At 63.8% G+C, this 55352-nt stretch carries 55 protein-coding genes and 1 pseudogene (1 of these 56 running past the window's edge); 19 read left to right on the forward strand and 37 right to left on the reverse strand.

Features of this window, described 5'->3' with window-relative positions; all coding sequences use genetic code 11:
* Positions 1-84: 84 nt before the first annotated feature.
* The 5 genes from APH28_RS18735 to APH28_RS18755 all read right to left on the reverse strand — a co-directional run bounded on the left by APH28_RS18735 (position 85) and on the right by APH28_RS18755 (position 6068).
* Positions 85-1491 carry an amino acid permease gene (locus APH28_RS18735; RefSeq protein ID WP_060511955.1) on the reverse strand — a complete coding sequence of 469 codons (1407 nt, stop codon included), beginning with the start codon at positions 1489-1491 and terminating at the stop codon, positions 85-87.
* Between the two features lie 126 nt (positions 1492-1617).
* Positions 1618-3870, reverse strand: coding sequence for a hybrid sensor histidine kinase/response regulator (locus tag APH28_RS18740; RefSeq protein WP_060511957.1), 2253 nt, complete (start codon positions 3868-3870; stop codon positions 1618-1620).
* Positions 3867-4631: an ABC transporter substrate-binding protein gene (locus APH28_RS18745; RefSeq protein WP_060511959.1), complete on the reverse strand. Its 765-nt coding sequence runs from the start codon at positions 4629-4631 to the stop codon at positions 3867-3869. Before APH28_RS18745 ends, APH28_RS18740 begins: the two co-directional genes overlap by 4 nt.
* On the reverse strand, positions 4628-5344 hold the full coding sequence (locus APH28_RS18750) for a response regulator (protein ID WP_060511961.1): 717 nt from the start codon (positions 5342-5344) through the stop codon (positions 4628-4630). Before APH28_RS18750 ends, APH28_RS18745 begins: the two co-directional genes overlap by 4 nt.
* 76 nt (positions 5345-5420) lie before the next feature.
* Positions 5421-6068, reverse strand: a complete 648-nt coding sequence (locus tag APH28_RS18755; RefSeq protein ID WP_060511963.1) for a TetR family transcriptional regulator C-terminal domain-containing protein — start codon at positions 6066-6068, stop codon at positions 5421-5423.
* Between the two features lie 106 nt (positions 6069-6174).
* Between APH28_RS18755 and APH28_RS18760 the strand changes: the two genes are divergently transcribed.
* The gene (locus tag APH28_RS18760; protein WP_060511965.1) at positions 6175-6930 is read left to right on the forward strand and encodes an enoyl-CoA hydratase-related protein; all 756 of its coding nucleotides are present in this window, start codon (positions 6175-6177) and stop codon (positions 6928-6930) included.
* Between the two features lie 43 nt (positions 6931-6973).
* On the opposite strand, the pseudogene APH28_RS18765 reads toward APH28_RS18760, so the two are convergent.
* From APH28_RS18765 to APH28_RS18795, 7 genes and pseudogenes are all read right to left on the reverse strand, one after another.
* Positions 6974-8371, reverse strand: a pseudogene (locus APH28_RS18765) (MFS transporter); the annotation flags it as partial.
* 48 nt (positions 8372-8419) lie between these two features.
* The gene (gene aroQ, locus APH28_RS18770; protein WP_060511967.1) at positions 8420-8857 is read right to left on the reverse strand and encodes a type II 3-dehydroquinate dehydratase; all 438 of its coding nucleotides are present in this window, start codon (positions 8855-8857) and stop codon (positions 8420-8422) included.
* A gap of 3 nt (positions 8858-8860) precedes the next feature.
* Positions 8861-9679, reverse strand: coding sequence for a shikimate dehydrogenase (gene aroE / locus APH28_RS18775; protein WP_060511968.1), 819 nt, complete (start codon positions 9677-9679; stop codon positions 8861-8863).
* The gene (locus tag APH28_RS18780) at positions 9676-10908 is read right to left on the reverse strand and encodes a CaiB/BaiF CoA-transferase family protein (protein ID WP_060511970.1); all 1233 of its coding nucleotides are present in this window, start codon (positions 10906-10908) and stop codon (positions 9676-9678) included. Before APH28_RS18780 ends, aroE begins: the two co-directional genes overlap by 4 nt.
* Positions 10905-11360 (reverse strand): MaoC family dehydratase, encoded by a 456-nt coding sequence (locus APH28_RS18785; RefSeq protein WP_060511972.1) that lies wholly within the window; start codon positions 11358-11360, stop codon positions 10905-10907. The genes APH28_RS18780 and APH28_RS18785 overlap by 4 nt, the downstream gene beginning before the upstream one ends.
* On the reverse strand, positions 11357-11755 hold the full coding sequence (locus APH28_RS18790) for a VOC family protein (protein WP_060511974.1): 399 nt from the start codon (positions 11753-11755) through the stop codon (positions 11357-11359). The genes APH28_RS18785 and APH28_RS18790 overlap by 4 nt, the downstream gene beginning before the upstream one ends.
* Positions 11752-12699, reverse strand: a complete 948-nt coding sequence (locus APH28_RS18795) for a ketopantoate reductase family protein (protein WP_060511976.1) — start codon at positions 12697-12699, stop codon at positions 11752-11754. Before APH28_RS18795 ends, APH28_RS18790 begins: the two co-directional genes overlap by 4 nt.
* Before the next feature lie 93 nt (positions 12700-12792).
* Here APH28_RS18795 and APH28_RS18800 point away from each other — a divergent pair, with 93 nt between their 5' ends.
* Positions 12793-13704 (forward strand): LysR family transcriptional regulator, encoded by a 912-nt coding sequence (locus tag APH28_RS18800; protein ID WP_060511978.1) that lies wholly within the window; start codon positions 12793-12795, stop codon positions 13702-13704.
* Positions 13705-13718: 14 nt separating this feature from the next.
* Here APH28_RS18800 and APH28_RS18805 read toward each other — a convergent pair whose 3' ends face one another.
* The 6 genes from APH28_RS18805 to APH28_RS18830 form a co-directional block, all read right to left on the reverse strand.
* The gene (locus APH28_RS18805) at positions 13719-14807 is read right to left on the reverse strand and encodes a helix-turn-helix transcriptional regulator (RefSeq protein WP_060511980.1); all 1089 of its coding nucleotides are present in this window, start codon (positions 14805-14807) and stop codon (positions 13719-13721) included.
* 97 nt (positions 14808-14904) lie between these two features.
* Positions 14905-15864 (reverse strand): PDR/VanB family oxidoreductase, encoded by a 960-nt coding sequence (locus APH28_RS18810; protein WP_060511982.1) that lies wholly within the window; start codon positions 15862-15864, stop codon positions 14905-14907.
* Between the two features lie 119 nt (positions 15865-15983).
* The gene (locus APH28_RS18815) at positions 15984-17102 is read right to left on the reverse strand and encodes an aromatic ring-hydroxylating dioxygenase subunit alpha (RefSeq protein ID WP_060511984.1); all 1119 of its coding nucleotides are present in this window, start codon (positions 17100-17102) and stop codon (positions 15984-15986) included.
* 132 nt (positions 17103-17234) lie between these two features.
* Complete coding sequence (locus APH28_RS18820) at positions 17235-18851, reverse strand: BCCT family transporter (protein ID WP_060511986.1); 1617 nt, start codon at positions 18849-18851, stop codon at positions 17235-17237.
* Positions 18852-19137: 286 nt separating this feature from the next.
* Entirely contained in the window at positions 19138-19848 is a 711-nt protein-coding gene (locus APH28_RS18825) for a murein L,D-transpeptidase catalytic domain family protein (RefSeq protein ID WP_371263100.1), read from the reverse strand.
* A gap of 94 nt (positions 19849-19942) precedes the next feature.
* The gene (locus tag APH28_RS18830; RefSeq protein ID WP_060512100.1) at positions 19943-20977 is read right to left on the reverse strand and encodes a L,D-transpeptidase; all 1035 of its coding nucleotides are present in this window, start codon (positions 20975-20977) and stop codon (positions 19943-19945) included.
* Between the two features lie 201 nt (positions 20978-21178).
* Here APH28_RS18830 and APH28_RS18835 point away from each other — a divergent pair, with 201 nt between their 5' ends.
* Positions 21179-22699 carry an NCS1 family nucleobase:cation symporter-1 gene (locus APH28_RS18835; protein WP_060511990.1) on the forward strand — a complete coding sequence of 507 codons (1521 nt, stop codon included), beginning with the start codon at positions 21179-21181 and terminating at the stop codon, positions 22697-22699.
* 116 nt (positions 22700-22815) lie between these two features.
* On the opposite strand, the gene APH28_RS18840 is transcribed toward APH28_RS18835, so the two are convergent.
* The 7 genes from APH28_RS18840 to APH28_RS18870 form a co-directional block, all read right to left on the reverse strand.
* Positions 22816-23436 (reverse strand): hypothetical protein, encoded by a 621-nt coding sequence (locus APH28_RS18840; RefSeq protein WP_060511992.1) that lies wholly within the window; start codon positions 23434-23436, stop codon positions 22816-22818.
* On the reverse strand, positions 23436-24134 hold the full coding sequence (locus APH28_RS18845; protein WP_060511994.1) for a hypothetical protein: 699 nt from the start codon (positions 24132-24134) through the stop codon (positions 23436-23438). The genes APH28_RS18840 and APH28_RS18845 overlap by 1 nt, the downstream gene beginning before the upstream one ends.
* 95 nt (positions 24135-24229) lie before the next feature.
* On the reverse strand, positions 24230-25015 hold the full coding sequence (pstB, locus tag APH28_RS18850; protein ID WP_027918791.1) for a phosphate ABC transporter ATP-binding protein PstB: 786 nt from the start codon (positions 25013-25015) through the stop codon (positions 24230-24232).
* A gap of 51 nt (positions 25016-25066) precedes the next feature.
* Positions 25067-25960: a phosphate ABC transporter permease PstA gene (gene pstA, locus APH28_RS18855; RefSeq protein WP_060511996.1), complete on the reverse strand. Its 894-nt coding sequence runs from the start codon at positions 25958-25960 to the stop codon at positions 25067-25069.
* Entirely contained in the window at positions 25960-26925 is a 966-nt protein-coding gene (pstC, locus tag APH28_RS18860; protein ID WP_060511998.1) for a phosphate ABC transporter permease subunit PstC, read from the reverse strand. The genes pstA and pstC overlap by 1 nt, the downstream gene beginning before the upstream one ends.
* Before the next feature lie 73 nt (positions 26926-26998).
* Positions 26999-28027: a phosphate ABC transporter substrate-binding protein PstS gene (gene pstS, locus APH28_RS18865; protein WP_060511999.1), complete on the reverse strand. Its 1029-nt coding sequence runs from the start codon at positions 28025-28027 to the stop codon at positions 26999-27001.
* Positions 28028-28232: 205 nt separating this feature from the next.
* Positions 28233-28724, reverse strand: coding sequence for a GNAT family N-acetyltransferase (locus tag APH28_RS18870; protein ID WP_060512002.1), 492 nt, complete (start codon positions 28722-28724; stop codon positions 28233-28235).
* A 184-nt stretch (positions 28725-28908) separates the two neighbouring features.
* Between APH28_RS18870 and APH28_RS18875 the strand changes: the two genes are divergently transcribed.
* Entirely contained in the window at positions 28909-29589 is a 681-nt protein-coding gene (locus APH28_RS18875; RefSeq protein ID WP_060512101.1) for a type 1 glutamine amidotransferase domain-containing protein, read from the forward strand.
* Positions 29590-29654: 65 nt separating this feature from the next.
* Here APH28_RS18875 and APH28_RS18880 read toward each other — a convergent pair whose 3' ends face one another.
* The 3 genes from APH28_RS18880 to APH28_RS18890 are packed head-to-tail and all read right to left on the reverse strand — an operon-like array spanning position 29655 to position 31476.
* A complete protein-coding gene (locus APH28_RS18880; protein WP_060512004.1) occupies positions 29655-30461 on the reverse strand; it encodes a DUF3618 domain-containing protein in 807 nt (268 codons plus the stop codon).
* Complete coding sequence (locus APH28_RS18885) at positions 30458-30886, reverse strand: phage holin family protein (protein ID WP_082432337.1); 429 nt, start codon at positions 30884-30886, stop codon at positions 30458-30460. Before APH28_RS18885 ends, APH28_RS18880 begins: the two co-directional genes overlap by 4 nt.
* The gene (locus APH28_RS18890; protein ID WP_060512008.1) at positions 30886-31476 is read right to left on the reverse strand and encodes a hypothetical protein; all 591 of its coding nucleotides are present in this window, start codon (positions 31474-31476) and stop codon (positions 30886-30888) included. Before APH28_RS18890 ends, APH28_RS18885 begins: the two co-directional genes overlap by 1 nt.
* Positions 31477-31789: 313 nt before the next feature.
* Between APH28_RS18890 and APH28_RS18895 the strand changes: the two genes are divergently transcribed.
* A complete protein-coding gene (locus APH28_RS18895; protein ID WP_060512009.1) occupies positions 31790-33001 on the forward strand; it encodes a zinc-dependent alcohol dehydrogenase in 1212 nt (403 codons plus the stop codon).
* A 53-nt stretch (positions 33002-33054) separates the two neighbouring features.
* Here the strand turns inward: APH28_RS18895 and APH28_RS18900 are convergent, their stop codons facing one another.
* Entirely contained in the window at positions 33055-33279 is a 225-nt protein-coding gene (locus APH28_RS18900; RefSeq protein WP_060512011.1) for a hypothetical protein, read from the reverse strand.
* A gap of 154 nt (positions 33280-33433) precedes the next feature.
* Between APH28_RS18900 and APH28_RS28700 the strand changes: the two genes are divergently transcribed.
* The 8 genes from APH28_RS28700 (at position 33434) to APH28_RS18935 (ending at position 40768) form a co-directional block, all read left to right on the forward strand.
* Positions 33434-33577: a hypothetical protein gene (locus tag APH28_RS28700; protein WP_156340925.1), complete on the forward strand. Its 144-nt coding sequence runs from the start codon at positions 33434-33436 to the stop codon at positions 33575-33577.
* A gap of 7 nt (positions 33578-33584) precedes the next feature.
* Positions 33585-35060 (forward strand): MFS transporter, encoded by a 1476-nt coding sequence (locus APH28_RS18905; protein ID WP_060512014.1) that lies wholly within the window; start codon positions 33585-33587, stop codon positions 35058-35060.
* Between the two features lie 81 nt (positions 35061-35141).
* The gene (locus APH28_RS18910) at positions 35142-35516 is read left to right on the forward strand and encodes a hypothetical protein (protein WP_060512016.1); all 375 of its coding nucleotides are present in this window, start codon (positions 35142-35144) and stop codon (positions 35514-35516) included.
* Positions 35517-35689: 173 nt separating this feature from the next.
* Positions 35690-36913, forward strand: coding sequence for an SfnB family sulfur acquisition oxidoreductase (locus APH28_RS18915; protein WP_060512018.1), 1224 nt, complete (start codon positions 35690-35692; stop codon positions 36911-36913).
* 12 nt (positions 36914-36925) lie between these two features.
* Complete coding sequence (locus APH28_RS18920; protein WP_060512020.1) at positions 36926-38296, forward strand: LLM class flavin-dependent oxidoreductase; 1371 nt, start codon at positions 36926-36928, stop codon at positions 38294-38296.
* Entirely contained in the window at positions 38293-38958 is a 666-nt protein-coding gene (locus tag APH28_RS18925) for a methionine ABC transporter permease (RefSeq protein ID WP_060512022.1), read from the forward strand. The genes APH28_RS18920 and APH28_RS18925 overlap by 4 nt, the downstream gene beginning before the upstream one ends.
* 22 nt (positions 38959-38980) lie before the next feature.
* The gene (locus tag APH28_RS18930; RefSeq protein WP_060512024.1) at positions 38981-39751 is read left to right on the forward strand and encodes a MetQ/NlpA family ABC transporter substrate-binding protein; all 771 of its coding nucleotides are present in this window, start codon (positions 38981-38983) and stop codon (positions 39749-39751) included.
* 3 nt (positions 39752-39754) lie between these two features.
* Positions 39755-40768 (forward strand): methionine ABC transporter ATP-binding protein, encoded by a 1014-nt coding sequence (locus tag APH28_RS18935; RefSeq protein ID WP_060512026.1) that lies wholly within the window; start codon positions 39755-39757, stop codon positions 40766-40768.
* A gap of 53 nt (positions 40769-40821) precedes the next feature.
* Here the strand turns inward: APH28_RS18935 and APH28_RS18940 are convergent, their stop codons facing one another.
* Positions 40822-41355 carry a cupin domain-containing protein gene (locus APH28_RS18940; RefSeq protein ID WP_060512028.1) on the reverse strand — a complete coding sequence of 178 codons (534 nt, stop codon included), beginning with the start codon at positions 41353-41355 and terminating at the stop codon, positions 40822-40824.
* 149 nt (positions 41356-41504) lie between these two features.
* Between APH28_RS18940 and APH28_RS18945 the strand changes: the two genes are divergently transcribed.
* Genes APH28_RS18945 through APH28_RS18960 form a run of 4 tightly spaced genes read left to right on the forward strand, consistent with a single transcriptional unit; the run spans position 41505 to position 47014 of the window.
* Positions 41505-43292 (forward strand): thiamine pyrophosphate-requiring protein, encoded by a 1788-nt coding sequence (locus APH28_RS18945; protein ID WP_060512030.1) that lies wholly within the window; start codon positions 41505-41507, stop codon positions 43290-43292.
* Between the two features lie 19 nt (positions 43293-43311).
* Positions 43312-43818: a (2Fe-2S)-binding protein gene (locus APH28_RS18950; protein WP_060512032.1), complete on the forward strand. Its 507-nt coding sequence runs from the start codon at positions 43312-43314 to the stop codon at positions 43816-43818.
* Positions 43815-44816 carry a xanthine dehydrogenase family protein subunit M gene (locus APH28_RS18955; RefSeq protein ID WP_060512034.1) on the forward strand — a complete coding sequence of 334 codons (1002 nt, stop codon included), beginning with the start codon at positions 43815-43817 and terminating at the stop codon, positions 44814-44816. Before APH28_RS18950 ends, APH28_RS18955 begins: the two co-directional genes overlap by 4 nt.
* The gene (locus APH28_RS18960) at positions 44813-47014 is read left to right on the forward strand and encodes a xanthine dehydrogenase family protein molybdopterin-binding subunit (protein ID WP_060512036.1); all 2202 of its coding nucleotides are present in this window, start codon (positions 44813-44815) and stop codon (positions 47012-47014) included. Before APH28_RS18955 ends, APH28_RS18960 begins: the two co-directional genes overlap by 4 nt.
* A gap of 1 nt (position 47015) precedes the next feature.
* Here APH28_RS18960 and xth read toward each other — a convergent pair whose 3' ends face one another.
* From xth to APH28_RS18985, 5 genes are all read right to left on the reverse strand, one after another.
* Complete coding sequence (xth, locus tag APH28_RS18965; RefSeq protein WP_060512038.1) at positions 47016-47807, reverse strand: exodeoxyribonuclease III; 792 nt, start codon at positions 47805-47807, stop codon at positions 47016-47018.
* Entirely contained in the window at positions 47804-48046 is a 243-nt protein-coding gene (locus APH28_RS18970; protein ID WP_060512040.1) for a hypothetical protein, read from the reverse strand. Before APH28_RS18970 ends, xth begins: the two co-directional genes overlap by 4 nt.
* Positions 48015-49418 carry an MFS transporter gene (locus APH28_RS18975; RefSeq protein ID WP_082432338.1) on the reverse strand — a complete coding sequence of 468 codons (1404 nt, stop codon included), beginning with the start codon at positions 49416-49418 and terminating at the stop codon, positions 48015-48017. Before APH28_RS18975 ends, APH28_RS18970 begins: the two co-directional genes overlap by 32 nt.
* A 58-nt stretch (positions 49419-49476) precedes the next feature.
* Complete coding sequence (locus APH28_RS18980) at positions 49477-50547, reverse strand: C45 family peptidase (protein ID WP_060512042.1); 1071 nt, start codon at positions 50545-50547, stop codon at positions 49477-49479.
* Positions 50548-50657: 110 nt separating this feature from the next.
* Complete coding sequence (locus APH28_RS18985; protein WP_060512044.1) at positions 50658-51587, reverse strand: LysR family transcriptional regulator; 930 nt, start codon at positions 51585-51587, stop codon at positions 50658-50660.
* A 347-nt stretch (positions 51588-51934) separates the two neighbouring features.
* On the opposite strand from APH28_RS18985, the gene APH28_RS18990 reads away from it, so the two are divergent.
* Positions 51935-52219: a hypothetical protein gene (locus tag APH28_RS18990; protein WP_060512046.1), complete on the forward strand. Its 285-nt coding sequence runs from the start codon at positions 51935-51937 to the stop codon at positions 52217-52219.
* A 43-nt stretch (positions 52220-52262) separates the two neighbouring features.
* Here the strand turns inward: APH28_RS18990 and APH28_RS18995 are convergent, their stop codons facing one another.
* Both APH28_RS18995 and APH28_RS19000 read right to left on the reverse strand, forming a co-directional pair.
* A complete protein-coding gene (locus APH28_RS18995) occupies positions 52263-52520 on the reverse strand; it encodes a hypothetical protein (RefSeq protein WP_060512048.1) in 258 nt (85 codons plus the stop codon).
* Between the two features lie 79 nt (positions 52521-52599).
* Complete coding sequence (locus tag APH28_RS19000) at positions 52600-54441, reverse strand: potassium transporter Kup (RefSeq protein ID WP_060512050.1); 1842 nt, start codon at positions 54439-54441, stop codon at positions 52600-52602.
* A gap of 269 nt (positions 54442-54710) precedes the next feature.
* On the opposite strand from APH28_RS19000, the gene APH28_RS19005 reads away from it, so the two are divergent.
* Positions 54711-55352 carry the 5' portion of an ABC transporter ATP-binding protein gene (locus APH28_RS19005; protein WP_060512052.1) on the forward strand. It continues 1212 nt past the right edge of the window, so only the first 642 of its 1854 coding nucleotides appear in the window; the start codon lies at positions 54711-54713; its stop codon lies beyond the right edge, outside the window.

The following is a 55352-nucleotide window of genomic DNA, read 5'->3' on the forward strand; positions in this document are numbered from 1 at the left end:
CTCGATCTCACTCACCCTGCAAAAACATCGGCGAACACCTGGCAGCCCTCACCCGATACCCACCCTGCACCTACCAAACCCTTCTCAAGCCACCGGCACTTCCAGCCCCACCCCCTGGCGCTTGCGCTGCACCAGGAAGTACGCCGCATAACACAGCGCAATGAAGCCAAACCCCCAGTACAGCGAAGGCCGCTGCGTCTCATCCATGGCCAGGAACACAAACAGCGAACTGCACAGCGTGATGCACAGCAACGGCACCAGCGGGTACAGCGGCGCGCGGTACTTGAGATCGCTCAGCTGGCCACCCTCACGCAGGAACTGCTTGCGAAAGCGATACTGCGCCAAGGCGATGACAATCCAGGTCACCGTGCCAGACATGCCGCTCACCGCCATCAGCACCATGAACAGGGTGTCGGCGGCAACGAAGCTGGTCATCAGCGACACCAAGGCAAAGCACAGGGTGATGAACAGGGCACGCAATGGCACGCCACGGCTGCTCAGCGGCGACAGGCTGCGCGGTGCCATGCCGGTCTTGGACATCGCCCAGAGGATGCGGGTAGAGGCATACAGGCCAGAGTTGCCCACCGACAGAATCGCGGTAAGGATCACGAAGTTCATCAGGTCTGCGGCGTAAGGAATGCCGACCATGTCGAACACCTGCACGAACGGGCTTTCCATCAGCCCGGCCTGCTGCCACGGCACGATCGCCGACAGCACCACGATCGCCAGCACATAGAAGATCAGCACGCGGAACACCACGTTGCGCACGGCCCGCGGGATGCTCTTTTCCGGCTGGTCGGTTTCGCCCGCGGCCACGCCCATGATCTCGCAGCCCTGGAACGCGTAGACCACGGTCATCATCACGGCGAACACCGCCGACAGGCCATTGGGGAACAGCGAATCGCCGATCAGGTTGCTCATCATCGGCGCCGGCGCCCCGCTGTTCAGCGAAATGCCACCGAAGATCACCAGCACACCGACGATGATGAAGCCGAGGATCGCCGCCACCTTGATCCCGGAGAACCAGTATTCCGCCTCACCGAAGGCGCGGGTGGCCAAGGCGTTGATGCCGAACAGCACCGCCACGAACAGCGCCGACCAGTACCAGATCGGCACCTCCGGGAACCAGCGCGTCATCAGCATGCCGGCGGCGGTGAATTCCAGGCCCACGGTGGTGGCCCAGCTCATCCAGTACACCCAGCCGATCATGAAGCCGGTGGCCGGGCCGATGAATTTCGTCGCATGGGCCTGGAACGAACCGGACACCGGCATCTGCACCGACAGTTCACCCAGGCAGACCATCACCAGGTACATCAGGAAACCGGCAACTAGGTAGGCCAGGATCGCGCCCACCGGCCCGCCCTGGTTGATGGTCACGCCCGAGCCCATGAACAGCCCGGTGCCGATCACGCCACCGAGCGAGAGCATGAAGATGTGCCGGCTTTTCAATGCCCGTGTAAGGTGGATACCTTCAGCTTTACGGCCTTTCATTATTATTATCTCCAATAAGCGTCGAAGACCGCGTGTGCAGCGGTTGGGTCCGATTATTGGAAAGCGATGTAAGGCCCGGTTGATCGTAAAGATCAAAGATGTAAAAAGTCGTAAGGATTTTGTCGCTCAGGCGACCAGCAGTTCGGTCAGGGTATTTTCGGCACGCTGCAACTGCTCGCCCAGCGTCGGCGCCATGGCCCGCACGCCCGTCTTGTCGCGGGCCAGGGCATGCTCCTCGAGCTGGCGCAAGGTCGACGCCAGGCCGCACAACCCCATGGAATCACTGCCGCCGGCCAGCTGATGGGCCAGGTGGGTCACCTCGGTGCAGTCGCCCGCTTCGACCGCCTCGAGCAAGGGCTGACGTTGCTGCGCCAAGGCGTCTCGCAAGCCAGCCAACAGGCCTTGCAGCTTTTGCTCGCCAAGCAGCATGCGGTGCGTGCCCAGCAACTCATGGTCGACCCAGGCAGGCGCTTGCGTTTGCTGCTGTTGGATTTGCCCCGCCAGCGCCTGACGCAGGTTGGCAAGCTTCAACGGCTTGCCCAGCACCCCTTGCATGCCGGCATCCAGGTAGGCACGCACCAGCCCCGGCTGAACGCTGGCGGTCAGCGCCAGGATGCGCGTGTCGCGGTTTGGGGTGACGCCGGCACGCAGCTGTCGGCACAGCTCCACACCACTGATGCCGGGCAAATGGACATCCAGCAAGAGCAGGTCGAAGCGCTGCTGTGCACACAGCTGCAAGCCCTGTTCGGCATCCTCGGCCAGCCACACCTGGTGGCCGTCGCGCTCCAGCAGCCCGCGCACCACTTCACGGTTCAGCGCCACGTCTTCCACCACCAGGATGTGCAGCGGCGGAGCAGCGTGGTCAGCCTGCGCCATGGCCTGCGGCGCCTGCGCCGTTTCCAGTTCCAGCTCCAGCCAGAAACAGCTGCCCTCGCCCTCGCGGCTGCGCACGCCGATCTGCCCGCCCATCTGCTCGACCAGGTGCTTGCTGATCGCCAGCCCCAGGCCAGTGCCGCCATAGCGCCGTGCGACCGCCTCGCTGGCCTGGACGAAACGTTCGAAAATCTTCGGCTGCATCGCCTCGCAGATGCCGATGCCGTCGTCGGTGACGCTCAGGCGTAGGCGCTGCCGGCCGGGTTGCCCTTGCACCACCTGCACTTCGACCAGGATCTCGCCGCCTTCGGTGAATTTGATGGCGTTGGCCAACAGGTTACTCAGCACCTGGCGCAGGTACTGCTCGGCGCCGCGCTGGTAGGCGGCCAGCTGCGGGTCGATGCGGCACAGCACCAGGCTGTCGTTGGCCAGCGCACGGGGTTCGAGCAGGGTCACGACCTCGGCGCACAACTGGCGCAAGGAGAAGTCCACGGCCTCGGGGCGGCTTTCGCCCTCTTCCAGGCGGGCAAAATACAGCACCTCGTTGAGGATGCTCAGCAGCCCGTCGCCCGCCTTGTACAAGGCTTCCAGGCGCTCACGGTCGGGCGCCGCAAGCCCAGCGCCGCGCAGCAGTTCGGCCATGCCGAGGATGCCGTTGAGCGGCGTGCGCAGTTCATGGCTCATGGTGGCGAGGAAGCGCGACTTGGCCAGGTTGGCCGCCTCGGCATCGTCCTTGGCGCGCATCAGGCTGGCCGTGCGCCGCTCGACCTGCTTCTGCAGTTCGTCGCGCTTGTCCTGCAAGGCCAGGCGATCGGTTTCGCGGCGTTCGCTGTCACTGAGGATGGCCCGGCGCATGTCCTCCAGTGCCAGCGCCACGCTGTCGATTTCGTCGCGGTGCGGCGAGCGGCGCTTGTTCAACCGCAGCGGCTCGTGCCACTGGCCGGCCCCGATGCGCCGGGCAAAGTCGGCCATGACCTGCAGGTGACGGGTCACCAGGCGATAGAACAACCCCGACAACGCCAGCGCCAGGCCGCAGAGGAACACGCTCATCCACAACAGGCTGGTCAGGCCGGTGGCGAACAGCCGCCGATGCACCGCACCCAGGTCAGTGCTCACTTCCAGCTCGCCCAGGTGACGCACAGGCCCGGAAGGTGGCTGGTAGTCCAGCGGGAAACGCTCGATGCGCAGCGGTCCCTGCGGGTTCGGCTCACCTTGCTGCAAGGTGAAGTCGGTACTGTTCAGGCGCACCCGCGCCACATCGGAAAAATCCACCAGCCCGCGCAGTTGCACGTTCAGCTGGTCCTGGTTCAGGTCCCACAGGCTGCGCTCCAGGCTGGCCAGGTAGCCGGCGCGGATCAGCGCCATGCGCGCATCGATCTCGCGCATTTCGCGGCGGTATTCGAAATACAGCTGCACGCTGCTGGCCAGCACCGTGAAGCACAGGCTGAACAGCAGGATGAACAGCAACAGCCGCCGCAGCAGGCCACCCGGTTGCAGGCGGTTCATGGCTGGCTGACCATGTCGCGGTAGGTGACCTCGCTTTCATGCAGCCAACGCTCAAGCTCGCCTGCGTCGGCCATCTTCTGCAACTGCGCGTCGATGTCGCCCATGCGCTCGCTTAACGGCGAGTGGCGCGACACCGCCACGCGCAGGTAGTCGACGCTCAGTGCCGGTGGCAGCGCGACGATGTCCTGGGCGCCGGGCAGATGCTCGACGTACAGCTGCCCGGTGCGCCGCTCCTGGACCACGAAGTCGATACGCCCGCGAATCAGCTTGCCGAAGTTCTGCCCGCTGTCCGACACCCACTCGATGTTTTGGTGCTGCGCCACGAAGCGGTCGAACGCCGGGCCGTAGCTTTCGCCGAACAACAGCCCGCCACGGTACTTGGCCAGGTCTTCGAGCTGGTTGAACTGCAGCGGATGCTGGCGGTTGGCGAACACCGCCACCTCCTCGCGCAGCACCGGCACCTGGGAAAAGCGCATGGTTTTGGCACGCTGCTCCGAGGTGTAGGCCAGCACCACATCCACCCGCCCTTCGGCAGCGTCGAGCAGGCAGCGTTGCCAGTTGCCCAGCACGACCATCTCGACCTGATAACCAAGGCGCCCGAACAGCTCGCGCACCACCGTCGGCGCCAGCCCGCGCGGCTGCTTGCCATCGCTCCAGGACACCGGTGGGTAGACGGGGTAATCGCAGTAACGCACGGTGCCGGCGGCCTGCAGCGTACCGCTGGCCAACAGCACCAGCAGGCCGAGCAGGTAACGGCTCACGCGGCCACGCTGGCGGTGAACAGGTAGCCGGCGCCGTGGATGGTGATGATCAGTTCAGGCTCGGCCGGGTCGTCGTGCAGTTTGCGCCGCAGGCGGCCGACCAACACGTCGATGGAGCGGTCGTTGGGCACCCACTCACGGTTGCGGATCTGGTCCATCAGCTGGTCGCGGCTCAGGGTATGGCCGCTGTTGCGCAGGAACACGCTGAGCAACTGGAACTCACCGTGGGTCAGCAAGGTTTCGCCGCCCTGCGCATCGACCAGACGGCGGCGGTCGCAGTCCAGCGACCAGTCGCCGAACTGCTTGAGGGTGACATTGGCCACGCTGGCCGGCCGCGCACCCTGGGCGTGGCGCACGCGGCGGATCAGGTTCTTGGCGCGGGACACCAGTTCGCGGGGGTTGAGCGGTTTGCTGACATAATCGTCAGCGCCACACTCCAGGCCGACGATACGGTCGATCTCGTCGTTGCGCCCGGTGATCAGGATGATCCCCACTTCCGAGCGTACCCGCAGCTCGCGGGTCAGGGTCAGGCCGTCCTTGCCGGGCAGGCGGATGTCCAGCATCACCAGTTCCACCGGCTGCTCGGCCAGCACTGTTTCGGCCTGTTCCGCCGTGGCGGCGCAGTGGACGGTATAGCCTTCCTGGGACAGGTAGGCCTGGAGCAAGTCACGAATCAGCGGATCGTCATCGACGATCAGTACCTGAGAGGTCATTGCGGGTAGTCCTGAAGCGCCCGAAGGCGATTTTCTTATTAGAGTGGGCCAAGACTAGCGATTGTTGAACAGTCGATCAACAGCCCTCGGGGGCTGTACTGAAACGTTGCCGACCGCCGGCTTGCAGGCCATCGACCCAGGCCTCGCAGATCTGCACGCCCTGGGCCGGGGTGAAGGTGCCCGGGTTCAGCCCCGACTCCAGCCACAGGCCATCGAGCAAGGCGCTGAGGCTGATGGCGGCAAGGTCGGCATCGAAGTGTTCCCAGCCCTCCTCCTGCGCCAGGTCGGCCAGCAGCGAGCGCAGTTCGCGGCGGTACTCGCCGTAGGAGTGGTCATGCACCTGATTGATCGCCTCGGCGGTCTTCACCGCGCCCCAGAACGCCAGCCAGGCATCGAGCAGCTGTGGATCGAGCAGCTCGGCGCTGAACGAGCCACGGAAGAACGCCGACAGCCGTTCGCGGGCATTGGGCGCGACCTGGGCCATGGCCTCGCGCAGCAGTTGCATGACCCGGCCGGTGACGGCCATGTAGGCTTCGGCGACCAGCTCGTCCTTGCCCGAATAGTGGTGGCTGATCAGGCCTACCGAGACGCCGGCTTCGGCAGATATCTTGCGGATCGAGGCGCCCTGGAAACCATGGCGCTTCAGGCAGGCCAGCGTGGCCTCGACCAGATTGGCCTTGCGCAGTTCGGGCAGCATGCGGCTGAAGCGGGCTTCCTGGGTCATCGTTGGCTCTCGTGGATCGCACAGTTGAACGACTGTATAGCAACTCGCCTCGGTCGCGATACCCTGTTTATACTCGGCCACGATAACAACAACAGAGGCACCGCCCATGACCGACCTGATCCACTCGCACCTCGACGAAGGCCTGCTGACCCTGCGCCTGAACCGCGCAGACAAACTCAACGCCCTGACCAACGCCATGTACACCCGGCTGGCGGAGCTGTTCGAGGCCGCCAACAGCGACCCGCAGGTCGAAGTGATCCTGATCACCGGCAGCACCGAGTGCTTCACCGCCGGCAACGACTTGCCGGACTTTCTCGAGCAGCCCCCGACCGACCTGCAAAGCCCGGTGTTCCGCATGATGTGGGCAGTGCTGGCGCTGGACAAACCGCTGATTGCTGCGGTCGCCGGCCCTGCGATCGGCATCGGCACTACCCTGTTGCTGCACTGCGACCAGGTGCTGATCAGCCGTGAAGCCAAACTGCGCACACCGTTCGTGGCCCTGGGCGTGTGCCCGGAGTTTGGCGCAAGCCTGCTGCTGCCACAGTTGCTGGGGCATGCGCGGGCTGCGCAGCTGTTGTTGTGCAACCAGGCGCTCGATGGTGAACAGGCGGTGCAGTGGGGGCTGGCGACCGAGCTGTTCGACGATGGCACGCAATGCCTGGCCGCCGCCATCAAGCTGGCACGACGCCTGCAGCAGCTGCCTGCCGAAGCGCTGCGCATCAGCAAGCGTCTGCTCAAGGATGGGCAACGCGAAGCATTGGCCGCCACGGTGGCCAAGGAAGGCCTGCTGTTCATCGAGCGGCTCAACAGTGATGAGGCCCAGGCGGCCCTGACCGCGATGGTATCGCGCAAGCATGCCTGAGGCGTTGAGGTGATTGCGGCCACCTCGGTGGCCGCAATGCCCGTCACGTGCGCAAGACTTGCTCGCCGGCATTGACCGGCAGGCGCACGGCATCAGCCAGTGCCACGCAGGCAATCAGCGCCACACCGAGCAGCGCCCAGTGGAAGTCGCTGACCGTCATCCCGCCCTCCCCGCCGCGCACCATCATCGCCATCCGCAACAACAGCGCCACCACGGCAACACCCAGCGCCATCGCCAGCTGGAAGAACATGCTGAACAAGGTCGACGCCTCGCCCATCTGCGGTTTGGGCACCTCGGCGAAACCGACGGCGTTGTAGGTGGTGAACTGCATCGAACGCGACAGCCCGCCAATGAACAGCACCAGCGCCATCCAGTACCACGGCATGCCCTGCTGCAAGCCCAGGCAGGCGAGGATACAGCCGACACCGATCACGCCATTGACCAACAGTACGCGACGGAACCCATAGCGGCGCAGCAAGCCGGTGGTGAACGGCTTCATTGCCAGGTTGCCGGCGAAGATCGCCAGCACCAGCAAGCCGGCATCCACCGGTTACCGCCCAAAGCCGACCTGCAGCAACAGCGGAATCAGGAACGGCAAGGCACTGATCGACAGGCGGAACAGCGTGCCACCGACGATGCTGGCCCTGAACGTGGCAATGCCCAGGGGCGATAACGGCAACAGCGGAGCCGGGTGGCGCTGGCAATGGCGGATTGCAAGCCAGGTCAGCAGGCCGCCCAAGGCCACCAGTGCCGCCCCGCTAAGCAGGCTGCCAGCGACCAGCGAACCGAGCATTTCCAGGCCGATCAGCCACGCGGCGCAGGCCGATGCGAGGAGCACGAAGCCGAGCAGGTCGAAGCGGCGTGCCTCGCTGGGGCGGCCAGCGGGAATCAGCCACCAGGCTGCCACGATGGCCAGCACGCCGAGCGGGATGTTCAGGTAGAAGATCCATGGCCACGACAGGTGGGTGACAATCAGCCCGCCGATGGGAGGCCCCAGTACCGGCGCCACCAGCCCGGGCCAGGTGATCACCGCGAGCATCTTCACCAGGTCGTGCTTCTCGGTGGTACGCAGCACCACCAGCCGCCCGACTGGCACCATCAGCGCGCCGCCGATGCCCTGCAGCACCCGCGCGGCGACAAAGGTCTCCAGGTTTGGAGCCAGGCCGCAGAGCCACGACGCCAGGGTGAACAGGCCGATGGCACCAGCGAACACCTGGCGGGCACCAAAACGGTCGGCCACCCAGCCACTGAGCGGGATGAACACCGCCACCGCCAGCAGGTAGGCGCTGATGCCGATGTTCAGGCTGACCGGGCTCTCGGCGAAGTCGCTGGCCATCTGCGGCAGCGCCGTGGCGATGACGGTGGCGTCGAGGTTTTCCATGAAGAAAGTTATGGCCACCAGCAAGGCGATGAAGGTGGTTTGCCGAGACGCGTTCACAAGTCCCTCCGGTGATTGATGGGTACAGACCTGCGCCCTTTGTGCAGGCCATCAGATCATGTTCACGGCCGCACGCAATGCCAGCAGGTAGGTCTCGACACCAAACCCACAGATCTGCCCGCGCACCACTTCGGCAAATACCGAGTGATGGCGGAACGGCTCTCTAGCATGGATGTTCGACATGTGCACTTCAACCACCGGCACCTCGACAATGGCCAGTGCGTCACGGATGCCGTAGCTGTAATGGGTCCAGGCCCCGGCATTGATCAGCACTGCATCCACCCGCTCCTCGTAGGCCCGATGGATGCGCTCGCACATTGCGCCCTCGTAGTTGGTCTGGAAGCTCTCGATCCGCGCGCCGAGTTGTTCGCCCAGCGCCTGCAGGGCCTGGTCGATATCGGCCAGGGTGGCCGTGCCGTACTGGCGCGGGTCGCGTTTGCCGAACATGTTGTGGTTGATGCCGTGCAGCATCAGGACATTGGCGGCCATCGCTCACTCCAGGGGTATGCTCAGGCGGTCGATCACCGCACGGGTTTCAGGACGCACCCCGCGCCACCAGGCGAATGCCTCGGCAGCCTGCTCGACCAGCATGCCGACGCCATCGGCCAGGCGCGCCACACCCTGTTCGCGCGCCATGCGCAGGAAGGGTGTGAGGCCTTTGCCATACGCCAGCTCATACGCAAGGCTGGCCTCACCCAGCACACCCGCAGGCAGCGGCGGCAACTCACCAGTCAGGCTCGCGGAGGTGGCGTTGACCACGATGTCGAAGGCTTGCCCCTCCAATTCCTCATAACGGCTGATGCGCAGCCGCGGGTGATCCAGTTCGTTGCGCAAGGTCAGCGCCTTGGCCATGTCGCGGTTGGCGATCACCACTTCGCGCGGCCCCGCCTGCAGGAACGGCAACAAGGCGCCACGCACGGCGCCACCGGCACCGAGCAACAGCACCCGGCGATTGCGCAACGGCTCAGCGAGGTTGTCTTCGATATCCCGTAGCAGCCCGATGCCGTCGAAATTCTCGGCGAAGATGCGACCCTCCTCGAATTTCAGCGCGTTGGCCGCCCGTGCCAGCTGCGCGCGTTCGCTGCGCCGGTCGGCCAGCTCGAAGGCACGAACTTTGAAGGGTGCAGTGATGTTCATGCCCAGCCCGCCGTCACGGCGGAAGCGCAGCACCTGGTTTTCGAAGTCGTCGAGCACGCCCTCGATGGCGCCATACTCCAGCGCCTGGCCACTGGCCTGGGCGAACAGGCCATGGATCATGGGGGACTTGGTATGGCTGATCGGTCGGCCGATCACTGCGTAACTGTCGCTCATCGTGCATTTCCTTGGGTGAACAGCACACCGTCTGCCTGCATCGCGTTGATTTCTTCAGGGCTGAAGCCAAGCCCGGCGGCCACTTCGACATTGTGCTGGCCGAGGTCCGGGGCCACCTTGTAAAGGGTGGTGTCGCAGTCGGAAAAGCGGAACGGCAGATTGGGCAGCCGCAAGGTGCCATAGCGCGGGTGCTGCTGTTCGATGACCATGTTGCGCGCCTGGATCTGCGGATCGGCCAATACCTCGTCAATGCGCTGGACCTTGGCGCTGGGGATGTCGATGCCATCGAGCAGCGCTAGGATCTCGGCCACCCGACGCGCGCCAACCCAGTCACGGACAACCGCCAGGATCGCCTCACGATGGGCGTTGCGGCCATTGAGGTGGTGATAGCGGCGGTCGCTGCCAAAGCCTGGCGGGCCTCCATTGGCTTCGAGCATGACGGCAAAGCGCTGCCAGGCATCGTCGACTTGGGCGGCGATCACCAGGTCGCCGTCGGCGGCGCGGAACACGCCGTACAGGGTCGAGGTGGGCATGTCGTGGCCAGTCTGTTCCGGCAGCACGGTGCCATCGGACAACGTGTAGCACTGCACCGCATACTCATGCATCGACACCAGTGTGTCGTAGAGGGCCATGTCGATGTGCTGGCCGCGGCCACTGCTGACCCGGCCGAGCAGCGCGGCGTTGATTGCCGCCACCGCGTGAATGCCGGTGTACATGTCGCCCAGGGAAATGCGCAGCAGCGGCGGTGCTTCGCCGGGCACGCCGACCATCTGCATGATCCCGCTCTTGGCCTCGGCGATCAGCCCGAAGCCTGCGCGGTGGGCATCCGGCCCGGTATGGCCGTAGGCGGAAATCGAGCAGTACACCAGGCGCGGATTGCGCGCCGCCAGCTCGGCATAGCCCAGGCCCAGCTTGTCCAGGGCGCCGGGGCGGTAGTTTTCGATGAACACGTCGGCCGAGTCGGTCAGGCGCTGCATGAAGGCTTTGCCGCGCGGGTCCTTCATGTTCACGCTGACGCCCTGCTTGCCCATGTTCAGCTGCAGGAAGTATCCGCTCTGCTGATCGTCCAGGGTGAACGCGTGCTGGCGGCCGGCGTCACCGCTGCCCGGCCGTTCGACCTTGATCACCTCGGCGCCCAGCGCCGCCAGGCAGCGCCCCACATAAGGGCCGGCGAGGAAGTGGCTGTAGTCGATGACCCGGATACCCGCCAATGGCAATGCCTGGCTCATGCTTGTACCCTCCGCGGCACCATCAGCCGGTGCTCACCACGTTGCACGACTTCGCCGTGCTGGTTGATCAGCTCCGATGGCAGTACCACGATGCCCCAGCCCGGGCGGCTGTTGCTCGGGCGCATCGCGCCGACGCGCATGCGCACATGGAGCACGTCGTTGACCTTGATCGGCAGCACGAAGTCCCAGGTCCAACCCAGCGACATGCCCGGCAGAAAGCGATACTCGCACTGGGTTTTCAGGCCATCGGCGATCGACAGGCCGAACAGGCCATGGGCGACCAGGCAGCCAAAGTGGCTGGCGTTGGCGTAGGCCTCGTCGACATGCACCGGGGTGTGGTCACCGGTGAGGTCGGCGTAGGCCAGGATGCGCTCGCGGGTCACGGTGTAGGTCGGGCTGGTGCATTCGTCGCCTTCGCGCGCATCGTCCCAGTACTTTTCAATCACGCTCATGCCTGCACCTCTGCCCGTGGGTCGATGGCCAGTGCCTGGGCCACGCATTTGGCCGGCAGCGCCTGGATAAACTCCACTGCCAGGCCGTCGGGCAGACGCAGCCAGTTGCGGCCCTGAGGCATTTCGCTGACACCGAAGCGCTGGGCGGCGGTCAGTGCCGCTTCCAGGTCCTCGCACATGATGCCCAGGTGGGCCATGCGCCCTTCAGGCCCGGCGAAGTCCGGCTGATGGATGAACTGCAAGCCGCCAAGGGTCCAATACTGTGCAGGCTGCTCGACGTCACCCTGCACTTCGCGCATGGTCATGCCGCACACCTCGCTGAAAAAGCGGATATGCCACTGGATGTCCTGCACCCAGAACGCGACATGTTCGAGGTAGGCTTTTGGCTGGCTCATGGGTTTTCCCTCTTCTGGTGATCGGCCATGGCGCGTTCGATGCCCTTGATGCAGGCCACCAGGGTCGCGTTGACCGGCGTGGCCACGCCATGGCGCTGGCCCCAGCGCACGACGGAGCCGTTGATGAAGTCGATTTCGGTGATCGAGCCCTTTTCCAGGCTCTGCAGCATCGACGTGCGGAAACTCGCCGGCAGGCCTTCGGCGGCCAGCTGCCAGGCGGCGTCGGGGCTGGCCAGGCTCAGGCGGATGCCGGCGCGCTCGGCGACGGCAATGGCCTCGGCGACTGCGGCCTTGGCGGTGTGCTCCAGCAGTGGCTCGCTGTACAGCTGGCCGTAGCTGAGCATGGTGATGCCGCTCAGCGCGCCGGTGGCGACGTTGACCAACAGCTTGTCCCACATGGTGCCAAGGATGTTGTCGCTGACCGTTGTGGCCAGCCCGGCGCCGTTGAAGGCTGCGGCAATGGCTTGCAGGCGCGGCGTCAGCTGGCCATCGAGCTCGCCAATGATGGTCTGCTTGCCCGCCACACCGACGCGAATCGAGCCCGGCGCCAGCAGCACGCCGCCGACGTAGGTCTTGCCAGCCAGCACCCGCTCGCGGCCCACCGCCTCAGCCAGGATGTCCTCGTGGCCGAGGCCGTTCTGCAGCGACAACACCAGCGTCTGCGGCCCGATCAGCGCGCTGGCGCCGGCGATGGCCTCGGCGGTGTGGAACGATTTGACCAGCACCACCACCAGGTCAGCCTCGCCGACGTCTTCGGCTTCGATCGCGGCATTGACCCGCACGTGGCGCTCGCCCCTTTCATCCTGAACCTGCAATCCGTGCAGCTTCATCGCCTCGACATGTGCACGGCCGCGATTCAACAGCCAGGTTTCATGCCCGGCCTCACTCAACGCCGCACCAATGGCGCAACCCAGGGCACCGGCCCCCAGAATGCAGATTTTCACGTCGCAGACCTCCTGTGGTTTGCGACTACCTTATGCAGCGGGGTTTAATTGGGCTATACAATGACTTCAATAGGACCATTGAGATTTACAATAATGACCACGCTGGAGTCCCTGCCGGAACCTAAGCTTCTGCAATTGTTCGAGGCGCTTTACCAGTGCCGCAGCGTGACCCGCGTCGCCGAGCAGCTAGGCCAGAGCCAACCGACCATCAGCATCTGGCTGGGGCGCCTGCGCGAGCAGTTGAACGACCCGTTGTTCGTGCGCACGCCGGGTGGCATGGCCCCTACCCCGCGGGCCGACCAGCTGATCGGGCCGTGCCGGGAAGTGCTGGAATCGCTGCGCCGCCTGACCGCCTGGGAACCGCAGTTCATGCCAGCCACCGCGCAGCGGCGTTTTCGCCTGTGTGTCAGCGATGCCAGCCATATCACCTTGCTGCCCAGCATCCTCAACCATCTGCGCAACCATGCCCCGGGCATTCGCCTGGAGGCGGCGCGGATCGATGGCAATACCGAGCGTGCGCTGGAGTCCGGTGAAGCGGACCTGGCCATCGGTTTTGTGCCCTGGCTGGGTGGCGGGATGTATCAGCAAGTCCTGTTCGAACAGGATTGGGTGTGCCTGAGCAACCTGCACCATCCACGCCTGGTCAACGGCATGAGCGCGGCGCAGTACCGTGCTGAAGGGCATGTGCAGATCAGTGCCGGGACCGGGCAGAAGCTGCTGGAGGCCGGCCTGGCGCGGGCCGGGATCGAGCGCCGGATCATGCTCGAACTGCCGGCATTTCTAGGCTTGGGTATGATTGTCGGGTCGACCGACCTGGTGGCGACCCTGCCGCGGCATATCGGCCAGACCCTCGCCGATATGCATGGGCTACAAGTGCATGACTGCCCGTTTGCGGTGGAAGGGTTCACGGTCAAGCAGCATTGGCATGCACGCTATCACCAGGACAGCGGCAATCGCTGGCTGAGAGAGGTCGTTCGAACCTTGTTCCAGTCAGGGCAGGCCTGACGTTCAAGCCTGCCCTAGGAAATCGGGCTGCCCATCAGTTTGGCCTGCAATTCCTCGATCTGCAGCAGCAGTTTCTGCTGCTCGACCTTGGCCGCGTGGATGTCTTCGAAAACGCTGATGAGGTAGTCGGCAGCGCCATCGACCTGGCGCTGGATGGAGGTCCGGACCCTGACCCACTTGTAGCTGCCATCACCGCAACGAACGCGTTTTTCGACAACGTAGCGGTTGATCGACCCAGCCAGCAGCTGGACCAGCAGGCTCAGGTTGGTCTGCAGGTCATCGGGGTGGGTGATCTGTTGGAAATTCAGCGCGCACAGATCCTGCTGGCTGTAGCCGAGCAACTCACACAAGCTGTCATTGACGCGCTGCAAGCGACCATCCAGATGAATGAAGGCGAGCGCGCCTTCGCTCAGTTCGAAGATCGAGCGGAACCGCTCTTCGCTGGTGCGCAGCGCCTCCTCCATCAGCTTGCGGGCGGTGTTGTCCATGCTGATGCCGACGATCTTGATCGGCCGGCCAGCAGCGTCGTGCACCACCGTCGCGCGCGACGAAATCCAGCGTACGCTGCCATCGGGCTGGGACATGCGGTAATCGTAATCGCAGTTTTCACCCGAGCGGATGATGCGGTCATACATTGCCTGCATCGCCTCGACATCCTCGTCGGGCAGGTGGCTCCAGAAGTCTTCGTTGGAGCTGATGGTCCAGCCGTAAACGTCCTGCACGTTCGGCGAGTAGGTCAGTTCGTCGCTGATCAGGTTCCATTCCCAGGTCACGATGCGCGCGGCTTCCTGGGCAAGCTTCATGCGTGCTTCGTTTTCCATGATCTCGGCGGCGTAACGTCGGCGCAGGTCGGTCATTGGCAGCTCGACGGGCTCCGCGTGCTGCACGCTGCTCAAGGCCTCTTGGCCATAGCGCAGCCAGATCCAGTTCACCCGCAGAAAGTCGGCCAGCTTGCGCAGGTTGTCGTAGTCGATTTCCCCGCCCTTGGTCCATTTGTGCACCGCGGTGCGGGAGATACCCAGGGCGGTACCGACTGCCTGTAGCGTCAGCTTGTTGTGTTCCAGCAATTCCTTGAGACGAAAGGCGAAGCTGTTTTCCTGCATGAGTAGGCGGTCCTGGGAGGGCTTGGCTGCCAGTATACACATCTGTCAACCGATGGATGACAGACGTGCCTGGCAGGCCCTCGGCCAGCATCCGGACTCAGAGGTCGATGACCAACCTTGAGCCACGTGCCCTGGAGACGCAGATCATCAAGGTCTGCTGGGACGCTTTCTCTTCATCGGAGAGGTACTGGTCGAAGTGCTCGGCTTCGCCCTCGAGGATGGCCGTTTCGCAGGTACCGCACACGCCTTCGCGGCACAGGCATTCGACCTGGGCGGCTTTGACGTTCTCGATGGCCTGGATGATGGTCATGCCCTCTTCGACCTGCAACTCGCGGCCGGACTTGCCGAGCACCAGGGTAAAGGCACCGCCGGTAGCCGGGGTGGCCGCGAACTGCTCGAAATGCACCCGGGCATCGGCGATGCCTGCGGCTTTGGCCCCCTCCACTACTGCATCAATCAAGGGCTTGGGGCCGCACACATAAACGTGTGCGTCGTCGCCCATGCCGGCAAACAGCGCCTGCAAGTCCAGACGACGCCCCAGGCTGTCGACGTAGACATTGACACTGGCCGCATGCGGGCCATCCACCAGTTGCCCGTGGAACGCGCCGTGATCGGGGCTGCGGAAGGCGTAGTGGAGCTCGTAAGGCGTGTCCCCGCCTTCCAGTTCGTGCAATTGCGAAAGGAAGGGCGTGATGCCGATGCCGCCGGCGATCATCACATGCCTGCCGGCCGCGGCATCGAGGCCGAACAGGTTGTTCGGCGTCGAGATGGTCAGTTCGCTGCCGACCTCTACCTGGCCATGCATGAAGGCCGAGCCGCCCTTCGATTGCTCTTCCAGGCGCACGCCGATCTGGTAGTGCGACAGGTCGCGCGGATCGCTCATCAAGGAATAGGCGTTGCTGAGGCCATCGGCCATCTTCACGATCACGTGGCTACCCCCGGTGAAGGCCGGCATGGGCTGGCCATCGGCGCGTGCAAGGGTGAAGCGCTTTATTTGTGGCGTCGCCTGTTCGACCTCGAGCACCCGCACACTGAACATCTCGTAAACACTGGCCATCTTGCACCTCAACTGCGCCTTGGGCGGCGGCCCCGCCGCCCGGGCATTGCTGCTTCGGATCAACTGTCCGAAATGAACGATAGGTTTGAACGACCCCGGCCTGCATGGCCGGGCCTGGGTCAGTCCAGGTGGGCAACTGCAATCAGGTTGTGGAAGTGAGCGATACCGTGCTCACTGATGCCGGAGCGCTCCTTGTCGACCATGATCCGCCCCTGGCCACGGTAGCCACGCGATTTCAGGCCTTTCTGCACGCTCTCGACCAGGCGCAGGTCTTCAGGGCGGAACACATCGCGGTACCAGTCGACCAGGACTTGCTGCTCCGGGGTGATGTCCTTGTTCAGGAAATAGATGTCGTAGTGCTGCAACGTGGTCTCGGCATCGACCGGGAATTCATAGATGCAGGTCATGAAGTTGGCTCCCGGCGGCACGTTGAACATGGTGCACGGCCACGCCCAGAAACCTGCAAAGGAAGGGTCGGTGACCGATTCGTCGACCTTGAACGACTGCTCGGACGACTTGGCGATGCCGTACTGCAGGGTCCAGTTGCCATGCAGCGTGTGCCCGTACTGGCCAACGTCTACCGAGTCGGCGAAGCTTGGGTGCGCCGGGCCGCAGTGGTAGCACTCCAGGTAGTTGTCGACGATCGACTTCCAGTTCGCCGGGGTGTGGCTGACAAAACGTGCCGCCAGTTGCAGGTCGTCGATGACGCTGCAGGCTTCGCGCATACGCTGCTGCAGGCCGGGCAGCTGGTCTTCCACGGAGCCGGCAGCATTGTCCATGTTGATGAAGATGAAGCCTGCATATTCCTCGACGCGCAGCTGGACCAGGCTGTAGTCCCCCTTGTCGAACGCCTCGACCTGATCGCAATTGCGCACATGGGTGAGGTCGCCGTCGAGCTTGAAGGTCCAGGCGTGGTACGGGCAGGCGATCACGTTCTTGGCCTTGCCGCTGCCTTCGAGCAACTGGTGGCCGCGGTGCGGGCACACGTTGTAGAAGGCGCGCAGCACGCTGTCGCGGCCACGGATGACGATGATGCTCTCGCCAATCACCTCGCGGGTGATGTAGGCGTTGTTCTCGGCCACTTCGCTGCGATGGCCGACGCAGATCCAGCTCTTGGCGAAGATCTGCTCCTTCTCGTGCTCGAAGACCTCCTTGTGGGTGTAAAACGTGGCCGGAATCGTGAACGCGTTCTCATGGTCGCGGCAGAAATCAGCGGGTAGGCGTTGGAACTTGGTCATCTCTTGTCTCCAGGCTGCGCATTGCGCATCTTGTAATTCATGGTTAACTGGCATCCGACAGTTAACAGGTCAGGCAAAAAAAAGCTGCAGCGGTGCCAACCGAGGGGCAAGGCGACACCGTGCAGGAAAGCATCAGGCCAACTCGGCGGCTGCAGGGGCTGGCGAGTCCACGTGACGGCCAGTTAAGACGTGCTCTTCGCGCAACAGGGCAGCGGCTTCTTCCTCGATACGGTGCGCCGGTACCGGGCCGTAGTCGGCCAGCATCCATTTGAAGAAGCCATAGACCTTGATCAGCAGGATCACGGTGAACGGAATGGCGGTGAGCACCACGGCCGTCTTCATGGTCGACAGCGACGCCTTGGCAAACAGCATGGCCAGCGGCACCAGGGTCAGGGTCACGCACCAGAACAGACGGTGGGTGGGCGACGGGTCCTCACCGTCCTGCAGGTTGCGGGTGCTGGTCGCGGCAACGGCATAGGCGGCAGCGTCCATGTGCGATGCGCAGAACACCGCCATGATGAACAGGTACACCGCCATGAACACCTTGCCCCATGGCAGGCCCATGATCACTGCTTCAACGGCACTTTCACCGCCGTGTTCGGTAAGGATCTTCGGCACATCGATGGCGCCGGTGATGAACTGGTGCATGCTGTAGCTTTCCAGCGCACCGAAGAAGAACCAGCAGCCGACGCTGCCGCCCATGATCAGCGCGAGCACCACTTCCTTGATCTGCCGACCGCGCGATACGCGGGTAACGAACATGGCCACGCCCGGTGCATACGACACCCACCACAGCCAGTAGAACACCGTCCAGTTGCGGGTGAATTCGCCTTCGCCGGCCGGGTCGGTGAACAGGCTCATGTGCACATAGTTCTGGATCATCAGGCCAATACCGTTGGCCGTGTTGTTGATGCTGAACTGGGTCGGGCCGACCAGCAGCACTACTGCGGCGAACACCAGCGCGCCATAGCAGACGATCTTGCTGAGTTTCTGCAGCCCGCCGTCGATGCCGATGTACGAGCTGAGCGAGAACAGCACCGCAATCACGCCAATCAGCATGACCTGGACGGTGAAGGTGTCAGGCGTACCCACCAGCCCCGACAGGCCGCGGGTCAGCGTCGATGCGGTGAGTGCCAGGGACACCGTCAGCGCGCCCATCATGGTCAGCAGAAAGATCAGGTCGACCAGCCGGCCCACAGGCCCGGTGGCCTTGAGCCCGGTGACCGCTTCGACCACCGAGGCCAGGTTCAGGCCGCTCTTCTTGCGTACATGGAAGTGGTAAGCCATGGCCAGCGAGGCCAGCGCATAGATCGACCAAGCGCTGATGCCCCAGTGGAAGAATGAATAGCCGACGCTGTATTCCAGCGCTTCACGCGACTGCGCGGCAATGTTCAGCCCAGGGGTCTGGTAGTAGTAGGCCCATTCCATCACGCCCCAGTAGAGGGTCGAGGAGCCCATGCCTGCGCAAATGAACATGAACACCCACGTCAGTGTTGCGTATTCCGGCTTGCCGGCGCCGAGGCGGATGTTGCCGTATTTGCTGAAGGCGATGCACAGCACGGCAATGGTGCTGGCGAAGATGAGCAATTGCACCGCAGTGCCAAAGGACCGGGTGGACCATTCGAACAGCTGATTGGCAGCAATGCCGGCCTGCTCGGGGAAGGCGGCCAGGCCGACCACCGTCAGCAGGACCGCGATCAGGCTCATGCTGATGAGGAACACATCAACCTTTTTGTTGAGGTAAGACATCAAGTGACTCCCAGGACGTTTTTGTTTTTTTGTCACATCCAACGCAGGCTCGGGATGACGATACTGTCCTTAGCAGTTTAACCACTGGTTAACTGAAATCCCTTGGTTAACAGTCTGCGGACAATTTTTACGTTTCGCAAGCGCCTTTCATCCTCGGCCGGGGTATGCGCCAGGAGGATGAAAACGAAGTCGAGCGGTCAGAAAAGGATAATCAGCGGATTTGCGCCGAAAAACAGCGAATAGATAGCAAACCGAGGCCGCCTCCGATCAGAAGCGGCCGCATAGGTTACTTGCTGGCGATCGACTGGCTCGCCAGCGGGCAGCTCTGGGCATTGAGAAAGCGCGATTTCTTCAGCCAGTCCTGTTGCGGGTAATAGGCAAACACATAGCTGCCGCGTTGCAGCGTGTCGATCAGCTTGCCGGCAATGGCCGGCCGCACGGCTGGGCAGCCCTGGCTGCGCCCCAGTCGACCAAGGCCCGGCACGACCTTGGGGTCGGCATAGGCAGCGGCATGCATCACGATCGCCCGCGACATGCTGTTGTCGTTGTAGCCCGGCTCCAGCCCCTGCAGGCGCAGCGATCGGCCGTGCTTGCCGCTGTAGGTCTGGCCGGTTTCATACAGGCCGATGGAAGACTGGTAGCTGTTCGGCGCGTTGGAGAACGTCGTCGGTCTATCGGCGCCGCTGTTCTTGCCGTGGGCGACCCACTCCTCGAACAACAGTTTGCGCGCGCGCAGGTCGAACACCCACAGGCGTTTGTCACGCGAGGCCTTGGAGTAATCGATCACCGTCAGTAACTTGTCCCCCTCGCTGTGGCTGGCACAGGCATAGGCAGTCAGTGCCAGGTCCAGGGTCGACAGGCTGGCATTGGGCGCCAGTTGCTGCAGCTCGGCGGCGGTGGGCAGGGCTTGCGCGTGGGCGGCTTGCCAGGCGCTGAGGAAAAACAGGCCAAAACTGGCCAGTGAGAGCCGAACGGCTCCCCGCAAGGGTTCGAACATCGACATGGTTACCCCAGTAAAGGCCTGTCAGCAAAAAGTCAGCTGGCTTGCGGCCAAAAGCCACCACTTTGCTTGAATTTTTCGGGATTGCCGATCATTTCTTGACCAATGGCTTAACTTCTTCACGCTCGTCAGTGCTGATCACCGTGAATTTGCCGTCGCTGCGGGTATCCCGGGTGGATGCCCAATCGGTGATCACCAGCATCGTGCCAACGTCCATCGCCGCACGCAGGTGATGCCGGAATTCCGGGTTGATGTTCAATTGCCCCAGTTGCTCATAGGGGGTATCCCCGTACTCCGGGTTGCTCACCCCCACCACCGACCAACGTAAGGGTAGTGCACCATCGAGCGCCAGGGCGGATGGCTTTTGCAGCAGCGAAAACACCGCCATGCCACTGCGATGCTTGCTGCTTTCAAGGGAGAGTGCCGGCGCCGAGCCAATCAGCTGGCCCCCGCGATACACGTAGGCGCGCAGGTCGGCGCGGCTGACCAGGATCGACAGCGGCCCTGCCGTCGGGTCTGGGTCGTTCCAGAACTGCTGGTTGCTCAAGACCAACGGGCCCTGGGCCTTGCCTGCGCTGACCGTAGGCGCCAGCACGCCGGGGTGGTTGACCTCCACCGGTGCACTGTGGGTATCGGAGACGATGACGGTGGTCGAACTGAAGCCGGTGACCTCATACAATTTCTTGGCAAACTCCAGCGGCAGCCGCACGCAACCATGGGAGGCCGGGTAACCCGGCAGATGGCCCGCGTGCAGGGCGATGCCGTCCCAGGTCAGGCGCTCCATGTAGGGCATCGGTGCGCTGTTGTAGAGGCTGGATTTGTGCTCGACCTTCTTCTGCAGAATGCTGAAGACCCCGGTGGGGGTTTCCCGCCCTGCCTTGCCGCTGCTCACGGTGCTGACGCCAATGGCGATGCCATTGCGGTAAACGTAGGCCCGTTGCTCGGTGAGGCTGACCACCACCGTCACCGGCCCTGCCGGCGAGACCTGCGGGTACCAGAGAAACTGGCCAGGCTTGAGGCTGTCGAGCTGGCTCCTGAGTGCGGCCGGGGTGGGCACCTGCAGCGGCGCCGCGTCGACCAGGGAGACGGCAAGCAACAGACCCAGCGCGAGCGGTACATGCAACATCGAACTCATCCTCATGGCATCCTGCGGTAACAACTGCGCACAAAAACGTGCACAAATTTCCCACTTCAAAGCGTAATCCACAACGCAAAAAACGGCGAAAAAACGCGGAGGCCGTGTAACTTGGTGCGTCCATGGGTTGGTACGAATCTTGTTTGTATACAAATACCAACAATAAAAGTACACAACCATCACGGAGTCCCGATGGCGTCGATTTCCCGTTCCGATGTTGGCCAGCTTGGCGATCGCCCCGCCGAGACCGCTGAATCCCGTCAGCTGCAGCTGAGCCCGCGCCTGTACAGTAGCGACCTCGCACCGACCCGCGCGGCCAACCGCACCTGGGGGCGCTACAGCCTGTTTGCGCTGTGGACCAACGATGTGCACAACATCGCCAACTATACCTTCGCCATCGGCCTGTTCGCCCTGGGCATGAGCGGCGCGCAGATTCTTGCCGCCTTCGCCCTCGGTGCGTTGCTGATCTACGGCTTGATGAACCTGTCCGGCTACATGGGGCAGAAGACCGGCCTGCCCTACCCCGTCATGTGCCGGATCAGCTTCGGCATCCACGGCGCACAGATCCCGGCATTGATCCGCGCGGTGATCGCCATCGCCTGGTTCGGCATTCAGACTTACCTCGCTTCAGTCGTACTGCGTGTGCTGCTCACCGCCATCGCCCCGGACCTCAAGCCTTACGACCAGGATTCGTTCCTCGGCCTGTCAACCCTGGGCTGGGTCACCTTCCTCGGCATCTGGTGCGTGCAGGTGGCGATCTTCGCCTACGGCATGGAGATGGTGCGCCGCTTCGAATCCATCGCCGGGCCGATCATCCTGGTCGCCTTCAGCGGCCTGGCGGGCTGGATGTACTGGCGCAGCGGCCTGTCGATTGCCTGGTCCAGCGGCAACGCCCCAACCGGCTCCGGCATGTGGCTGAAAGTGCTCGGCGCCGCCGCGCTGTGGGTCTCGCTGTACGGCACCATGATCCTCAACTTCTGCGATTTCACGCGTAACTGCCCGGACCGACGCACCATCAGCGTTGGCAACTTCTGGGGCCTGCCGGTGAACATGCTCGGCTTCGCACTGATCGCCGTGGTGCTCGCCGGTGCGCAGTTCAGCATCGACGGCAAGCTGGTGCAGAGCCCGAGCGAAATCGTCGCCGCCATCCCCAACACCGCCGGCCTGGTGCTGGCCTGCCTGGCCTTCCTGCTGGTGACCGTGGCGGTGAACATCATGGCCAACTTCGTCGCCCCAGCCTTCGTGCTGACCAACCTGGCGCCGAAGGTCCTGAACTTCCGCCGCGCGGGCCTGCTGAGCGCGACCATCGCGGTGCTGATCCTGCCCTGGCACCTGTACAACAGCCCGTCGGTGATCGTGTACTTCCTCGGCGGCCTGGGCGCCCTGCTCGGCCCGCTGTACGGCATCATGGTCACCGACTATTACCTGGTACGCCGCAGCCGGGTGAACCTCCCGGAGCTGTACAGCGAAAGCCCGCAGGCCGCCTACCATTATCAGGGTGGGGTAAACCTGCGTGCCGTGGCGGCGTTCATCCCGGCCTCGCTGATCGCCATCCTGCTGGCGCTGGTGCCGGCATTCGAGACGCTGTCGCAGTTCTCCTGGTTCTTCGGCGCGGGCCTTGGCGGGTTGATCCACTATGCTATCGCCAACCGCAGTGCCCGGTATCAGGACGTGTCTGGCGAAAGCATCGCCGTGGACGCTGCGCACCATTGATCAGGGCCGGTGAAGCAGGTGGCTGCCTTGAGTTTAGAGGTGAGGCTTAGATCGAGCGCCGCGCGGGCGGCGCTCGGTCATACAGGCGCTGCGAACTCAATGGCGAAAAGAGACGATCAGGAAGCCAGCACCTGCTCTCGCCGCCGCACCGGTACCTCGAACCGCTGCGGTTGCTGCCAGGCCAGCTGCGCCTGCACCTGTTCAGCGGCGTCCATCACCTTCTGTGCCCAGCTGTCATCTTCCGGGTTGACCACCACCACGCGGAAGCCGTGGTCATAGCCCTCGATGCCGACCCCTTCGGAGTCATCGACGTGCAAGTCGATATCGAAGGCCGGTGGGTACTTCGAGGGGGCATTCTCAAGCGAGTGCAGCGACAGGACGTGCTGGTGACGGTCGCTGTTGACCACACCGTCGACGTGAATACCGTAGAGCATCAGCCAGCGGCGGATGTAGGCCGGCGTGCGGCCCGACGAGGTATAGATCCAGATGCTGCAGCCCTGGCGGCGCAGGTCGCGGATCAGCGAACGCGTGCCGCTGCGCAGCGGTTCGCCCAGCCAGCGGTGGACGAACGCCGGCAGCTTGCTGTGTTCTTCATCGGCGTGGTGCGGCAGGCACGCGAGCGTGTCATCGATATCGAAGGAAATGCGCATCTGCGGGCGTTTGAATCTGCGCCCGATGGCCTGCCACGCACGTCGCCCGCCAGCCTTGCCTTGTTCCAGCATCGAATACCTTTCCATCATCGGCTCCCCTGACGGGCCCGTGCGCAGGTGCCGGGCAGGAAGAACTTTTCGGGTTCAGGCGCCTTCGCTTCAAGGAAGGCCGCGTACTTTTTCTTGATCTTGGGCAGTTCGTACAACGCTTTCACACCATGCTTGGCAGAGTTGCGAATGACCGACGACGGGTTGAAGTAGCCCTCGGCGTTGTCCAGCGTCAGCACGAACGGCGGCAGCCCGGCGCGCATCAGCAGATAGCTGACGATGAGCGACCCCGTTCGATTGTTCCCTTCGATGAACAACTGCGGCTTGCTGAGGATACGTACATAAACGCCGGCGGCGCGCTTCCAGATCGACTCGCTGCGGTACGAGCAATACCAGTTGTACAGGTCCTTGATGCCGCCTTCCACGTTGTTGAAAAAGCGTGCCTCGGTGGCCGCGAGGTGTGGGGCGAACTCGCGGCGGCGCGCCGGGTCGCTGCCGCACAGCACGGTGGCGTTGATCTCCAGCATCAGGTTCAGCTGCTGCAGGTCGAACAAGTCCACACCCCGCGCGACATAGTCGTCAATCAGGGCATAGCCTTCAAGCACATTGAGCAGCACCTCGTCGGTGAACGGATCACGCGGTTCGGTAAAATGCTGGCTGAGCTCGGCAAAACGGCCCTGCACCTCGCGCAGTGCGCGCTCTACCGCTTGCAGGTCAAGACGACATGTCGCATCCATTGGTAATCTCTTGAAACAGTACAACGGTGACAGCGCCCCACCCCGCTCGGCCTTCCTGGCCTGCGGGGCGGGGCACCTGGCGGGTGCCGGCTGTATCAGCTGAACTTGCCGCTGATGTAGTCACTGGTCAGTTGTTCACGCGGATTCTGGAAGATCTGCGTGGTCGGGCCCATCTCCACCAGGTAACCGGTACGGGTGCCCTGGGAGATGTCGACGGAAAAGAACGCGGTGGTGTCAGCCACACGGATCGCCTGCTGCATGTTGTGGGTCACCAGGGCGATGGTGTAGTCCTTCTTAAGCTCGACCATCAGCTCTTCCACACGGCGGGTGGCGATCGGGTCGAGTGCCGAGCACGGCTCGTCGAGCAGCAGTACTTCCGGCTCGGTGGCGATGGCGCGGGCGATGCACAGGCGTTGCTGCTGGCCGCCAGACAACGACAGGCCGCTGACCTTGAGCTTGTCCTTCACCTCATCCCACAGTGCCGCGCCTTGCAGGGCGTGCTTGACGCGGTCACCGATGTCGCCCTTGTAGCGGTTCAGGCGCAGGCCGAAGGCGACGTTGTCGAAGATGCTCATCGAGAACGGGTTCGGCTGCTGGAACACCATGCCGATGTAGCGGCGCACCACGACCGGGTCCACGCCTTTGCCGTAGACATCCTGACCAAGGAAGTGCACATGGCCTTCGAAGCGGAAGCCTTTGACCAGGTCGTTCATGCGGTTGAGGCTGCGCAGCACGGTACTCTTGCCGCAGCCCGACGGGCCGATGAAACCGGTAATCTCGTTCTTGCGGATCGGCACATGGCTGTCACGCACGGCCATGAAGTTGCCGTAGAAAATCTTGTCCAGCTTGCAGTCCATGACGATTGGCGCTTCGCTGACCATGGGAGCGGCTCTCTGTGCAGTTGATACGTTCACGGTCGAATGCTCCCTTTCTCAATACTTGGGCTTGCCGAAAATACGGCTCAGAATGTTGACTACCAGCACGATCATCACCAACACCAGCGAGGCCGCCCAGGCGAGCTCCAGCTGGTTGTCGAACGGCATGCCGGAGAAGTTGTAGATCAGTACGGCAAGCGATGCCGTGGGGTTCATGACGGCCAGGCTGCCGTCGTGGTAGATCCAGTAGTTGCTGAACAGTGCGGTGAACAGCAGCGGCGCGGTTTCGCCTGCGGCGCGGGCCACGGCCAGCATCACGCCAGTGAGGATGGCTGGCATGCCGGTTGGCAGGACGATCTTCCAGATCACCTGGGCGCGGGTGCAGCCCATGCCGTAGGCGGCGTCCTTCATGATCTTTGGCACCATCTTCATGGCTTCTTCAGCGGTCAGCACGACGATCGGCAGCATCAGTACCGCCAGCGCCACACCACCGGCCGGGGCCGAGTAGGTGCCAGTGGTCATCACCACCAGGGCGTAGGCGAATACACCGGCGAGGATCGACGGCAGGCCAGTGAGCATTTTTGCGGCAAAGCGCGAGGCGTTGGCCAGCTTGCTGTCAGGGCCGAGCTCGGCGAGGAACACCGCTGCCAGGATGCCGACCGGCACCGCGATGGCTGCAGCGATGCCGACCATGACGAAGGTACCGGCCAGGGCGTTACCGAAACCACCGCCCATCTCGAAACCGGTGGGTGGCAATTCGGTGAACACTTCCAGGCTCAGGCGCGCGCCGCCGCGGGTGATCAGCATGTACAGCACGGAAATCAGCGGCACGCTGGCCAGCAGGGCCACGCACCAGACCGTGGAGGTCAGCACCAGGCTGCGCAGGGCGCGGCCTTCGAAGCGACGCTGCAGGCTGGGCAAGGCAGTCGTTGCTGCAGAGAGGTCAGTCATTATTTGTTACCCCGCTGGGCGTAGAGCATGATCATCGAACCGAACACGTTCACCAGCAACGTGATGAACATCAGGACCAGGGCGGCGTACATCAGCACCTCGATCTCGTTCGGCCCGGCTTCCGGGAAGTTCAGCGCCAGCAAGGCTGCCAGGGTGTTGGCCGGGGCAAACAGGGACAGGGTGATGGTGTTGGCGTTACCCACCAGCATCGCCAGGGCCATGGTTTCGCCCAGTGCGCGGCCAAGGCCCAGCACCAGCGAGCCGAAAATGCCGGTAGCGGCCGACGGCACCATCACCTTGAGGATGGCTTCCCAATGGGTGGTGCCCATGCCGTAGGCCGCCTGCTTGGTCTTCATTGGTACGCTGGTCAGCGCATCCTGGGAAACCGCGGCAATGGTCGGCAGGATCATGATCGCCAGCACCAACGCCGCCGGCAGCAGGCCGGGGCCACTCAGGGAGGTGCCAAAGAACGGGATCCAGCCCAGCTCGCTGTTCAGCCAGGCGGTCAGCGGCCGGATGGCCGGAATCACCACATAGATGCCCCACAGGCCGTAGACGACGCTGGGGATAGCGGCAAGCAGCTCGACGATGGTGCGAAACACCGCGGCAAGCCTTGCCGGCAAGAAATCCTGGGTAAGGAAAATGGCCATGCTGACGCCGAAGAAACCGGCGATCAACAAGGCGATCAGGGCGCTGTAAAGCGTGCCCCAGATGGCGGGCAGAATGCCGTATTTGCCCTGATTGACGTCCCACACACTGCCGAACAGCACGTCGAAACCGTGCTTTTCCATTCCTGGAAGTGCCTTGCGTCCTACTTCGTATACCAACGCGAAAACCAGCGCGAGAATCAGCACCACACCGATGCGTGCAAGGGCACGGAAGGTGCGGTCGACTAGGATGTCCCTGGTGGACGGTGGCTGGCACGCGGAGTCTGGGTTATCCGGTATGGCAAAAGGTGTGTTCATTTAGCTGATTCCGGGACTGGGGGCAAACACCCCCGGCACGGTTGTCACACCATGCCGGGAGCGCCTGAAGGTATTACTGGATGCTTTGCGACGCTTTGCGCACTTCGGCAACAACCGATTCCGGCAGCGGGATGTAACCCATCGAGTCGGCGATCTTCTGACCGTGGGTCAGGCCGTACTCGACCATGTCACGCATGGCCTTGGCCTTTTCCGGGCTGCCGTTGTCCTTGCGGAAGATCATCCAGGTGTAGGAAGTGATCGGGTAGGACTTGGCACCTTCCGGGTCTGGCAGGTGAGCGATCAGGTTTTCCGGCATTTTCACCGCAGCCAGTGCTTCGGCACCGCTTTCGGCGTTCGGCACGACGTAGTGGCCGGCCTTGTTTTCCAGCTCGGCGAAGTCGACCTTGGCCAGCTTGGCGAAGCCGTATTCGATGTAGCCGATGGCGCCCGGGGTCTGGCGAACGGTGGCGGTCACGCCGTCGTTCTTCGGCGACTTGATGAACTTGTCGGTGGCTGGCCAGTTGACCGTGTTGCCTTCACCCAGGTCTTTCTTGAAGTCGGCGTTGATGGCCGACAGGTGCTTGGTGAACACAGCGTTGGTACCGCTGGAGTCGGCACGCACGACCACGGTGATCGGCAGCTCAGGCAGCTTCAGGCCTGGGTTGGCCTTGACGATCTGTGGGTCGTTCCACTGGGTGATCTTGCCCAGGAAGATGTTGGAGTACACATCGCGTGGCAGTTTCAGGCCTTTCGGGTTGCCCGGCAGGTTGTAGGCCAGGACGATTTCACCGGCGGTCATCGGCAGCAACTGCACGCCTTCACCGACCTTGGCAATGTCTGCTTCGCTCATGGCCGAGTCGCTGGCGGCGAAGTCGACGGTCTTGTTCAGGAAGTCCTGAACGCCTGCCCCGCTCCCCTTGGACTGGTAGTCGACGGTGACGCCAGCAGTGTTCTTGCTGAAGTCCTTGAACCAGGTCAGGTAGATCGGTGCAGGGAAACTGGCGCCGGAACCGGTCAGGCGAACGTTGTCTGCGGCAAAGGCCGAAGTGGCGCTAAGCGAGACGGCAACAGCGAGTGCAGCAGACTTCATCAGGCGTATCATGGAAAAAGCGCTCCGTGTGATGGCCGACACACTTTGCAGCAGCTGTGTTACAGCTTTGTGACTGTTGAATGGCAGTGAACCCTTCAACCCCCTCTAGAATGGGGCACACAGTCAGCGGGCTGTCATTCCTTGGTAACCAAATGTGAATGGCGACGTTGCCGCCACCCAGCCTGCCCTGATGATGAAGCGCTGCAACTGGCCGAGGTCAGAGCGCCATGACCATTTCATGCCAGGCCATGCCACCGTGGTCCGAGAGCGAAGGCCGCACATACTGGTAGCCCATCTTGCGGTACAGCTCGACGTGCTGTTCCTTGCACATGAGGTGGATGGTCTGTTTGCCCTGGGCCTGCATGCGGCTGATGAACTCGCTCATCAGCCGCTTGGCGTAACCCTTGCCCTGATGGGCCGTGTCCACCACCACCGACATGATCACCACGTTCGGCGCCTGCGGGTCGTGGCCGACCAGTTCCTTGAAGGCCTCGTCGGACATCACCACTTCATGGGCGCAGCCGCTATTGATGAAGCCGACAATGCCATGGGGGTCTTCGAGTAGCAGAAAGCCCTCAGGGTATTGGCTGATGCGCGTGCGGATCTTCTCCAGCGTGGCCGCTTCGTCACCCTCGTAGGCACCGATTTCAATCGCGAAGCAGCGCTCGGCGTCACCGATGACAGGTTGGCGGAAAGTCATGTTGCTCATAGGCAGGCCTGCGTAAATGAAAGGATGATGGCGATAGGGTAATTGAGTCAGGCCGCAAACCCCTCATGCTTTTCAAGGACTCTCACGGAACGCTTGCTGCGCCCTGCCCTCCCATGTTCACGCAGGGCGAACGGCGCACTGCCCATTCACATCCGCAGGAGTGGCTCTCGTGAAAAAGATCCTGATGGTGCTCACCTCGCACGACCAGCTGGGCGACACCGGCAAGAAAACCGGCTTCTGGCTGGAGGAATTCGCCGCACCCTACTACGTGTTCATCGACGCCGATATCGACGTCACCCTCGCTTCACCCAAAGGTGGCCAGCCTCCGCTGGACCCGAAAAGCGACGAACCGGAAGCGCAAACCGAAGCCACCCGGCGCTTCGCCAGCGACACCGAGGGGCAGATGGCACTGGCCGACACCGTGCCGCTGGGCGAAATCGACCCGTACCAGTTCGATGCAGTGTTCTACCCCGGTGGCCACGGGCCGCTGTGGGACCTGGCCGAAGACAAGGACTCGATCACCTTGCTCGAAGCCTTCTATGCGTCCAACAAGCCGATAGCTGCGGTGTGCCATGCACCCGGCGTGCTGAAGCACGTCAAGGCGCCAGATGGCCATTCGGTGGTCAAAGGCAAGCGAGTAACCGGGTTCACCAACAGTGAAGAAGAGGCGGTCGGGCTGACCCAGGTCGTGCCATTCCTGGTCGAAGACATGCTCAAGGCCACCGGCGCCGACTACGCCAAGGCGGCAGACTGGGCTAGCCATGTGATCGAGGACGGCCACCTGATCACCGGCCAGAACCCTGCCTCATCCGAGGCGGCGGCCAAGGCCTTGCTCAAGCGCCTGGCGCAAGAGCCAGGGGCTTGAGCCATCGGCGCAACCAGCCCGCTTCTGCATCGCAGAAGCGGGCCGGCAAGGGAGGGTGATGGCGATCACTGGGTGAAGCCCAACCCGGCGGACAGGTCGGCGCCCTCGGGTTTGCGTTCGGCCTGTGCCGACGCGGGCCCTCCCGCCTCGTCCAGCGCCTGCCCGACCGCCGCCTTCACCTCGTTGCCCTTGCCTTTCAGGGTGTCGGTCAAGCGGTCACTGCTGGGTCCCATCAGCTCATCCTCCTTACGTGTACTCGGCAATGCCGCCCCCAACGCCGCGCCCAGCGCGATCCCCAAGGCCGCCATCACCAGCGGTTGCTCGCGCAGCAGCTGATCGACCTGCCCCTTCAACGCCGTGGTCTGGTCGGCCACCTTGTGCGCAGAATCGCGCAACCTGTCGCTGGAGGCCCCCAGGGTCGCGCGCGCCCCGCTGCCAAGTTCACTGGCCCGGTCACGTGCGTCATGGGCCTTCATGCGGGCCGTCTGGCTGGCATCGTGCACCGCCTCTGCGGCATGCGCGAACGCACCTTTGAGCGTGTCGACCGCCTCGCCGACCTTGTCACCCAAACCCGGGCCTTGATGGGCAGGCCCAGGGTTGAACGGGCGGTTCTGGTTCAGCCCCAGCCAGGCCAGGCCGAGTACCGTGAGGGAAGCGGGAACGGGGTTGTTCTTGAGGGTGGTGCCGAGGTTCTGGAAAAATTCGCCGCCATTGCCCTTGGCATAGGCCAACACCCGGTCGACCATCTGCCCAGGGCTCAAGCGCTGCTCCAGGGCATCTACCAGGTCGCTGATGTGCTCGCGCCTGGCATTGATTTCCTGCTCGAGCAGGTCGGGGTCCTTTTGCGCATCATGTTCGAAGGACGTGGTCATGGCAATTTCCTCTTCAATGTTTCCTGGTCCTGCTGCATGGCATGCATGGCACGGTCAGGGGCCAGGTGGGCAGGCTCGAACTGCTTCTTGCCCGACTGCAGCATGATGAAGCCGATCACCACCGTCACCGCGCCCACGATCAGTGCCGCCAGCCACGGCTGCACGACCAGTGCCAAGGCGTATACCGCGGCCAGCAGAAGGATGATGAAGCCTGCCAGCACCACGATTGCGCCTGCCGCCACGGCAGCCGTGCCGGCCTTCAGGGTCGCCAGGTTCTGCTGCAACTCGGCCTTGGCCAGGGCCAGTTCCTGGGTGAACAGCGCTGGCACCTCGCGCATCAGCTGGCGCAACAGGCCTCCGACGCCGACCGCCTCCTCTTCCGGTGTGTGCAAGCCCGGGGTGGTATGGAAAGGATCCTTGTTCATCATTCGCCTCCTTTGAGCGGGTCACGCTCGAACGGGCCACCGGCGACCGGCGTGCCGGCACCGACGCCGATGGGATCGACCGGGGTAAAAGGTTCGCGAGTGGATACATCGCTGCCCTTGTCTGGGGTTACCCCTTGCGCCGGGCGGGGTTCGCTGACGTTGCCAGACGGCGCATCAGCGGCGGTAGCTGCGCTGGCACTGGCGCGTATGAAGCGCGACATGGCAAAGCCGATCGCAACGCTGCCGGCGAGAAACAGCGCCGGGTTGTCGCGGGCCAGTTGCGCGCCCCGGTGCAGCAGTGTTTCGGCGCTTTCATGGCGCACCTGCTCGGCAAAGTTGCCTACGCATTCGGCCGCCTGGCTCAGGTAATGCGAAAGGCCGAGGCTGTCGTTGCCTTCCAGCGCCGACGCCGCCGAGCGGGCGCCCTCCTTCAGCGAGTCGAGCTGATCGGCTGCGCTATCACGGTAGTGCTCGAACTGCTCGCCGCCCTTTTGCCTGGCCTCGCCAAGCAACGCGCCCGCGTCGTCGGCAATGGCATGCACAGGGTCTTGGCCAGGTGGCGATGTGGCACTCTGATCGGTCTTGTCCATCGTTACGCCCTCGAAGCTGGGTGATTGAGCGAATGCCGCTTTGTCGGGCATTCATTCGAGGGACGCGGCCAGTTCGGCGGGAGTTCAGCCTGAGTGATCTATAACATTCGCCTTGCGGTCTAAACAAACCAGCCCCTCTGAACATCGCGTCAACAACCCCAGCAGCGGCTTTGTGCGCCCGCGAACCCGCGGTTCACAGCGGCCAGGCGGGCGCTGTCGGTGGGCTGGCGTGACACAATCTGAACTTTACCTCTCGATTTTGCCTACCTTGCATAGACTGTGTAGACCACCTTCCTGTACAGGAGTTGAATCGATGAGAGCTTTGACTTATCACGGTCCCCAGGATGTCAGGGTCGACAACGTGCCTGATCCGGTCATCCAGCAGGATGACGACATGATTCTGCGGGTGACGACTACGTCCATCTGCGGGTCCGATCTGCACCTTTACCACGGTAAGATCTCGCAGACCGAACCCGGCGACATCTTTGGCCACGAGTTCATGGGCATCGTCGAGGAAACCGGCCCCGGGGTCAGCAACGTGCAGGTGGGTGATCGCGTGGTGATTCCTTTCGTGATCGCCTGCGGCAGTTGTTACTTCTGCCAGCTCAAACTGTTCGCCGCCTGTGAAACCACCAACACCGACCGGGGCGCCATCGTCAACAGGAACGGCATGCCGCCTGGGGCCGCGCTGTTTGGCTTCAGCCATCTGTATGGCGGTGTGCAGGGCAGCCAGGCCGAGTATGTGCGCGTACCCAAGGCCAACTTCGGCCCGTTCAAGGTGCCTGCGGCCATCAGCGACGAAAAAGCGCTGTTCCTTTCCAATACCCTGCCCACCGCGTGGCAGGCGGTCATCAATGCGCAGGTCGGCCCGGGCTCGACGGTCGCCATCTACGGCGCCGGGCCGGTCGGCCTGCTGAGCGCCGCGTGCGCGCGCATGCTCGGCGCGCAGACGATCTTCATGGTCGACGGCAACGACTACCGCCTGGACTTCGCCCGCGACGCCTACGGCGTGGTGCCGATCAACATCGACCAGGATGATGACCCAGCCGTCAGCATCATTCACCTCACACCTGGCAGGCGCGGGGTGGATGCGGTGATTGATGCAGTGGGGTTCGAAGCCAAGGGCAGCACCGCTGAATCGCTGTTGACCACGTTCAAGATCGAAGGCAGCAGGGACAAGGCGCTGCGCCAGAGCATCACCGCGGTGCGCCGGGGCGGGGTGGTCAGCGTGCCCGGCGTTTACTCCGGCTTCATCCATGGCCTGCAGTTCGGTGATGCCTTCGACAAGGGCCTGACCTTCAAGATGGGCCAGACCCACGTGCACAAATACCTCCCCGAACTGCTCGAACACATCGAAGCCGGGCGCTTGCAGCCTGAGCTGATCACCAGTCACCGCCTGGCCCTGGAAGAAGCTCCAATGGGCTACAAGATGTTCGACCAGAAGCGCGACGAATGCCGCAAGGTCATCCTGGTACCTGGCGCCGCGCCTGGCACGCTGGGCAACGACGCTCACCTGGCGAGGTAGTGCGCCGGTACACCCTGCAGCCGGGCTGAATGCCCGGCTACAGGGGCAGGTATTCAGCGCCGGGTTTTCGCTTCGGCGTCGTCCAGGCGCTGGTTGATCTGGCGGGTCTGTTCTTCCTGCTCCTTGACGGAGGTGGGCGTGATGGCCTTGTCCACCGCTTCGGTATCCGGGTCCGGGCGCTCGAGCACCGGGCCCGACACCTGCTCCCCATGCTGCGCCTCTTCAGAAGAAAGCGACCGCGGGACTTTATCGCCGGTCTTGCCGTCATCAGCTTTCATGGGCCTCTCCTCGCTTCACTGTGTGTTCTTTAATGAGCCCGACGGCGGCAAAAAAGTTTGATCCGATTGATCGTAGTGCCACTGGCGCAATCAGATTGAACAGCCACTGCGCAGCCGCTGCCTGAACGGGACAACGCCTGCAGAGGACCCCGCCATGATCGACCCGACACACCCCGACCCTTACGTCGACGAAATACCCCACAACCCGGGCGAACCCGTGCCCAAACCGGAACCGGAGCAAGAGGCGCCTGAATGGCCCGAAGGCCAGGTGCCGCCGGAGGAGCAGTCCGACGGTTGACACCAGGATGACCACCCAAGCCCTGCAGCCGCCAAGCGATGCCTCGGCACGGGAGCGCCGGTACAGCACCGATATCCCGGCCCGCCTCGACCGCCTGGCGTGGACGCGATTTCATACGCTGCTGGTCCTGGCACTGGGCATCACCTGGCTGCTCGACGGCCTTGAAGTCACCCTGGCGGGCTCGGTAGCCGGCGCGCTGAAAGCCAGCCCGGCCCTGGCCATGAGCACGACCGAGATCGGCCTGGCGGGTGCCACCTACATCGCCGGTGCGGTACTCGGCGCGCTGTTCTTCGGCTGGCTGACCGACCGCCTGGGGCGGCGCAAGCTGTTCTTCATCACCCTGTTCCTGTACGTCGGCGCCACAGCGGCCACCGCGTTTTCCTGGAGCCTGTGGAGCTTTCTGCTGTTCCGCTTCTTCACCGGCGCCGGCATCGGCGGCGAGTACACGGCAATCAACTCAACCATCCAGGAGTTCACCCCGGCGCGTTATCGCGGCTGGGTCGACCTGACCATCAACGGTACCTTCTGGCTCGGCGCCGCACTGGGCGCGGTGGGCGCCGTGATTCTGCTCGACCCGGCAGTAGCCGGCGGCGACCTGGGCTGGCGCCTGTGCTTCGGCATCGGCGCGCTGCTCGGCCTGTTGATCATGCTGATGCGCCTGTGGATCCCGGAGAGCCCACGCTGGCTGATGATCCACAACCAGCCGCAAGCAGCCGAGCGCATCGTCGCCGACATCGAACGCCACTACCACGAACGCGGGGTCGAGCTACCTCCCTTGCGGGCAACGCCCCTGCGCCTGCGCGCACGCGACCATACGCCGCTTCGCGAAGTGTTCCACAGCCTGTTTGTCGAGCATCGCCGCCGCGCACTGGTTGGCCTGACCCTGCTCAGCGCACAGGCATTCTTCTACAACGCCATCTTCTTCACCTATGCACTGGTACTCACCGATTTCTACGGCGTGCCGCCTGGCAAGGTGGGTTGGTACATCCTGCCCTTCGCGCTTGGCAACTTCTGCGGCCCGCTGCTGCTGGGCAGGCTGTTCGATGTGGTCGGCCGACGCATCATGATCAGCTCGACCTACCTGGTTTCAGGCGTGCTGCTGGCCGTCAGCGGCTACCTGTTCCAGCAGCAGCTGATCGACGTGACCCAGCAGACCCTGGCCTGGATGGTGATTTTCTTTTTCGCCTCGGCGGCGGCCAGTTCGGCCTACCTCACCGTGGCAGAAACCTTCCCGCTGGAAATCCGCGCACTCGCCATCGCCGTGTTCTACGCATTCGGCACTGGCCTGGGTGGCTTGATCGGGCCGACCTTGTTCGGCGCACTGATCGCAAGCGGCCAGCGCATCAATGTGCTGTACGGTTACCTGATCGGCGCCGCCCTGATGATCATTGCTTCCCTGGTCCAAGCCTTGTGGGGCGTGGCGGCCGAGCGGCGTTCACTGGAACACGTGGCCAGGCCGCTGTCGCAGGTCGATGATCGGTGAGTCACCGCCTGTCCGATCAATGGCACTCCAGGGGTCATTGAGCCTTCCACCGTTCATGCACATCACGCAGGAGTACGTGCCATGCCACGCGGCGACAAGGACAAATACACTGAGAAGCAGAAGCGCAAAGCCGAACACATCGAGGAAAGCTACGAGCACAAAGGTGTTTCGAAGGACGAAGCCGAGGCGCGCGCCTGGGCCACCGTGAACAAGCAGTCCGGTGGCGGCGACAAGTCAGGTGGGTCGGGCAGCAAGACCGCGTCTGCCGAGAAGAAAACTGCCCGTTCCGATTCGGCCAAACGTGCAGCGAAGACACGCGAGGGGCATGCACGGACATCGAACGCGTCGCTGGAAAGCCAGACCAAGCAAAGCCTGCTCAAGGAGGCGCGCAGCAAGAACATCAAGGGCCGCTCGACCATGACCAAGGCAGAGTTGGTGCAAGCACTGCGCAACTGAACCTGACGTTGTCGGCCACGACACTGTTGCCGGGCAAACACCTGGGCAACAGTTGGCGTGCATACACACAGGCAAATTTTTGCTGAACGGCTGCAAGCCCCGGATTAGCGGGGCCTCAAGGGCTGGCACAACAGCTGCAATGTGAAGTCGTCCGACTACACATCGAGTTGCCCATGCCTAGCGAAATTGTCTCTGCTGCCTACGAAATCCGCCGCCCCGCAGCCCATATCATCCGCGATGACGCTGAAGCGATCGCTGTCGCCCACCAGGTCGCCGCCCTGCTGCGTGAAGGCGCAGCCGAGCGCGATCGCCAGCGGGAAGTGCCGGCAGACATTGTCGACGCGTTCTCCAACAGCGGGCTGTGGGGCATCACCGTGCCACGGGCACACGGCGGTGCGGAGGTCTCGTTTGCCACACTCGCCCAGGTCATCGCCATCGTCTCCGCCGCGGACCCGTCGCTGGGGCAAATTCCGCAGAACCATTACTGCCTGCTCGAAGACATCCGCCTGCAAGGCACGCCCGAACAGCAACGCCACTTCTTCGGCCTGGTGCTGCAGGGCCATCGCTTTGCCAATGCCCTGTCGGAAACCGGCGGCAAGACCGTCCAGGACATCCGCACCCGTTTAGTGGCTGAAGGCGACGGCTTTCGCATCGATGGGCGCAAAGGCTACTGCACCGGTTCCTTGTACGCCCACTGGATCGGGGTACTGGCGCTGGATGAGCAGAACCGTGCTCAGCTTGCCTTCGTCGAGCGCGGCACGCCTGGCCTGGTGATCGTCGATGACTGGAGCAGCATGGGCCAGCGCACCACCTCCAGTGGCACGGTACTGCTCGATGGCCTGCGGGTATCGGCGTTCAACCTGTTCCCCAGCTACCGCTCCTACGAGCGCCCGACCCTGGCAGGCCCCTTCGCCCAACTGACCACCGCCGCCATCGATGCCGGCATCGGCCGCGCGGCACTGGACGACACCATTGCCTTCGTGCGCCAGTACGCCCGCCCCTGGATCGACGCCCAGGTCGAAAAGGCCAGCGAAGATCCGTTGACCATCATCCAGATCGGCTCACTGGAAATCCGCCAGGAAGCCGCCGAGGCGTTGCTTGAGCGTGCCGGTCTGGCACTGGATGCGGCCAAACCAGCCCCCGATGAAGACAATGTGGCCTTGGCTTCGGTCGCCGTGGCCAAGGCCAAGGTGCTCACCACCGAGGTGGCCATCGAGGCCAGCAACCGCTTGTTCGAACTGGGCGGCACACGCTCGTCGCTGACCCAGCACAACTTTGACCGCCACTGGCGCAATGCCCGGGTGCATACCCTGCACGACCCGGTGCGCTGGAAATATCACCTGGTCGGCAACTGGGCGTTGAACGGCATCAAGCCCGCCCGTCATGACTGGAACTGAGGCCGAGCGACCATGACCAAGCACATCCGCCTCAATGCCTTTGCCATGAACACCGTCGGCCACCTTTCGCCCGGGCTCTGGCGCCACCCCAGGGACCAGTCCACCCGCTACACCGACATCCACTATTGGGTGGAGCTGGCGAAAACCCTGGAACGGGGCTGCATCGACGGCCTATTCATCGCCGACGTGCTGGGCGTCTATGACGTGTATGGCGGCAACGCCGACGCGGCCTTGCGCAACGCTGCCCAGGTGCCGGTCAACGACCCGCTGCAACTGGTACCAGCCATGGCGGCTGCCACCCGCCACTTGGGTTTCGGCGTGACCGCGTCGGTGTCGTTCGAACACCCCTACCCGTTCGCCCGCCGCATGAGCACCCTCGATCACCTGACCCAGGGGCGTGCCGGCTGGAACATCGTCACCTCCTACCTGGCCAGCGGTGCGCGCAACCTGGGGCAGCCGCCACTGAGCCACGATCAACGCTATGCACTGGCCGAGGAATACCTGCAGGTCTGCTACAAGCTCTGGGAAACCAGCTGGGACGACGATGCGATCCAGGCCGACCGGGCAAGCGGGGTGTATGCCGACCCGCGCAAGGTGCACGGCATCGAGCACCAGGGCACCTGGTTCAAGGTGCCGGGCTTTCACCTGAGCGAACCCTCGCCCCAACGCTCGCCGGTGATCTACCAGGCCGGCGCATCGAGCCGCGGCCGCGCCTTCGCCGCCGCCAATGCCGAGTGTGTGTTCGTTGCCGCACCCAGCAAGGCGGTACTGCGCAAACAGGTGGCCGAACTGCGCGCGGCGGTAGCTGCCGCCGGCCGTGCAGCGGATGAGGTACAGATCCTCGAACAACTGACGGTCATCGTCGCACCCACCGACCAGCAGGCCCTGGCGCTGCTCGACGAGTATCGCCAGTACGCCAGCGCCAGCGGCGCCTTGGCGCTGATGGCCGGCTGGACCGGTATCGACTTCGCCGAATACGCGCCCGACCAGGTGCTGCGCGACGTGCCCAGCGACGCCATCCAGTCCGCCGTCGAAGCCTTCACCCGCGCCGACCCGACCCGCACCTGGACCACGGCCGAAATTGCCGATTACTGCGCCATCGGCGGTGACGGCCCGGTGCTGGTGGGCTCGGCACAGACCGTGGCCGATCAATTGCAGGAGTGGGTGGATGAAACCGGGGTCGACGGTTTCAACCTGGCCAGCGTGGTTGCGCCGGAAACCTTCGAGGCAGTGGTCGACCTGCTGGTGCCGGAGCTGCAGGCCCGCGGGGTGTTCAAACGTGCCTACCAACCCGGCACCTTGCGCAACAAGCTGTTCGGCCGCGGCGACCGTCTGGGCGGAGCGCACCCGGTCGTCGCCCTGCGCCGTGAGGCACGCCGATGAACGAACTGCTGGCCAATCTCGACTGGGCCGAAATCGCCCAGGCCTGCCTCGACACCTTGAGCATGCTGGGCGCGGCACTGGGCTTTACCGTGCTGTTCGGCCTGCCCCTGGGGGTGTTGCTGTACCTCACCGGGCAGCGCCAGCTGCTGGCCAACGGGCCGCTCTACCGTGCCCTTTCCGTCGTGGTCAACGTGCTGCGCTCGCTGCCGTTCATCATCCTGCTGATCGTGCTGATCCCATTGACCACGCTGCTGACCGGTACCTCCCTCGGGGTCAAGGGCACCATTCCGCCGTTGGTGGTCGGTTGCACGCCGTTCTTCGCGCGCCTGGTAGAAACCGCGCTGCGCGAGGTCGACCGCGGCCTGGTGGAGGCCAGCCAGGCCATGGGCGGCAGCATTGCCCAGATCATCCGCTACACCCTGCTGCCCGAAGCGCGCACCGGGCTGATCGCGGCCGTCACGGTTACCGCCATCGTGCTGGTCGACTACACCGCCATGGCCGGTGTGATCGGCGGCGGCGGCCTCGGTGACCTGGCGATCCGCTTCGGCTACCAGCGCTTCCAGACCGATGTAATGGTGGTCACCGTGCTGCTGCTGATCCTGCTGGTGCAGGTGCTGCAGATGAGCGGTGACCGCCTGGTACGCCATTTCACCCGACGCTGACTTCCTTCAAGGTATGCCCATCATGAGAAAGACCCTCACTGCCCTCGCCGCCTTCATCGCCTTCAGTGCACACGCCGCTGAACACTTGGTAGTCGGTGCCACGCCGGTACCCCACGCCGAGATCCTTGAATTCGTCAAACCGGCCCTGGCCAAGGAAGGCGTGGACCTGGACATCAAGGTGTTCAACGACTTCATCCAGCCCAACCTGCAACTGGCGCAAAAGCACCTGGATGCCAACTACTACCAGTACCGCCCGTTCCTCAATGATTTCAACAAGACCCGGCATACCGACCTGGTCCCGGTGGTGGGCGTGCACATCGAGCCGTTCGGTGCCTATTCGGCCAAGTACAAGACCCTGGCCGAGCTACCGGACGGCGCCAGCGTGGCCATCCCCAATGACCCGGTGAACACCGGCCGCGCCCTGGTGCTGCTGGCCGAGGCCGGGTTGCTCAAGCTCAAGGACCCGAGCAACCCGCAGTCCACCCAGCGTGACATCACCGACAACCCGCACCACCTGAAGATCCGCGAGCTGGAAGGCGCCATGCTGGCCCGCTCGGTGAAACAAGTGGACCTGGCCTTCGTCTTCGCCAACTACGCACTGGAGGCCGGTATCGATACCAACAGCGCGCTGATCGTCGAGAAAGGCAAGGACCTGTATGTGGAATACCTGGTTGCCCGCCCCGACAACCTGCAAGACCCGGGTATCCAGAAGCTGGCCAAGGCACTCAACTCGCCAGAAGTGCGTAACTTCATCCTGACCCGCTACAAGGGCCAGATCGCCCCAGGGTTCTGAGCCATGAGCCGCTTCCAGCAGCAGATCCAGTCTGCCCACGCCCACTTGCAACTACAGGGCATCCACAAGCGCTACGGCAGTGTCAGCGCACTGGACACCATCGACCTGGAGATACGCCGCGGCGAGGTATTCGGCATCATCGGCCGCAGCGGCGCGGGCAAGTCCTCGCTGCTGCGCCTGCTCAACCGCCTGGAATCTCCCAGCGCTGGCCAGGTGCTGATCGACGGCCAGGACATCGCCGGGTTCCAGGGCAAGCAACTGCAAGCCTTGCGACGCAACGTGGCGATGATCTTCCAGCACTTCAACCTGCTGGCCAATCGTACCGTCGGGGAGAATGTCGAACTGCCCCTGCGCATGGCCGGGGTACCCCGCACGCAGCGGGCCGCCCGGGTGCAGGAACTGCTGCAACTGGTCGGCCTGGCAGATCGCGCCGGGCACTACCCGGCGCAGCTGTCGGGCGGCCAGAAGCAGCGCGTGGGCATCGCCCGGGCGCTGGTGCTGCAGCCGCAGATCCTGTTGTGCGACGAAGCCACCTCGGCGCTCGACCCGCAAAGCACCCAGTCGGTGCTTGAACTGCTGCGCGACATCAACCAGCGGCTGGGCCTGACCATCGTCCTGATCACCCACGAAATGCAGGTGATACGCGACCTGTGTGACCGCGTGGTGGTGCTGGAGCAAGGCCGTGTCGTCGAGGCCGGTGAGGTATGGCAAGTGTTCGGCAACCCCCGCCACCCGGTCAGCCGTATCCTGCTGAGCGATGCCGCACTGCCGCGCAAGGCTAGCCACCCCGGGCAGCGCTACATCGACCTGCATTACACCGGTGATCGGCAATTGCAGCCCGACCTGCAGGCTATCGGCGCTGCACTGGGCGAAGGCGTGAGCCTGTATTCAGGCACCCTCGAACCCATTCAAGGCCGCTACCTCGGGCGCCTGCGCCTGGCGATCAGCAACTCGACCCCGGCCGATGTACTGATGCAGCGGGCCAGCCGGCTGGCCGACCGGGTCGAGTGGGTGTGAGAACACCCGGCCACACCGACCAGGCTGGCGAGGTTACCGCGTCATTGGCATCTTCAGCCACTTGATCTTGGGTCATGCCAGTGGCTCATCTGCGCACCGGTGGTCGGGTCCTGCGCGGGGACGGGTACTGCAGCGATGCGCGCCAGCGCCTCTTGGTGCCGCGCACGCTCCGGACGCTGGATGTCGTACTGTTCCTGCCCCTGCGGGTAGGCGCCGACCACCAGAAAGTCATCGCTGGCTTCGACGCAGCGATGACCGGTGCCCGCCGGCAATACCAGCACATCGCCCGCTTTGACGCTCAGCGTCTGCCCCGCTTCGCCGCCCAGGGTGACCTGGGCATGGCCACTGGCAACGCCCAAGGCCTCATGGGCATTGGGATGAAAATGGTGGTAGTCGAAAATGCCGGCACGCCATAGCGGCGTCCACTGGTGTGCCGAGAACAGCGCTTCGAACGCACTGGCATTGTCATCTGCAGGGTCCAGCTGAAAGCGATACAGCAGTACCGGAAAACGGTTGTTGGGCGTGGCCCCGTCATCGTCGAAAAGCAAGGTCTGCAAGTTGCCGTTGGTGGTATCGATATCACTCATCTGCGTTCATCCTCATCCGGTAGTCGATGTGCCTCGGAAGCCCGCGAGCCTGACGAGGTTCCGGTCAGCCGACAGACGCGAACACCGTTGAAACTTTCCCGAAGCCGGCCAAGTCCAGACCCCTATCAAGGACATTGCGGGAGAAGACGATGACTGGCACGGTAGGCGACTTTCTGGTGGAGCGCTTGTATCAGTGGGGGGTGCGGCGCATCTTTGGCTACCCCGGCGATGGCATCAATGGCGTGTTCGGCGCCCTGAGCCGGGCCAACGGCAAGATCGAATTCATCCAGGCCCGCCACGAAGAAATGGCCGCGTTCATGGCCAGCGCCCACGCCAAGTTCACCGGCGAACTGGGCGTGTGCATCGCCACCTCCGGCCCCGGTGCCTCGCACCTGCTCACCGGCCTGTACGATGCGCGCATGGACCACCAGCCGGTGCTGGCCATCGTCGGCCAGCAGGCACGCGCGGCACTTGGCGGGCACTATCAGCAGGAACTCGACCTGCTGTCGATGTTCAAGGACGTGGCCGGTGCCTTCGTCCAGCAGGCCTCCACGCCCGAGCAAGTCCGCCACCTGCTTGACCGTGCCGTGCGCACGGCCGTCGGCGAGCGCCGCGTGACTGCGATCATCCTGCCCAACGACCTGCAGGACCTGCCCTACAGCGAGCCACCCAGGGCCCACGGCACGGTGCATTCCGGCATCGGCTACAGCAAGCCCAAGGTCGTGCCGTTCGACGAGGACCTGCAGCGCGCTGCCGACGTGCTCAACGCCGGGCGCAAGGTGGCGATCCTGGTCGGTGCAGGCGCGCTGCAGGCCACCGAACAGGTCATTGCGGTGGCCGAAAAGCTCGGCGCGGGGGTGGCCAAGGCCCTGCTGGGCAAGGCGGTGCTGCCTGACGACCTGCCCTGGGTTACCGGCTCGATCGGCTTGCTCGGCACCGAACCCAGCTACCAGCTGATGAGCGAATGCGACACCTTGCTGATGATTGGCTCAGGCTTCCCCTATTCCGAATTCCTGCCCAAGGAAGGCCAGGCCCGTGGCGTGCAGATCGACCTGCAACCCGACATGCTAAGCCTGCGCTACCCGATGGAGGTCAACCTGGTCGGCGATGCCGCGCAAACCCTGCATGCGCTGTTGCCACTGCTGGAGCACAAGGCTGACCGGCGCTGGCGTGACAAGGTCGAGGGCTGGCGGGCGCGCTGGGACAAGACCCTGGCAAAACGCGCCTTGGTCAAGGCCGAGCCGATCAACCCGCAGCGCGTGGTGCACGAGCTTTCTCCGCGCTTGCCTGAGCATGCCATCATCAGCAGCGACTCCGGCTCCTGCGCCAACTGGTTCGCCCGTGATCTGCAAATCCGCCAGGGCATGCAGTGTTCGCTGTCCGGCGGCCTGGCCAGCATGGGCGCAGCAGTGCCCTATGCGATCGCCGCCAAGTTCGCTCACCCGCAACGCGCGGTGGTCGCCCTGGTCGGCGACGGCGCCATGCAGATGAGCAACCTGGCCGAGCTGATCACCGTGGCCAAGTACTGGCAGCAGTGGGACAACCCGCAGTGGATCTGCGCGGTGTTCAACAACGAGGACCTCAACCAGGTCACCTGGGAGCAGCGGGTCATGGAGGGCGACCCGAAGTTCGAAGCTTCGCAATCGATACCCGATGTGCCCTATCACCTGTTCGCCATTTCCATCGGCCTGCAAGGCATCTACGTAGAGCGCGAAGAGGATATCGCAGGCGCCTGGGAACGGGCCTTGGCCGCCGACCGCCCGGTGCTGATCGAATTCAAGACCGACCCCAACGTGCCGCCGCTGCCGCCGCATATCAAGCTGGAGCAGGCGAAGAAGTTCGCCAGCACCTTGCTGCAAGGTGACCCGGACCAGGCCGGGGTCATCGTGCAGACCGCCAAACAAGTGCTCAGCTCGGTATTGCCCGGCAAAAAATGACCCACCGTGAGGACCTCCCATGCGTGCAATCACTCCCGAAGACGCCCAGGCGCACCCCATAAGCCTGACATTGAACGGGCAGGCCCGCTCGCTGCAGGTCCTGCCCTGGACGACGCTGCTGGACCTGCTGCGCGAACAGCTGGACCTGACCGGCACCAAGAAAGGCTGCGACCACGGCCAGTGCGGCGCGTGTACCGTGTTGCGGGACGGCCGGCGGGTGAATGCCTGCCTGACCCTGGCGGTCATGTGCGACGGCGCCGAGCTGGTCACCATCGAAGGGCTGGCCAATGGCGATCAGCTGCACCCCATGCAACGTGCCTTCATCACCCACGACGCGTTCCAGTGCGGCTATTGCACCCCCGGGCAAATCTGCTCGGCCATCGGCCTTGCCCACGAAGGGCGGGCCAGCAGCCGCGAAGCCATACGCGAGCAAATGAGTGGCAACCTGTGCCGCTGCGGCGCCTACGGCAATATCGTCGCCGCCGTTGAAGAAGCCCTGCCGCTGATACCGGGGGTGCCCAAATGAGCCCGTTCAGTTACCACAAACCTGCCTCCGTGAGCGAAGCCATCAACCTCGCCGGACCGTCGACACGGTTCATTGCCGGTGGCACCAATCTGCTCGACCTGATGAAAGAGAACGTGGTGCGTCCGCAGCACCTGGTCGACATCACAGGCTTGGCGCTCAAGGCCATCGAAGCGACGGCAACCGGCGGCTTGCGCATCGGCGCACTGGTCAGCAATGCCGAGCTGGCCTGGCACCCGCTGATCGAGCAAGGCTACCCACTGCTGTCGCAGGCGATCCTGGCCGGTGCCTCGCCGCAATTGCGGAACATGGCCAGCACCGCTGGCAACTTGCTTCAGCGCACACGCTGCTATTACTTCTACGACACTGGCACCCCCTGCAACAAACGCGAGCCCGGCAGTGGTTGCCCGGCGCGAACGGGCCTGAACCGGATCCACGCGATCCTCGGCGCCAGCGATGCCTGTGTCGCTACCCACCCTTCTGACATGTGCGTCGCCTTGGCGGCACTGGAGGCCGTGGTGCATGTGCAGGGCCGGGGCGGTGAGCGCCAGATCGCTTTCGCAGACTTCCACCGGCTGCCCGGTAACGCACCGGAACGCGATAACCAGCTGGCCGATGACGAGCTGATCACCGCCGTCGAGTTGCCGCCGCCCACGTTCGCGGCGCACTGCAAGTACCTGAAGATCCGTGACCGTGCGTCCTATGCCTTCGCCTTGGTATCGGTCGCGGCAGCCCTGCAGATCGAGGGCGGCATGATTAAGGACGCCCGCCTTGCGCTCGGCGGCGTGGCGCACAAGCCGTGGCGGCAACCCGCCGCTGAGCAGGCATTGCAAGGCCAGAGGCCTTCGCAGGCAGTGTTCACGCAGGCGGCCGATGCGTTGCTGCAAGGCGCGCGTCCGCTCAGTCAAAACGCTTTCAAGGTTGCCCTCGCGCACCGAGCCATCATCCGTGCGCTCAGCGAGGCAGCCTTGGGTACAGCACACGTTGGAGCCCTGCCATGAACAGCCTGACACCCCTTGTCGGCCAACCCCTGGACCGCGTGGATGGCGTGGCCAAGGTCACCGGCCAGGCGCGCTATGCCGGTGAATATCCCGGCGCTGGGCTGCTGCACGGCAGCGTCGTGTGCAGCACCATCGCCCGCGGTCGAGTGCTCGCCATCGACAGCAGCGAAGCCATGAAAGTACCCGGCGTCATAGCTGTGCTGGACCACCTCCATCGCCCGCGGGTGTCCAGCTATGACGACGACTACAGCGACGCAGACTCTGCAGAGGGCGCGCCCTTTCGTCCATTGTTCAATGATCGCGTGCTGTACAGCGGGCAACCGCTGGCGCTGGTCGTTGCCGAGAACCTTGAACTGGCCCGCTACGCAGGCTCGCGGGTCAAGATCACCTACAGCGAAGAGCCGCACCAGACAGACCTGCTGGCCGCACTCGAACAGAGCCATGAGGCCCCAGCCGAAACACCAGCGCCGCGTGGCGACTTCGCCGGGCAATTCGCCCTGGCGCCCGTGAAAGTCGATGCGACCTACCAGACCGCCAATGAGCATCACAACCCCATGGAACCCCATGCGTCGACCGTCTTTTACAAGGCCGGCGATACCTTGGAGATTCACGACAAGACCCAGGGCACGCAAAACTGCCAGGATTATGTGCACAAAGTGTTCGGCCTGCCCAAGGACAAGGTCCGGGTACTGGCTGCTTACGTCGGCGGCGCCTTCGGCTCCGGGTTGCGCCCGCAATATCAGCTGCCCCTGGCCGTGATGGCGGCACTGCAATTGAAACGGTCGGTGCGGGTGACGCTTACCCGCCAGCAGATGTTCACCTTTGGCTACCGGCCACGCACGCAGCAGCGCCTGCGTCTGGGTGCGAGCGCCGATGGCCGGTTGCTGGCGATCGCCCATGACGCCATCGGCCAGACATCACGCTTCGAGGATTTCACAGAGCACCTGGTGGAATGGAGCGGCATGCTTTACCGCTGCGACAACGTCGCGCTGAGCTATCGCCTTACGCCCCTGGACGTATACACCCCGCTGGACATGCGTGCGCCCGGTGCAGGCTCCGGCGTACTTGCGTTGGAATGCGCGATGGATGAACTGGCCTGTGCGCTGGAACTTGACCCTGTGCAACTGCGCCGGGTCAATTTCACCGACGAAAACGGTAATGAAGGCAAGCCCTACTCCAGCAAGGAACTGCTTGCCTGCTACGACCAGGGCGCCGCGCGCTTCGGTTGGGAGAAACGCGATGCCACACCGCGCAGCATGCGCAAGGGCAGGCAACTGACCGGGTGGGGCATGGCGGGCGGGGTCTGGGAAGCCATGCAGATGAAAGCCAGCGCCAAGGCACGGCTGGACGCGCAAGGTCACCTGACCGTCAGCAGCGCGACGACCGATATCGGCACCGGCACCTACACCGTCATGACCCAGATCGCTGCCGACGCCATTGGCCTGCCGGTGGCGGACGTCACCTTCCTGCTGGGCGACTCCTCATTGCCCACCGCGCCGCTGCAGGGTGGCTCGTTTACCGTCTCATCGGTGGGTTCGGCAGTCCAGCAAGCGTGCCAGATCCTGCGCAGCAAGATACTGGAGCGTGCACGCCTGGCCTATCCAGCGCTGGCCGGGCTGCCTGGCGAAGCCATCAGCTTCGCCGACGGTCACCTTCAATTCGGCAATCAGCGCATCGCACTTCGCGACATTGCCGCCAACGCTGCCGAGGGCTTTTTGGAGGTTCAGATCGAGGCTCAACCCAGCGCCAAGCGTGAGCCGTTCTCAAGCGCGACCCATTCGGCAGTCTTTGTCGAAGTGCAAGTAGATGAGGATCTGGGTTCGATCAGCGTCACCCGGGTAGTCACTGCCGTGGCAGCAGGACGCGTGGTCAATCCAAAAACGGCTCGCAGCCAGATACTGGGCGGTGTGGTGTGGGGGGTGGGCATGGCCCTGCATGAACAGGCGCAAGCTGACCACGCGCTAGGCCGGATCCTCAATCACAACTTGGCCGAGTACCACATACCGGTGAACGCCGATGTCGCTGATATCGAGGTGATTTTCGTCGACGAACAGGACGATATCGTCAATGAACTCGGTTCAAAAGGCGTCGGCGAGATCGGCGTGGTCGGCGTGGCGGCGGCTGTCGCCAATGCGATCTACCACGCCACGGGTAAACGCGTGCGGGAGTTCCCGATAACCCTCGACAAGCTGCTGTAATTCAACGTTTGCGGCTACTCAGCTCGATCCATACCGGCGCGTGGTCACTGGCCTTGGCTTCGTTACGCACCCAGGCGTCGACGCCGGCCCGCTTCAGGTAAGGGGCAAGTTCCGGGTTAAGCAACAGGTGGTCGATGCGCAACCCGGCGTTGCGCGCCCAGTGATTACGGAAGTAATCCCAGAACGTGTACACGCGCTCGTCGGGGTGCAGATGGCGAATGGCATCGACCCAGCCTTGGTCAAGCAGCTGCTGGTAGCACGCCCGCGACTCGGGCTGCAGCAGCGCGTCCTTCAGCCAAGAGCGTGGGTTGTAGATGTCCATGTCGGTGGGGACCACGTTGAAGTCGCCCGCCAGCAGCGTCGGGTGGCCGCTGGCGTATAGCCCTTTGGCATGCTCGATCAGGCATTCGAACCAACGCAGCTTGTAGTCGAACTTCGGCCCTGGCTGCGGGTTGCCGTTGGGCAGGTACAGGCAGGCCACCAGCACGCCATGCACGGCGGCTTCCAGATAGCGGCTCTGGGGGTCGTCCTCCATGCCCGGCAAATCCCGGCGTACCTCCAGCGGTTCGCTGCCACGGGCCAGGATCGCCACGCCGTTCCATGACGGCTGCCCCTGGTACAGGCAGCCATAGCCTGCCGCCTCCAGGTCCTGGCGAGGGAACTGCGCGTCGGGCGCCTTGAGTTCCTGAAGGCAGGCGATGTCCGGCTGCTCGCGCTCAAGCCAGGCCAGCAGTGCCGGCAAGCGGCTGCGGATGCCGTTGATATTGAACGTGGCGATCTTCAGCGCTTTCATGCGTCCGGGTCGCTCACGTGGGCTTGCACGGCATCCTCCAGCGCATGGACATGGGCGTCATCGGCCAGCGCCTTGAGCGCCAGCCAGTCGTCCCAGTCGATGGCGCCATCGTCGCGCAGCGCCTCGGCGGTGCGAACCAGTTCATGGTGGTAGGCATCCGGCGACTCGCGGCGATAGCTGATGTCGTCGTACTGCGCGTACCAGGCCTCAAGCTCGGGGATGCTGCGTTCGATGCTCATGGGTGACGCTCCTCGCTGTGCCCTTTGCATGTATGAGCCCTGCCGTATGGCAACGTTCAACCGCAGCGTCGCTGTCATCCTTTTCATCGATCTGCGCCATGCTCAAGCCTGATGTTTCACGCAGCATCAGCGAACACACCGCGACCAGCGCCAGCGCCGCTGCCCCGTACAGCGCCACGCCCGACGGGTTGTGGTCGGTGAGGATCAGGATCGCCGTGGCGATGCTCGACGCCGTGCCGCCGCCCAGTGCTGCGCCAATCTGGTAGCTGGCGGAAATCCCCGAATAGCGCATGCTGCGCGGGAACTGCTCGCCCAGGAAAGCCGGGATCGGGCCCTGGGTGGCGCCCATCAGCAGGCCGGTCAGGCAATAGGCGCACAAAGCGATGGCGAAGCTCTTCAAACCCACCAGCGCGAAGAACGCGAACAACCCCATGGCCATGACCACCGCGCCAAAAACCATCACCACGCGCCGGCCCAGGCAGTCCGACAGGTAGCCGAACAGCGGCGCCGAGAACACGATGGCCACCGACAGCGCCAGGTCGAACATCAGCGCCTGGGTACTGCCAAACCCGACCTGCGTGGCATAAGTGAGGAAAAAGGTGCTGCCGATATAGGCGATGGTGCAGTAACCAAAGGCGATCCCGGTGCACAGCAGCAGCTGCCGTGGGCGCCGGCGCAGGGCCTCGGCCAGCGGTGCGCGCGCAGGTTTGGCCTCAGCTGCAATGGCCGTTGCCGGCGCCTTCAGCCGGGCGTACAGGCCGATCAGCACCAGGGTGCCGCCCAGCCAGAACGGAATGCGCCAGGCAAAATCGACCAGGTTGTCGTTGAAGGCCGCGCTGACGATGGCGAACACCGCAGCCCCGAAAATGCCGCCGACGCCGATGCCCATGCTGGTGAAACTGCCCCACAGGCCGCGCAGCCCAGGGGGTGCCGACTCGATGCCGAACAGCGCGGCGCCGCCCCACTCGCCACCCGCGGCAAAGCCCTGGATCAGGCGCAGCAGCACCAGCAGGATCGGTGCGGCCACGCCGACGCTGGCATGCCCGGGCAGGCAGCCGATGAGGAAGGTGCTCAGGCCCATCAGCAGCAAGGTGCTGACCAGCACCTTCTGCCGGCCGATGCGGTCACCGAAGTGGCCGAATACCAGGCCGCCCAGCGGGCGGGCGAGAAAGCCCGCGCCGAAGGCACTGAACGCCACCAGGGTAGCGGTCAGGGGGTCCATCTGCGGGAAGAACACCTGGGGAAACACCAGCGCGGCGGCGGTGCCATAGATGATGAAGTCGTAGAACTCTAGCGCTGTACCCATGCCGGAAACACAGAAGGTACGGAACGCCGAGCGGGAGGACGCAGGCTGAGTCTGTTGCGAATGCATTGTTGTTGTTCTCGTTCAGCGGGCGCAGCCAGCCTGGGCAGGCTGCAGCCGGTGTGGCTCAGAAGGTTTGGAAGCCGGCCCGGGCCAGGTGCACGGGGGTGCCGGCGACGTACTCCAGCAGGCAACGTTCGGTATCGATGCCGACGCTGAGCAGGGTTTCCCAGCGCTCGGTGTCGGGCATGGCCATGTCCGGGTGGAAGCAGATCGGCGCGCTGTCGCCCGCAGCGCCGCACATGGCCTCGGCACGGGCGCGCAGGTCGGCGCTGCCCATCTGGCCGATGACCTGCTCCAGGTGGCCAAGGCGGCACTGGGTATCGGCGCGGTCGGCGACCTGCTCGCCCTGGCTCAGCTGCGGGTCGAGGAAGTGGTTGGTGTGCAGCAGCCAGCCGTCTTCACGGGGCAGCACCAGCGCCGTGCGTTCGGGGCTCAGCTCGATGCTGACCGCGCGCGGGCTGCTGTCGAGGCGGGAGAACACGGTCAGCACGGTCGAGGCGCTGACCCGCGCCGAACGGGCCAGTTCGATGGCCTCCTCGACACTGCTGGCCTCCTCCAGCAGGCGCCGGGCGATGGCGTGCACCGGCACCCCGCCGCTGTCGTTATCGCTGCTGTGGTGCAGGATATTGAAGTGCAGGCCCAGGCCCTCGCTGTTCACGCCCAGCTTGGCCAGCATGCCGAACTCGCAGAACAGCTTGACCTGCATGCCGCGCTCGGTGTGCAGCGCCAGCATCAGGCCGTGGGGGCACAGGCTGTCGTGCCAGTCCCAGGTCTGCAGGGTCTGCGGCGCACGCGGCCCACGGGGGGCGTGCACGGTGGTTGAGCATTCGCTGTGGCGGGTACGGGCAGCGAGCACCTCGGTGCGGGCGTTGAGGCTCGCCAGTTGCCACAGTGGCAGGCCGGCGCCGTCGGCCATGCCGACCACTTCCGCGGCCAGGCTCGGGCTCCACGCCTCCAGGGCGGCCAGGCTGTTTTCACCGATGCGCTGCGCCTCGGCCAGCGACACCCCCACCCGTGGGAAGAAATCCAGGTACAGGGCCGTGGTGGCGCAGATCTGCTCGGCAAAGCGTTCGCCAATCTGGCGGCCGCGTTCGAGGGGGGTGCGGATATCGGTGACGAAGGTGTGGATCTTCACTGCGGGAACTCCTGGTACGCGGTGGTCAGGTGACCCGTGCAAGCCTAACCAGCGTTCCCGCACCGATCATTGCCACAATCCGCACAACTTTTGTGCCGCGGGGGAAAAACTCAGCCGCGACCCAGCACGGGTGCGCCTTGCCCGTGCAAGTGTTCATGCAGCATGGCGATGAACGCCTGGACCTTGCGGGTATTGCGCCGGTGCGGCAGGTACAGCACATGTACCCACGGCCCGAACGCGCTCAGCGCCCGCCAGTAGTCAGGCATCACCTCCACCAGCTGGCCGCTGGCCAGGTAGGGCGCGGCGCCCCAGGTCGGCACGAACTGCAGGCCCTGGCCATCGAGCAGGCAAGCCAGCAGGAAATCGAAGCTGTCACTCACCAGCTTCGGCGTGGGCTGACGCACGCGCAAGGTCTGGCCCTCGTGCTCGATCCACCAGAAACTGCGGTTGAGCAGCGGGTGGCGCAGCAGCAGCCAGTCGTGCTGGGCATAGTTGTCCAGGGTGATCACGTCGCCGCGGCGCGCCAAGTAGGCGGGGCTGGCGCAGAGCATGACGCGGTTCTCGATCAGCGGCTGGGCGATCAGCTCCGGCTGGTCGGTGGGGCCATCGCGCAAAGACAGGTCGTAACCGCCATCGATCAGGTCATCGTTGGCATCATTGAGGTTGACCTCCAGGCGCACCTGTGGGTGCTCACGCATGAAGCGGCAACACACCTGGTTGAGAAACGCCGGCCCGAACGACGGCGGCGCAGTAATGCGCAGGGTGCCGCGCAGCGCGTGCTGCAGCTGCTCCACCTCCTCGGTCACCCGTTGCAGGTGCATCAGCGCCTGACGGGCACCGTCCAGGTACAGATTACCGGCCTCGGTCAGCGCCATGCGCCGGGTGGTGCGCTCGAACAGGCGCACGCCCAGTTCGCTTTCCAGGTGCGCAACGGCCTTGGTGATCGCCGACGGCGTCTTGCCCAGTTGCTCGGCCGCACGGCTGAAGCTGCCGTGTTCGGCGGCTGCGACGAAGATGGTCAGGGCCATCATCTTGTCCATGGATTCTTCCTGTCAGGCACAAACGAAGAGGCGAAACGATTAACGCTCATGCCATCAAACCTCTAAATGCCGGCAAACTGAATAGGCATCGCCCGCGCCATTGCTTGCAGCAAGGCAATCGTGGAATAGAGATTGTTGCTCTGTAGCGAAGAAAACTACCCGCCACTGCGAGGTCTATTTGCAAATCTCGCGATCGTCGCTTCGACAGGTTTTTACCCGCTAATGGTTGGTCCGAGGTTGGTTAAAGCGTCTCGTCCGATTAAACGAAAGTTTTTGCAGAGCGCTGCAACCTTCGTCAGTCACACGTGAACACAGAACGTTCTGTGTCTGACTTGAGGTAAGCGATCATGGCTAACAATCAAGACAAAGATAGAAACCAAGGCGGCAGCAACCAGGCCGGTGCGGGGGATGCTGGCGGCAAGGGCGGCCAAGGCGACATGTCTGGTTCGCAGAAAGGCGGCCAGCAGTCCGGGCAGAAACCTGAAGACAAGATGAACAAGGATTGGGAAAAGTCAGGAGACACCGGCCGTCAGGGTGGCCAGGCTGGCGATAACCAGACTTCTGGCGATACCGGCCGCATGGGTGGGCAATCCACTCAGGGCGACACCCAGCAGAAAGACCAGGATCGTTGATACTGCCCCGTTTGCACCAGGGCGGCCCTGCCGCTCTGGTGCCTCAGATCTCAGCGGCACACCACCCCGAAAGCCCCCCGCAAGCGTCCTCATCACTTGTGTCCCGCAAGCCATTGCGGCAGGCACACGCGTGATCTGCTTCAGCGCGCGTAGGAAAATTCAGCGTCAGCCTCAGCTTGTCGAGCGTGTCATAAAGGTCGTAGCCCTTGCCCAATACCTTGGGAAAGCCTGCGCATCTCTGCAGATATTCCTTCTCTGGCGGTAAGGCGGGAACCACAACGAAGCGCGTCTGCATGATCATCCCTCTCTTGGCAGCCATTTAGTATTAGTCGCAATATATGAAAGCATCAAGTCTGCTCATGCTTAATCGCGCTTTACCGCTACATTTCCACTTGGGTGCCCAGTTCGATGACCCTGTTCAGCGGCAGCTGAAAGTATTTGAGGTTGCTGTTGGCGTTTTTCAGTAGGAAGGCGAACAGGTGCTCGCGCCAGCGGGCCATGCCCTGCTGCTTGCCGGCGATCACTGTCTCGCGGCTGAGGAAGTAGGTGGTGCGCATCGGGCCAAACTGCAGGTCCGCATGGGGATAACGGCTCAATGCCAACGGCACGTTGGGCTCTTCCATGAAGCCGAAGTGCAGGCTGACCCGGTAGAACCCATCACCGAACGCCTCGACTTCAAAGCGTTTGCCGACGCTGACCCGCGGCTCGTCCTCGAACACCACAGTCAGCAGCACCACCTGCTCATGCAGCACCTGGTTATGCAGCAGGTTGTGCAGCAGTGCGTGGGGCACCGCCTCAGGGCGCGCAGAGAGGAAAACGGCCGTACCACTCACCCGGTGCGGGGGCTGCGCCTGCAGGCTGGTGATGAACAGTTCCAGCGGCAGCGAATGCTCGTCCAGCCGTTCGACGATGATCTTGCGCCCGCGTTTCCAGGTGGTCATCAGCACGAACAGCGCCACCCCGGCAATCACCGGGAAGGCGCCGCCCTGGAAGATTTTCGGGGCATTGGCGGCAAAGAACAGGCTGTCGACCAGCAGGAAGGCCAGCAACATCGGCACCGCCAACCAACGCGGGGCCTTCCACAGTAACAGCACCACCGCCGATGCCAGCAGCGTGGTGATCAGCATGGTACCGGTCACCGCCACGCCATAGGCGGCCGCCAATGCCCCGGACGACTCGAAGCCGACCACCAGCAGTACCACGCCGACCATCAGCGCCCAGTTGACCATGCCGACGTAGATCTGCCCCTGCTCCTCGCTGGACGTGTGCTGGATGAACATGCGCGGCACATAGCCCAGCTGGATAGCCTGGCGGGTCATGGAGAACGCCCCGGAAATCACCGCCTGGGAGGCGATGATGGTGGCCAGGGTGGCCAGCCCGACCATGGGCAGCAGGGCCCATTCCGGCGCCAGCAGGTAGAACGGGTTGCGCACTGCCTCCGGGTTGCCGAGGATCAGCGCCCCCTGGCCGAAGTAGTTCAGCACCAGCCCCGGCAGCACCAGCAGGAACCAGGCGCGGGCAATCGGCTTGCGGCCAAAATGCCCCATGTCGGCGTACAGCGCTTCGGCGCCGGTCAGCGCCAGCACCACGGCGCCGAGAATGGCCACGCCCATGCCGGGGTGGAGGATGAAGAACTTCACCGCCCAGACTGGGCTGAGTGCCTGCAGCACTTCCGGCTGCTGGACGATCCCGTGGATGCCTAGGGCGCCTATCACCACGAACCACAACACCATGATCGGCCCGAACAGGATGCCGATGCGCGCGGTGCCGTGCTTCTGGATCAGGAACAGCGCCACCAGCAGGACCACCGCCAGCGGCACGACCCAATGCTCGATGCCATCGAAAGCCAGTTGCAGGCCTTCCACGGCCGACAACACCGACACCGCCGGGGTGATCATGCTGTCGCCGTAGAACAGCGCCGCGCCGAACAGGCCGAGCAGCACCAGTACCCTGCCCAACCGCTTGTAAGGCGCTGCCGCGCGGTGCGCCAGCGCGGTCAGGGCCATGATGCCGCCCTCGCCCTGGTTGTCGGCGCGCAAGATGAACAGCACGTACTTGAGCGACACCACCCACAGCAGTGACCAGAACACCAGCGACAGTACACCGAGCACGCCGACGGTGTTGGCCTGGACGCCGTAGTGCCCGGCGAAGACTTCTTTAAGGGTGTACAGCGGGCTGGTGCCGATGTCGCCATAGACCACGCCGACAGCAGCGACGAGCATGCCGACAGCGGTAGATTTGCTGGGTTGGGGTAGGTTTGCAGCGACGGCGGATTGGCTCACGAAAGGCTCTCTGGACTGGCAGTTGGAGATGCATGCCGTCCTTGAGCATCGCGCGGCCAGTATCCTTGCAGGCGGCCAGTTCAGTCGTAAAAAGAGCGTAAAAAAATAGGGGTTCGCCTTGGAAGGTGCAGCGGCTGTGAGACCGAGCGCCGCTTCCCACCTGAAATGTGCTGTATGGTTGTTGCTAGCGAGTAAACCCGGAGACCCTCATGTTTCGTGCCTTTGAACGCTGGCTCGACCCCTTCCCGCCCGACGAGGCACCGCCGCCCCCGGTCGGCCTGCTGCGTTTCCTGTGGGCCTGCACCCGCGGCGCGCGCGGCTACATCCTGGCGCTGGCACTGTTCAGTGCCGGGGTCTCGATTTACGAGGCCTGGCTGTTTTCCTTCCTCGGCCAGGTGGTGGACCTGCTCTCAAACTGGCAGGCCGGCGGTGGCGTAAGCGCGGAAGAAAGCCGTGTGCTGTGGGGCGTGGGCCTGCTGCTGATCGCCAGCATCGTGCTGGTGGCCCTGCGCACGCTGATGCAGCACCAGGTGCTGGCGATCAATCTGCCGCTGCGCCTGCGCTGGGACTTCCACCGGCTGATGCTGCGCCAGAGCCTGTCGTTCTTCTCCGACGAGTTCTCCGGCCGGGTCACCACCAAGGTGATGCAGACCGCGCTGGCCGTGCGCGAAGTGCTGTTCACGGTGATCGAGATCGTCCCGGGCATCGGTGTGTACTTCATCGCCATCATTGCCCTGGCCGGTGGTTTCGCGGCCAAGCTGATGCTGCCATTCATTGCCTGGCTGGCACTATTCGGCCTGGCCATGCTGTATTTCGTGCCGCGCCTGGGCAAGGTCGGCCAGGAACAGGCC

The organism is Pseudomonas sp. NBRC 111124, assembly GCF_001320245.1.
Taxonomy (GTDB): domain Bacteria; phylum Pseudomonadota; class Gammaproteobacteria; order Pseudomonadales; family Pseudomonadaceae; genus Aquipseudomonas.

Excerpts from the sequence above, each read along its gene's own strand:
- APH28_RS18750 (WP_060511961.1), bottom strand. The coding sequence starts at position 5,344 with ATGACCTCTCAGGTACTGATCGTCGATGACGATCCGCTGATTCGTGAC.
- APH28_RS18920 (WP_060512020.1), top strand. The coding sequence starts at position 36,926 with ATGACCAAGCACATCCGCCTCAATGCCTTTGCCATGAACACCGTCGGC.
- APH28_RS18825 (WP_371263100.1), bottom strand. The coding sequence starts at position 19,848 with ATGTTCGAACCCTTGCGGGGAGCCGTTCGGCTCTCACTGGCCAGTTTT.
- xth (WP_060512038.1), bottom strand. The coding sequence starts at position 47,807 with ATGAAAGCGCTGAAGATCGCCACGTTCAATATCAACGGCATCCGCAGC.
- pstB (WP_027918791.1), bottom strand. The coding sequence starts at position 25,015 with ATGGTCAGCGAAGCGCCAATCGTCATGGACTGCAAGCTGGACAAGATT.
- APH28_RS18985 (WP_060512044.1), bottom strand. The coding sequence starts at position 51,587 with ATGGACAAGATGATGGCCCTGACCATCTTCGTCGCAGCCGCCGAACAC.
- APH28_RS18760 (WP_060511965.1), top strand. The coding sequence starts at position 6,175 with ATGACCGACCTGATCCACTCGCACCTCGACGAAGGCCTGCTGACCCTG.
- APH28_RS18840 (WP_060511992.1), bottom strand. The coding sequence starts at position 23,436 with ATGGAAAGGTATTCGATGCTGGAACAAGGCAAGGCTGGCGGGCGACGT.
- pstS (WP_060511999.1), bottom strand. The coding sequence starts at position 28,027 with ATGATACGCCTGATGAAGTCTGCTGCACTCGCTGTTGCCGTCTCGCTT.
- APH28_RS19000 (WP_060512050.1), bottom strand. The coding sequence starts at position 54,441 with ATGCTCGTCGCTGCTGTCGGCGTGGTCTATGGCGACATCGGCACCAGC.
- APH28_RS18935 (WP_060512026.1), top strand. The coding sequence starts at position 39,755 with ATGAGCCGCTTCCAGCAGCAGATCCAGTCTGCCCACGCCCACTTGCAA.
- APH28_RS18945 (WP_060512030.1), top strand. The coding sequence starts at position 41,505 with ATGACTGGCACGGTAGGCGACTTTCTGGTGGAGCGCTTGTATCAGTGG.
- pstC (WP_060511998.1), bottom strand. The coding sequence starts at position 26,925 with ATGAACACACCTTTTGCCATACCGGATAACCCAGACTCCGCGTGCCAG.
- APH28_RS18780 (WP_060511970.1), bottom strand. The coding sequence starts at position 10,908 with ATGAGCCAGGCATTGCCATTGGCGGGTATCCGGGTCATCGACTACAGC.
- APH28_RS18835 (WP_060511990.1), top strand. The coding sequence starts at position 21,179 with ATGGCGTCGATTTCCCGTTCCGATGTTGGCCAGCTTGGCGATCGCCCC.
- APH28_RS18975 (WP_082432338.1), bottom strand. The coding sequence starts at position 49,418 with ATGCATTCGCAACAGACTCAGCCTGCGTCCTCCCGCTCGGCGTTCCGT.
- APH28_RS18810 (WP_060511982.1), bottom strand. The coding sequence starts at position 15,864 with ATGGCCAGTGTTTACGAGATGTTCAGTGTGCGGGTGCTCGAGGTCGAA.
- APH28_RS18955 (WP_060512034.1), top strand. The coding sequence starts at position 43,815 with ATGAGCCCGTTCAGTTACCACAAACCTGCCTCCGTGAGCGAAGCCATC.
- APH28_RS18790 (WP_060511974.1), bottom strand. The coding sequence starts at position 11,755 with ATGAGCCAGCCAAAAGCCTACCTCGAACATGTCGCGTTCTGGGTGCAG.
- APH28_RS18950 (WP_060512032.1), top strand. The coding sequence starts at position 43,312 with ATGCGTGCAATCACTCCCGAAGACGCCCAGGCGCACCCCATAAGCCTG.
- APH28_RS18940 (WP_060512028.1), bottom strand. The coding sequence starts at position 41,355 with ATGAGTGATATCGATACCACCAACGGCAACTTGCAGACCTTGCTTTTC.
- APH28_RS18820 (WP_060511986.1), bottom strand. The coding sequence starts at position 18,851 with ATGTCTTACCTCAACAAAAAGGTTGATGTGTTCCTCATCAGCATGAGC.
- APH28_RS18960 (WP_060512036.1), top strand. The coding sequence starts at position 44,813 with ATGAACAGCCTGACACCCCTTGTCGGCCAACCCCTGGACCGCGTGGAT.
- APH28_RS18805 (WP_060511980.1), bottom strand. The coding sequence starts at position 14,807 with ATGCAGGAAAACAGCTTCGCCTTTCGTCTCAAGGAATTGCTGGAACAC.
- APH28_RS18755 (WP_060511963.1), bottom strand. The coding sequence starts at position 6,068 with ATGACCCAGGAAGCCCGCTTCAGCCGCATGCTGCCCGAACTGCGCAAG.
- APH28_RS18995 (WP_060512048.1), bottom strand. The coding sequence starts at position 52,520 with ATGATCATGCAGACGCGCTTCGTTGTGGTTCCCGCCTTACCGCCAGAG.
- APH28_RS18785 (WP_060511972.1), bottom strand. The coding sequence starts at position 11,360 with ATGAGCGTGATTGAAAAGTACTGGGACGATGCGCGCGAAGGCGACGAA.
- APH28_RS18815 (WP_060511984.1), bottom strand. The coding sequence starts at position 17,102 with ATGACCAAGTTCCAACGCCTACCCGCTGATTTCTGCCGCGACCATGAG.
- APH28_RS18970 (WP_060512040.1), bottom strand. The coding sequence starts at position 48,046 with ATGAGCATCGAACGCAGCATCCCCGAGCTTGAGGCCTGGTACGCGCAG.
- aroQ (WP_060511967.1), bottom strand. The coding sequence starts at position 8,857 with ATGGCCGCCAATGTCCTGATGCTGCACGGCATCAACCACAACATGTTC.
- APH28_RS18910 (WP_060512016.1), top strand. The coding sequence starts at position 35,142 with ATGCCACGCGGCGACAAGGACAAATACACTGAGAAGCAGAAGCGCAAA.
- APH28_RS18740 (WP_060511957.1), bottom strand. The coding sequence starts at position 3,870 with ATGAACCGCCTGCAACCGGGTGGCCTGCTGCGGCGGCTGTTGCTGTTC.
- aroE (WP_060511968.1), bottom strand. The coding sequence starts at position 9,679 with ATGAGCGACAGTTACGCAGTGATCGGCCGACCGATCAGCCATACCAAG.
- APH28_RS18990 (WP_060512046.1), top strand. The coding sequence starts at position 51,935 with ATGGCTAACAATCAAGACAAAGATAGAAACCAAGGCGGCAGCAACCAG.
- APH28_RS18905 (WP_060512014.1), top strand. The coding sequence starts at position 33,585 with ATGACCACCCAAGCCCTGCAGCCGCCAAGCGATGCCTCGGCACGGGAG.
- APH28_RS18735 (WP_060511955.1), bottom strand. The coding sequence starts at position 1,491 with ATGAAAGGCCGTAAAGCTGAAGGTATCCACCTTACACGGGCATTGAAA.
- APH28_RS28700 (WP_156340925.1), top strand. The coding sequence starts at position 33,434 with ATGATCGACCCGACACACCCCGACCCTTACGTCGACGAAATACCCCAC.
- APH28_RS18870 (WP_060512002.1), bottom strand. The coding sequence starts at position 28,724 with ATGAGCAACATGACTTTCCGCCAACCTGTCATCGGTGACGCCGAGCGC.
- APH28_RS18930 (WP_060512024.1), top strand. The coding sequence starts at position 38,981 with ATGAGAAAGACCCTCACTGCCCTCGCCGCCTTCATCGCCTTCAGTGCA.
- APH28_RS18800 (WP_060511978.1), top strand. The coding sequence starts at position 12,793 with ATGACCACGCTGGAGTCCCTGCCGGAACCTAAGCTTCTGCAATTGTTC.
- APH28_RS18880 (WP_060512004.1), bottom strand. The coding sequence starts at position 30,461 with ATGACCACGTCCTTCGAACATGATGCGCAAAAGGACCCCGACCTGCTC.
- APH28_RS18845 (WP_060511994.1), bottom strand. The coding sequence starts at position 24,134 with ATGGATGCGACATGTCGTCTTGACCTGCAAGCGGTAGAGCGCGCACTG.
- APH28_RS18895 (WP_060512009.1), top strand. The coding sequence starts at position 31,790 with ATGAGAGCTTTGACTTATCACGGTCCCCAGGATGTCAGGGTCGACAAC.
- APH28_RS18875 (WP_060512101.1), top strand. The coding sequence starts at position 28,909 with ATGGTGCTCACCTCGCACGACCAGCTGGGCGACACCGGCAAGAAAACC.
- APH28_RS18830 (WP_060512100.1), bottom strand. The coding sequence starts at position 20,977 with ATGTTGCATGTACCGCTCGCGCTGGGTCTGTTGCTTGCCGTCTCCCTG.
- APH28_RS18890 (WP_060512008.1), bottom strand. The coding sequence starts at position 31,476 with ATGGACAAGACCGATCAGAGTGCCACATCGCCACCTGGCCAAGACCCT.
- APH28_RS18915 (WP_060512018.1), top strand. The coding sequence starts at position 35,690 with ATGCCTAGCGAAATTGTCTCTGCTGCCTACGAAATCCGCCGCCCCGCA.
- APH28_RS18885 (WP_082432337.1), bottom strand. The coding sequence starts at position 30,886 with ATGAACAAGGATCCTTTCCATACCACCCCGGGCTTGCACACACCGGAA.
- APH28_RS18925 (WP_060512022.1), top strand. The coding sequence starts at position 38,293 with ATGAACGAACTGCTGGCCAATCTCGACTGGGCCGAAATCGCCCAGGCC.
- APH28_RS18900 (WP_060512011.1), bottom strand. The coding sequence starts at position 33,279 with ATGAAAGCTGATGACGGCAAGACCGGCGATAAAGTCCCGCGGTCGCTT.
- pstA (WP_060511996.1), bottom strand. The coding sequence starts at position 25,960 with ATGACTGACCTCTCTGCAGCAACGACTGCCTTGCCCAGCCTGCAGCGT.